Consider the following 55,472-nt stretch of genomic DNA (forward strand, 5'->3'; position numbering starts at 1 on the left):
TCATGGGGGACTGGGCAAACCGACGACTCCGGCCATGGCGATCGGCTTGTGCAATCGCTTGCTATCCACCCAGGAACTCCTCTGCCTGAGAGGGTTTCAAAGTATCTCCTGTTAACAGACCAGTGCCCTGCACTCGCGATCGCCAATTCCTAGAAGACACGTACTACATCCTCTAACACAGAGGATCGCAAGTGTTCTTTTAATGCGTTGATAGTACCCAGGTCAATGGAGCACTGAAGCAAATCTTCCAAAAAGTATTGAATATCAAAAACCTGAAAAAATCCTACTGGTTTAGAAAATTCTACCAAAATGTCTACATCACTTTCGGAATTAGCCTCATTGCGAGCGACAGATCCAAACAAGCCCAGCGATTTCACCCCCATGGCTTCGAGGGTCATTCTATGAGCTCTGATCTGATTGATAACTTCGTCTTGTCTAATGCCTGAGGACATCGTGTATCGGCAACAGATTCCTATTCCTACTGTACCAACGCTCTAGACTACTTTCCAGCTACCCACACCCTCACCCCAAAAATCTAAAATCCAAAATTTCTATGCAAACCCTCATCCAGTCCGTCCTCACCCTGCAAAACGGCACCCTCGAAGCGGTAGATGTGCTGCTGATGGGCGATCGCATTCACACGGTCGCCCCCGCCAACACTGTCCCTAGCGCTCCGCACCAGCGGGTGATCGACGGCACCGACAGACTGCTGCTGCCGGGGTTTGTCAATGGCCACACCCACTCATCGCAGGTTTGGCAGCGCGGGCTAATTCCTCAGCTGCCGCTGGAGCTGTGGCTGGCGAATGTGTTCGACTCGACGCCCAGGCAGCTCGATCAGTTCTACTGGGGCGCGGTGAGCACGGCGGTAGACACCCTGCTCTCTGGCGGCACCTGCGTCATGGATCACGCCTACGTCATCCCCGGTCAAGAACTGGAGACGGTGGCTGCACTGGTGCGGGGCTACAGAACCGTGGGCATTCGCGCGGTGATTGCGCCGCTGATTCAAGACTTGCCCTTTACGTTGGGCTTTCCCAAGGGGTGTCTGCTGCCCCAGTCGGCTTCGCCGCGCTCGGCGGCGGAACTGCTGGCCATGATGGAAGCGATCGCGGCTGAGTTCCACGATCCTGAGCATGGCATTTACATCGGCGTAGGGCCAACGGGGTTCCATCGCTGTTCGGATGAGCTGCTGACGGGCTGTGGGGAGCTGAGCGATCGCCGCAACCTCTGCTACCACACCCATCTGCTCGAAACCCGCGCCCAGCAGCGTCTCGCCCAGGAGCGCTACGGCATCAGCGCGGTGCAGCATTTACACAGCCTCGGCTGCCTCACTCCCCGCACCTCCCTGGCCCACGGCGTCTGGATTAGTGATGAGGATATTGCGCTACTGGCCTCTGTCGGCTCCACTCTGGTTCACAACCCGGTCAGCAACCTGCGCCTCGGCAGCGGGTTGGCCCCTATTCTCAAAGCTGTGCGAGCGGGGCTGAATGTCGCGATCGGCTGCGACGGAGCCGCCAGCAACGACGCCCAGAACATGCTGGAAGCGATCAAGCTGAGTACGATTTTGCACAATGTGACCGACAGCAATTACGAGCACTGGCTGACGCCAGAGCAGGCGGTGCAGATGGCGGTAGCCGGTGGCGCTAAGGCCGTGAACTTAGGCGATCGCACCGGCACCCTTACCCCCGGCATGGACGCCGATTTAATCCTCTATAACCTTGACCACCCGACCATGCTGCCCTGCACTAACCCGCTGCAGCTGCTGGTGCTGGGCCGACCAACTGATGTGGTAGAAGCGGCCTGGGTGCAGGGGCGACAGCTGGTCGATCAGGGCCAGTTACTCACCATAGACACTGCCGCCCTGCACCACACCCTACGCCACCGAGCTGTGGTCGGGCAAGAATCTCAGGCTCAGCATCACCTGGTTGAAGCTCACTATCGAGCCGTGATGCTTTCATCGGTCAGCAGCCTCCAATAGGCAGACTGTCGCCTCAACATGCTGTCCTCAGGAATGTCCTCAGGAATATTTTGAGATTGTCCTCAGGAATGTCCTCAGGACGTGTTAGACTAAGACCAAGGCTGAAGGGCTCAGGGAGATACCGCCCCCACTGGTGGGTTTAGCTCCCGCTGGCAAACTCTTGACGCCAGAGCGGTTAACAGCCCGTCACCCTCCCAAAAAGAGAGGTGATGCCAGTGCTACCACCAACATCACCAAAGGAAAAAAAGAAAACAACTAACTTGCATTTAGACCAGCACTGCAACTGCTGGTCTTTTTATTTTAAGCGCTTTGTGACTCTCCACGCAATTTCGCCGTTTTTTCGATACCCAGAGCGGCTGAAAACAAACCCAGCCTCAAAAAAACGATCGCCAAACCCCTCTACTTCTCTGGGCGACAAATCCATTAGCCCAGCCAGTTCGCTGGTGCTAAACAGCCAGCCGTTGCGGGCTGCATTTTCAAGGGTTTCAAAATACTTGAGGGGGTCGGGTTCAGGCCCCATGCCCACCCGGCCTATGACTTCGGAAACAATGGCGCTAATTAATCCCCCAAAATCGCCAGGGGTAGTCGCCAAAGCAGACCCATTACTCGACTGGCCGTTGCCATTGTTACCTGGTCGCTTTCGCAGCCCCCGCGCCTCAACAAACTCAGCCGCGCTGCCACCCTGGTTAATGAAGGTATGCAGTTCATCCATCATCCGCAGCTCTTGGGCACCGATATACGATCGCTGCCCTACCTTTTTTGGCGCAATGCCTAGCTGCTCCATCCGCTTATACACAGCGCTGCGAGCCAGGCTATAGCGATCTTGCAGCTGATTGACTGGATACCGATCAATTTCCCCGGGGTTCATCGCCATCCTCTGGACAATCCTCAGGATATTGCTTCAGTATGGCCTAGAATCCCGTCCTCTGGATAGTCCTCAGGATAATTTTGACAATCCGTAGAGCAATCAGGATCCAGGGTAAGTTTCTCAATCAAGTCGGGCTAGCCAGGGAAGTATCGCGAGCAGAAGCAGAAGCTATTTACCTTTTACGACTAACCAGAATGGTTGGATTCAAACTTGCCAAAAGTTGGCAAGGAAAAATAATCAGATCATGAAAAGAGTTGCCGAGAGCGGGGCAATGGCAGACATAGGTATAAATCTATAGTTCTATAGGGTTGACGTGATGAGATTTTGCGCAATGAGTACAACCTTCTATCCGTGGAACGTGCAGGCGCTGGTCGATTGGCTCAAGCTAGAACTGGCAGAGCGGGGCAGCTTGCAACACCTGGCGGCAGCGCTGCAAATACCGCCCCATGTTCTCAACGGCTGGTTTAAGAGCGCGACACCTACCATCACCCTGCAGCAAATTCGGCACATTGCCCAGTATCGGGGCTGGAGCGTGCAGCAAACCCTGAGCTGGCTCAAGCTTAAATCGACGCATATAGAAGAGCTAATTGCCCAAGATATGCTCAGCGATCGCGTTAGCTGGAGCGAGGCCAAGGCCCTGTGGTTTGGCCCTCCCGCAGCTTAGAAGCCACACTGCTGCTTTTGCTGGGCGATCGTAGCCTGTAGCTGCGGCGTTAGACCTAGACTAGCGCCATCGTACAGCCGCTGAAACTCGCGCTCAAAGTGGGCTGCCACGGTAGCATTGCGAATCACCAGCAGGTTTTCATCATTGGTGGTGTTGGCTGCCTGGCTCCAGTTTTGCGAACCCACCAGCACAATCGATTGGTCGAGCACCGCAAATTTGTGGTGCAGCTTGTCACCCATCGGTAGCACAGGCACCCCCACCGTCGTGACAGGAGTAGCCCAGGGCACGCTATTGTCACGCTTGCAGTTGTGGTCAGGCAGCGTCACACCCAGCATGTCGAGGCCTTCGCTATAGCTGCGGTAGGCAAAACCAGGGTCAATCAGGGTTTGGATTGGCACCCCTCGATTAGCCAACGGCAGCAGCTGGTCACTAATCGCCTGCTCAGAAAATACAAACAGCGCCAGGTGAACGCTCTGGGTCGCCTGGCCCAAGGTCTTAGCAATCAATCCGTTCACACTCTGCGCCCAGGGCTTCGTTTTGGAGGTAGGCGAAAACTGCACCTCCAGCACCGAACCCGGCGTAGAAACCAGGGCTGCAGCCCGGTGGGGTTTTTGCAGGCCAAATAGGCTGTCGGGCTGTCCCCCAGGCCCATCGCCCCACATCAGGTCAAATTCTTGCTGAAACCGCTGGCCCAGCGGTGAACTGTCGATGACCAAAATGCTATTGGCATTGCCCCGGCTATCGGGATCGGCAAAGTCACCGTGGGTGCAGCTGAGCGTCCAGTTTGCGGAGCCAGTGACGACAGTGCGGCCATCGATCACCATAAATTTGTGGTGCATCAGGCCGCTGCCCTTGCTGCCATCGGCGGTGTCATCGATCAGCGGAATGTTGGCTTCGGCCAGAATGGTCAGGGCATCGCGATCGCGCAACTCCTCCTCACTCAGCACCCCGTCCTGGTTGGCGTCAATAAAGGTATACAGGTCGTTGGCCTTCGCCTCGTCATGCTCATCGAGCTGGGCGATCGCCGCCGGGCTGCCCCGCTGCGACATGGGGGTGCTGTAGGTGTTCTCGACCACCACCCGCACCTCTATTCCAGCCGCCTTTTTCTGGCTAAGGGCGTGGGCGATCCCCGGCAGCGAAAACTCGTGCACCGCTATATCAATAGAGGACTGGGCTGTTGCGATCGCGTCGATCACCACCTGCTCCAGGTTATCTCCGTGCCGGGTGATGTGGCGGTAGGGGTCGGTGTAGATCGCCGCCTGGTTTTGATTGAAATACGCCTGAATGTACGGATCCTGCGGCAGGGGATCGAGCGTGGGCAGGGTAGCCTCGCTGTGGAAGCGGCTGCTAACCCCTACAAACAGCAGGAGCCCAATCCCAAACCCGATCCCCCAGCGCACCCAAGGAGATTTAGGCCAGACCGTCCGAATTGTTGGATGCACAAGATTGAAAAATTTCGTTATGTCTAGGAAGCCCAGCGCAGGGATATGGCTAACAGGCAGGCGTGAGTGCGTGGGTGCGTGAGTGCGTGAGTGAGAAAATAGAGTCAGCAGCAAAACTCACCTACCCACCTACCCATCCACCCACCTACCCATCCACCCAATCCACCTACCCCATGTCCTACGACGACCTTTTCAAGCAAATTACCGACCTGGTTATGTGCCATTCTCCCAGCGGTGCGGAGGAGGAGATCAATCAGTACCTCATCGAAGCTCTGGCCCGTTTAGGGGTAGACCACTGGCGCGATGAGGCCGACAACATCATTGCCAAAATTCCTGGGCGCGACGACAGCCGCGCAGTTGCCATCACCGCCCACAAAGACGAAATTGGCACCTTGGTTAAAAGCATCTATACCGATGGCCGGGTGTCGGTACGCAAGCTGGGCGGCTCGTTCCCCTGGGTTTACGGCGAGGGTGTGATGGATTTGCTTGGGGATCACCAGACCATTAGCGGCATTTTGAGCTTCGGCTCGCGCCATGTCTCTCACGAGTCGCCCCAGAAAGTGCAGCAGGAGAGCAAGCCCGTTACCTGGGAAACCGCCTGGGTTGAGACCAAGCGATCGCCTGAAGAACTCGCCGCCGCTGGCATTCGCCCCGGTACGCGGGTGGTGGTGGGCAAGCACCGCAAGCGGCCCTTTCGCATGGGCGACCACATCGCTAGCTACACCCTTGACAACAAAGCCTCTTTAGCGATTTTGCTGATGCTAGCCGAGCGTTTGACGCAGCCGCCCGTCACCGTATATCTAGTAGCCTCGGCCAAGGAAGAGGTAGGTGCGATCGGGGCTCTCTACTTCTCCCAGCGCCACCGGCTAGAAGCTCTCATTGCCCTGGAGATTTGCCCTCTGGCGGCAGAATATCCCATTCAGGCAGGTGAGATTCCCGTCTTGCTCAGTCAGGATGCTTACGGCCTCTACGATGAGGGGCTAAATGCCGAGCTGCGACGGGCCGCCGTCAACCACAACCTGCCAGTGCAGATGGCGGTAATCAGCGGCTTTGGCAGCGATGGCTCAATCGCGATGAAGTTTGGCCACGTGTCGCGGGCGGCCTGTCTCAGCTTTCCCACCCACAACACCCACGGCTATGAAATTGCCCACCTGGGTGCGATCGCTCGCTGCGCCGAGATTTTAGAGCGTTACTGTAACGACCTGTGACCAGCCAACCGGTTAGCCGAGAACCTTTTTTAGAATGAGAAATAAAGCTCACTACAACCAATCCTATGGCCAAAACCGTTGCAGACGTGATGACCCCGAACCCGATCTCGGTGACCCCCGACACCGTGCTGAAGGATGCCATTCAGCTGATGGCCGACAATCACGTCGGTGGCCTACCGGTCATCAATGCAGACAACGATCTGGTGGGCATTTTGTCAGAATCTGACCTGATGTGGCAAACTACCGGCATTGATATGCCTGCCTACATCATGCTGCTCGACAGTGTGATCTACCTCAAAAATCCCACCCAGTACAACCAGGAACTCCACAAAGCCCTGGGCCAGTTGGTTAAAGATGTGATGACCGATCACGTGATTACTGTCGAGCCCGACAAGTCACTGCGCGAAGCGGCTCACCTCATGCACGACAAAAAAGTGCGCCGTCTGCCCGTGGTCAATAGCGAGAAACAGGTCGTTGGCATCCTGACCCGAGGCGATATTGTGCGCGAAATGGCGAATAGCTATACGTAGGTGAGTGCGTGGGTGTGTAGGTGCGTGGGTGGGTGGTAAGCAAAGCCCCACCTATACCCCCCCTATCGCTGATCCCCAAAATGGTCGATAGTAGATAGAGCAGAATTGTGTTCACCCCTACAGATGGCTATCACCCCAGACTCGGTTCGAGAACTGCTCCACTCCGATGACTACGGGGATCGGTTGCGGGCCGTTAATCAACTGCGCGAACTAGCGCCAGAAGAAGCTTTTGAGCTGGTGCAGCTCGCTGCTAACGATGGCAATGCCCGCGTCCGCTATGCCGCCATTAGCCAAATTTCCAGCCTGGGTCAGCAAGATGTAGCCACGGTAGAACCGCTGCTGCTGCGATCGCTCACCAGTGACCCCGAACCCGATGTGCAGGCCGCCGCCGCCGACACCATTGGCGGGCTCAAGCTCAAAAGCGCCTATCCTGAGCTGGCCGCCCTGTATCACAGCACTGAAGAATGGCTGGTGAAATTTAGCATTGTGGCGGCCCTAGGCGAACTGGGCGAGCCCAACGCCTTTGAACTTCTGCAAGAAGCGCTGGGCTCAGAGAATGAGCTGATCGCCACCGCCGCCATTGGGGCTCTGGGCGAACTGGGCGATCGCCGCGCCCTGCCCCTACTGCTCAACCACACCAGCCATCCCGATTGGCAGGTACGCCACCGGCTGGTGCAGGCTTTAGCCCAGTTTTCAGACCCCGAGGCCCAGGCTGCGCTGCAGCAGCTGACCCAGGATGAGTCTGAAATTGTTGCGGGTGCGGCCCAACAGCATTTAGGTAACGCCTAGGGATAACGCCTATCATTGCGTTCTCTAAGTAGACTATTTTTAAGCTGCTTAACATTGCGCAACTTTTTCCTCATACTGTGTTTCAAAGCAGCAAGTTTTGGGCTCAGCCGCGATCGCTTTACGGCTGCTTGCCCAGAGTCTTGGCAGCAGCAAATAGACTTTTATCGAGGCAAAAGAGCCTTTATTAGGGTGGTTTAGCCTCAGATTGACGACCGTTGACGAGGCCCAGGCAAAGTTTGCTATAGTGAAATAGTAGTCTTATTACTACAACCGCAGCGCTTGCATTGCCTTGAGTTTTAGCTCAAACAAACCTTTGAGCCCTACGGTTACCCAATAAAAATTGCTAAGAACGAAGCACAGAGCCTAATTCTAAGCAACACATAAAAAATAAAAATAGTTTATTGGTTGTTCAAAAATTGATTTTGATTGGTTAATGTCTGTCCCTCTGGTCAGGCTTTCTTACAACTACTCAACTCAAGACATTGGAGATGGCCTGAGTGATTGCAACTTCTCCACCTGCACAGCAGCAAAAATGGGACACCCTGAGCTTTGTATCAACGCTGTATTTGCAGCCTGTACTAGAGCTTCTGCTGAAAGATGTTCCCCCGCCTTGGCGCGCTGAAGTGCGTCTTGGCTTACAAGAAGCGCTTGTCAACGCCGCTAAGCACGGTAACCGCCTTGATCCGGCTAAATGCATTTCGGTGCGGTATACCGCTTCGGCCTCGCACCTGTGGTGGATAATTGCAGACCAGGGCAGTGGATTTAGCTATCCCTGTGGTTGCGACGAAGCTAAAGACAACAACTGCACCTCGCACCCCGGCGAATGTGGGCGTGGGCTATACATTCTTTACCAAGTCTTTGATCAGGTGAATTGGTACAACGACGGGCGCGAGCTGCATTTAAGTAAGGTGGTGCGACAGCCCCGTCGGCTGCCGCTGATTCACTAAGGCGTGTCGGCAACTCTGGCCGTAATCCTGCTTCCATCGGTATTGCCACACCCAATCCAAAAGAGCAGACTAGAGGCTGTCAATATTGATCATCGGGCCACCAGCAGTCAGTTGATCAAAGCCCCTAGGGTTTACGGTGTTTAGTCGTTTGGCAATCGCGTTTTGCGCTCTCCGTGGGTAGGGCAGGGGGGCGCTTGCAGGCTGTGATTCAGCCAGCCAGTGGCTTGTTCAACTCGCACCAGGGCTTCTTCAGTATTTTGTTTGAGCAAAAACACCAGCGCTGCCGCCAGTTGCTCGCTGGCTCGCACCCGGCGATCGCGGTTTAGCCGATGCCAGTCGGCAGGTTTAATCGCCAGTCGCTCTGCCAACAGCTGGGCCAGTTCCAGGTCGCTCAGCTCATTGGCAGGCTTAGCAGTCGGAGCCTGAGACGTCATTGATGGATCAAACGAAAAAGCCATAGTTACTGAGACCAGATGGGGTTAACTAAAGATGTCGCCTGCTTTAGAATGCCGCAGGCAGAACTCTTCTCTACACACATTTTGCACTAATGAACCTAGGTCATTGGCGAAAGCGGTACCACAGCCAGCGAGGCGCAATTGGCGATACCCCCGAAGCTCCTCGGCTAGCCGAGCTGATGCAGCAGCTAGAAGGCCTTGAGACGCGCCTGCACCAGCTCAAGGCTGGGGTCGCTAACCTGGTGCAGCTACAGCAGCTACAGGACGCGCCCCCCACCGATGCCCAGCGATCGGCGCAGGAAATAGCCCACCTGCAGGAAACCGCCGACAACTTTGAGCTGGAGCTGGCCAGCCGGGTCGTGAGCTGGCAACATCTGCAAGAACCCTTTTGGCAGGCCGTTCGGTTTGGCGGGCTGGGGCTTTTAATCGGCTGGTGCCTGGCCTGGTTTGTCTACGCTCGATAGGCTGTCAGCAACTTAGCCGCAAAACTTTGCCGCAAAACTTTTTAGATTGTCCAAAACAAATTCCCCTTACATGCTAGGATTATAAATCGTGGATAGGGCGGGTCGGTGCCCGAGTGGTTAATGGGGGTGGACTGTAAATCCACTGGCTACGCCTACGCTGGTTCGAATCCAGCCCGGCCCATCCACGACAATTTGCCCTTATAGCTCAGCGGTAGAGCACTCCCTTGGTAAGGGAGAGGTCACGAGTTCAAGTCTCGTTAAGGGCTTTCAAAGGCGCAACCAGGCAATAGCTTGTTAATGCGTCGTTGACGCCTAGGTTTAGGCTGAGCCTGAATCTACGCAGCGGGTTGATAGGCAATACCAGACTGGCGCTACCAAAACAGGTGGTCGAGCCAGTGGTTGAGCAGCTTCGGCCCCTGGGGTTCCTGGTAGTCGGCTGGCAGCAATGCCTGAAAGGCCTGCTCTAGATCGGCTAGGGCGGCGTCGATCGCGGCGCGCTTGGGCCTGGGCTGGTGAGGCACATGCACTGGTGGCCCAAACCGCAGGGTTAGCCGCTTGCGGAAGTAGAGGGTTTTGGTACCGATAATCGCTACTGGGTAGATGGGCACCCCCGATCGCATGGCGTAGAGTACGGAACCCCGCTTGAGCGCGTGCATTTGACCTTCCTGCTCGCCCAGGCGGCCTTCGGGAAACAGCATAATGCCGTCGCCGCGGGCCAGCAGCGACTGCACCGCCTGATCAATCTGCCGCATCTGCTGAATAGAGCTGCCGTTGGGTACGTGGTCTCGAATCTCGGTGGCGAGGGAAACAAGATCGCCTTGGCCCCTGTCGGCGGCGGCCATAACGGCGACCTCTTCCTTCCACCAGCGCTCTAGGGGGATGACGCCCCCGGCCCAGCCAATCAGCGATCGCTTCCACCACTTGTTATATAGCGTGCGGGCATCGCCCAGGATGTAGTAGTAGGGGCAGGGTGGGCAGAAGGCCAACAGCAGGAATGGATCCAAATGGCTCAGGTGATTGGCGGTCAGCACGTTGGGCTGGGTGGGAATGTGCTCTGGATTTTCGATTCGCACTCGAAAGAAGCTTTTGATCAGGCGGCGCATTACCCAGCGACGAAACCAGCCGCTCACTCGCTGGTCGGCGGTGCCCGCCGCGATCGCGCTGAGTTCGTCCAAATCATCTGCTATACAATGCCGCACGACCGGGTCTTGAGAAATGGCAACGCCCTCGCGCACCCGGTCGAGCACCTCAGGCGTAAGCACAACCTCCTCAGCGGGCTGGATGGTGGTGAAGTCTGTCATAGCGGCGATGGGTAGTGCCCTGAGCAAATAAATTGTTTTGAGTATGAATGGCCTGGGCAGGGCAGAAGCACCGACTGCGGTAATTCTTAAAACTTTGATCAGCGCCCGTGGCAAACCTTGTACTTTTTGCCGCTGCCGCACCAGCAGGGCTCGCTGCGTTTGGGCACCAGCGGCGGCAGGGCGTCACCATCGACGTAGAACCAGCGCTCTTTTTGGCGCACAAATCGCGATCGCTCGTGCACCTGCCCCGGCTTGGGGTCTTCGTAGTAAGCGACAAACTCCACCACGCCCTGGCGATCAGTTATTTGCCCCGCCTCGGTAGCGAGTACCCGCAAGCCTAGCCAGCGAGTCGTGGCCATGCTCTGCCCAATCGCCGCTCGCTGTCCCCCATAGCGCTGGGTAGGATGATGGGTAGCGATTAAATAGTCAACGTCGCCCTGGTGGTAAGCGGTATAGCGCGATCGCATCAGCGTCTCAGCGGTAGGAGCTGTCCCATTCCCTAGCAAATAGGGCTGGCAGCAAGTTCCAAAGCGCTCCCCACTGCCACAGGGACAAGCATCAGCAGGCATCATATTCATTCACCCACCCATCTACTCCCTCATCCCCGAGGCTGCGCTGGCAAAATCAGCGCATCGTTCAAGTCGGTGGCTCGATGGCGCGGCAGGGGCTGATAGCTATTCGCATCGAGTTGCTTAATGCGGTCAAAGAAAGTTTCGTAGAACCGCTCCAGGCAGTCGCAAAACCAGGCCTGGTAGGTGGGCCACAGGCCGCGATCGCCCAGGTCGACATCTGTTAGAGCGCTAGCCACCATGCAGATCTGATCCCCAGCGCCATCCCAAATCAACGGTAGGCCAATGTTGTCGGCGATCGCTTCGCGCTCCTGGGCCAGCAGGTGAAAGTGGGGCTGGGCATCGATCCCCGACAGCAGCAGTTCGGTGTAGAGACTGTTGTGATCGCGATCGAGAATAGCATTGAGGCGAAACCCAGCTCGGGCAATGGCAAACCCCATCGTCGCTTCGATCGAGGGAGACCCAGATTTGACCAGGCTACCCACGCGATCCAGGCGATCGCACAGGCCGCTCCAGAAGTCCAAATTTTCCTGCTGGAGTTCGGTCAGGGGTTCAGGCTCTGGCTCAGTGGGGAGGTCTGCTTCAGCATCAGCAGATTCTTCAAGCTCGGCATCGCTGTCGTCTACAGCGCCGTAGATGGGCATAAAATTGGCCGCCATCGCCGCTTTGCCAATGCTCCACAGCTCCACTGTGACGCCTACAAACATGACCTCACTCGTCTGCTCCAGCCAGTCGAGGGTAGGGCCAACATCTGTAGAAAATGCTGGAGCAACCCAAATTACCATTGTTGTCTTGGCCTTCGCGGCCCAGCTCAACAGGCGGCCCAGGTCAGCCGCCTCAGGCGTGCCCAGGTGACCCGCTAACAGCACCGTCTCGCTCTCGGCTTCTAGCAGCAGGGTGAAAGCCTCAGACTGCGCCTCATCGGTTTCTGGCAGCGACAGCTCCAGCCCTACGGATTCGCTCAATAGCTCCAGGGTTTCCGCATCCGTTAGCCACTGCTGAAAATCGGCCTGGGTCTGCCAATAGTCGGTGGGGTCGAGTTTCTGCAGTCTTCCCAGCTTGGGTTTGGCAGATCGCTTAGGCACGGGTATTCGCTCGGGCAAAGGGCAATAGCTGATCCTATTATGGCGCGGCCCCGGCCCACAAACTCAGTTTAGGGGCTGACCAGGGCCGCCTGCCAGAGGCTATACCCCTGGGGGCTGAGGTGCAGCCCGTCGGTCGTCAGGTCTAGTCGCAGCAGGCCCTGGCCATCGCTAAAGGTCGGCTGCAAATCAACAAAGGTCGCCTCCTGGTAACCGGCCAGCATAGCCAGTCGCTGGTTGACGCGCTGAATGCGATCGCTGGGTATATCTCTCAGCCGCGTCGGCAGGATGGAGTACACCACCAGCTGGGCCTGGGGATGCTGCTGCTTCAGGCGCACCATCATTTGGTAGAGGTTGTCTAGCACCTCTGCCTCGGGCACTCCGTTTTTCAGGTCATTGATGCCCGCCATCACGTGAATGGTCTGGGGACGAGTGCTCGCGAAGTAGTGCAGTCGCTGGAGCATGTGGGTCGTGGTTTCGCCCGAGATACTCTGGTTGAGCCAGAGCTGGCCGGGAGGCAGCGCGTCTACAGGCAGCCACAGGGCTAAAGAATCACCGACCATCACGGCTAGAGTGGCCTGTCCCTGGTGGCGGGCCATGGTTGCGGCCTCGGCGGCCAGCAGCCTCTGCCAATCGCTCTGGGTAGGGGATGTAAAGGCCCGCTGCCACTGATTGAGGTACCGCTGGGGTACCGCCTGGGCATATAGCTCACCAGCCGCCAGGGCCGCCATACGGAACTGGTAAAGCTGCGAGCCGGTAACGGGTTTGAAATAGGTACTGCCCAGCGGTGGCCCCGGACGACGGCTAGGGGTCATCACCTGGTTGGGGCTGGGCCAGCGGTTGATGGCGGCCTCCATCGACGGGGTCTGCTGAGTAGTCACCGGAGCTGTCACCGCCATGGTGCGATCGCTCTTGCGGACAGAGTGAGGGTAGACCGACTGTTCTGTGGACCCAGAGAAGCTGGTCTGAGCAGGCGGTCGTGTGGCCATCGCATCGGCTTCTACTGCACCAGCCGTCTCCAGCGGAGCCGCCGCGCCGCTGACCATAAGCTGAGCCGCCAAAAGCCAAACATCCATACTTGCGCTCCCCATATTCGCGCCCGGTTTCGCGCTCTGGTATAGAACTCTCAATTTCTTTTCCGCGCCAAAACTCCGCCCATCAGGATAAATCACCAGTTTCTTTGAGCCTTTGCGCTGGTTTTGCGCCTAGGCCCTTGACAGAGCAGGAACCCAGTTGGAATAATGAAAGACTGTGTTTATGCGCTCGGATCAGGTTCCTAAGGCTAACGTCTCCCGCGTGGAGCCCGAGTTTTGGGGTCAGTTGGCACCTGTACGGCGGTTATGAGGTAAAAGAAATGACGTATGCAATTGTTGAAGCCGGTGGTAAGCAGCTCCGGGTTGAGCCGGGTCGCTTCTACGACATCGACCGTCTGGCTCTAGAAGTCGATGACGAAGTCACCCTGGAGCGGGTGCTGTTTGTTGACAACGACGGCGAAGCTCTGGTGGGTCAGCCTGTGGTAGACGGTGCAACCGTGACCGGCAGCGTTGTCAGCCACCTGCGGGGCCGCAAAGTTATCGTCTACAAGATGCAGCCCAAAAAGAAAACCCGCAAAAAGCAGGGCCACCGCCAAGAACTCACCCGAGTCATGATCAACTCAATTCAGGTGAACGGCAAGGCGATCGCAGGCGAAGCTGCCGCTAAAGCAGCCCCAGCCGCAGCAGAAACGGCCGATGCTGATGCCGAATAGCTCGGCACCCCCATCTCGCGCTAGATTAAACAGTAGGTAGGTTAAGGACGACACAGCCATGGCTCACAAGAAAGGTACCGGTAGTACTCGTAACGGGCGCGACTCAAACGCTAAGCGCCTGGGCGTCAAGCGCTATGGTGGCGAAGCCGTGCGCGCAGGCAATATTTTGATTCGGCAGCGAGGCACCAAAATTCACCCTGGTGAAAACGTAGGTCGCGGCGGTGACGATACTCTGTTTGCCCTAGTCGATGGCGTTGTCACCTTTGAGCGTCGCGGCAAGAGCGGCAAAAAAGTCAGCGTTTACCCCGCTGCCGCTGCTGTAGCTGCTGTCTAGGTTTAAGTATCAAAGACCGGGTTCCTGGCAGCGATCCAAAGAGTTCTAGGATTAGCTCAATCAGTGCCTGGTCTTTCATTGGCCAATAAAAAAAAGCTCCTCGCCAGTGAGGAGCTTTTTTTATTGGCTGGAGCCAGCGACTAGTCCAGGTAGCCCATCAGAATAGCAACCGGAGGATCTACATCATCGTTGTCGGCGATGGGGCGATCGCCGGGCAGCGTGTGAATATCGGCAATGTGCAGGTGGCTGACAGCAACCGGGCGGTGCCCAGGCAACGTATCAACGGTCGAAATTTCGAAAGTATTAGCGGCAATGGGGCGAACGCCAGCGCGATCGAGCGTGCCTACAATTTCAAAGGTGCTAAGGGCAATGGGGCGATGGTTGGGCAGGCTATCGGTTTCAACAACACGAGTGTTGTCAGACAGCACCATAACGTCGTGGTTGTTAAGGGCAGCTTTCACAATATCGCCGCCAGCTGAGGCAGCGCGCTTGGTGCGGTTGCCTCGGGTAGAACGGCTGCTAGTGGCTTCTTTTTCGGGGGTATCGGCACTACCGTTGCTAGAGTCGTTGGTCGTGGTCATAGGGGAAAAGTCCTTATTGCTGCAACAGCCGCCCAAGGGGCGAAACGTTGGGGTAACTATGAAAGGAAGTTAATAACCTAGAGCCTGCCTGGACGCATGCTGCCAGTGATAGGCAAACCCGCCATAAACAGGACTATTAAGTAAATATTATACTTTGATGGCTACCCTATCGAGTTTACGAAAGGTTATTAGCCTCATAAGGGATTTGTACCTGGAAGCTGGGCCTTTGTCTGCCGCCTCAGGAGACGGCCTGTCTGCCTATCTTCCCCCATACCCATACCAATGATCTATAATTGAACTAAGTTCACCACAGGGGGCTGTAACGGTTTCGACGTTTTGACGAAAGTCACGCTGTGATACAGGCCGAGAGGGAGTCTACTCTCGCAAATAAAGGCTCAAAACAAACGTAACTGCGAACACTATCGTTCCTTTTGCTCGTAAAGCTGCACCTGTTGCCGCTTAGTCTAAACCTAGTTTGGATCTAACTTAGTTAGCGAGCGTTCATAGTTTGACTCCGTTAAGAGCTATGGACAAACCCCAACGGATGCGTCGATGAATTTCCTCTGGTGGATCCATCGACAAAGACTTAGCCAGAGAATCCCGCCGTCCGGGATAAGTGGCGGTTCCTGCCCCGAGGGTTAGACGGGCTAAGCCTGTGAATGAGTGGTGTGTTAATACTCAGAGCGGACACGGGTTCGACTCCCGTCAGCTCCATTATTGCCATCTACTAGTTGGGGCGTTGATAGTTCTATCAACGCCCCTTTTTAGTGCCTGCCAACTTATTTGGGGCCGTACTGACCGCCGATAGCCAAAACTGAGACACCGTAGCGGGCCACCGTCTGTAGACTACTGATACTGATAAAAACGTCTTCACCCTTATGGCGGCTGTTGTATCAAGTCAGCAGTATAAATTCTGTGTTCGATTATTAAATATCTTTCCATCTGAGAGACCCAGTGTTGGGTCTCTTTTTTCATCTGCCTATACTGAGTAAGCAGCCCGGTCGAAGGTTGTATTGCCCTCAGAGTAAGCCATTAAGCGAATGCTATCTCAGCTTCGTCACTATTTATCCGATCTATTTAGAACAATGCGGTTTCCCCTCTTGCCTTACCTTTATCAACCGGTTTTTTGTCGAAATTATAAAACCGTCTATAACCCCTGGCGGTTTTGGTACTTGCATCAGGTGCGCTTCCTAGAGCGCTGCTGGCTGCGAGAATACCGACCCGAGCAGCAGCCCAACCCTTAAAACAACACTTTAAAGTAAACCACGCCAGGGTTTCAAAGCGCGATTAGCCAACTCTAGAGACCCTAAAGCTATCTGCCCTGCTTAAACCGTTGCCAGAGGCGCAAACACCGTCAGCGCCTGGGGTAAGCACTCAAACAACACTGGGTTGGCTTCTACAATTTCGCCATCAACCACCAGCTTTTGCGGCGGGTCGGTGGTTAGTTTGAGGCGATTGGTGCGCAGGCAGGTAATATCGTCCCGCTGGGTGGGGTTACCCCAGGCGGCAGCAGCCATCAGAGAGGCCAGGGCGTTGATCCCCTGTAGGCGGGTAGTGCTGGTGGCGATGGTTACCTCGAGTAGCCCGTCGTCGGGAATAACTTCGCCTAACCCCTGAGCCAGGACGGAGGTAGGCGGAGCCACGTTGGCTACGGTAATGGCGTTTGTCGTTACCGTAGAGACTTCGCCTTCAATTTCGAGGGTGGCCGTAAACGTTTCAGCGGCAGCCAGCTGTCGTACCCCAGAGAGTACGTAGGCTAAGTTTCCCAGCTCGTTTTTAAGCTGGCGGCTGGCCCCATCGACCATGCCAGCTTCAAACCCGACTCCGGCCAGCAAAATCATAGGAGTATCGTTGCAGCGGGCGGCATCGACCACGTGGGTGTTACCGGCCAAAATAGTTTCGCAGGCGGCCCGTAGATTAGTTGGGATGCCCAGCCCGACCGAAAAGGCGTTGGCGGTGCCCCGAGGAATAACGCCGAGCGGAATGCCAGTGCCTATGGTAGCTCCGGCTACCGCCGAGACAGTGCCGTCGCCACCGGAGGCAATAATCAGGCTGCGACCCATGTCGTGCTCATCTTTGGAGAGAATGTGGTCGATGATTTCGCGGGCCTGATCGACTGGGTCGAGTTCGGGTTTAGTCATGGTCACATTGACCATAATCTGTGGCTCTAGCACCTCTTTGATCAGGGCTAGATCGGCGTTGGGGTTACCCTGCCCGGCCACTGGGTTAAAGATCAGGTAGGCAATCCGGCTTTCGGCAATACCGCGCAGCAGCAGCGTGGCCGATATGTCGTTGAGGGCAATCGGGGTGCCCTGAATTTGGCAGGCTCGCAGCACCAGAGTAAAGCTGGGAAAGGCGGTGGCGATCGCCCCTGGGTCGGTAAAGAAGATGACCCCAGCCACATTGTCGGCCAAAATGTGTGCGGCTAGCTCAATATCGCCCCCTTGAACAGGATCTTTGAGGGTAACTAGCTCAATGCTATTGAGATCCCAACCCTGCTCGATGCCCTGGGCAATGTCGAGCGGGGTCATAATTTGAAAATGGGTTAACACCCCCTGGTGCTTCGACAGCCAGTCTAGAAGGGGGTCTACCTGGTTAGGGTGAGCAAGAAGAGCTAGGGTGCGAGGCATGGGCAGAGTTTTATGGTTTACCAATGCTAGCACTCCGCTCTGTGCGGTGAGGGCGCTAGCCGCCGTCCGCTGGGAGGATATCGGTGCTGCTGACGGCTAGCTGGGCGATGGTGGTTTGCCAGTCGCCAATCAGCGTCGGTGACCACAGCCAGTGGAGCGCCAGGGCCGTGGGGTTAACCATCGCTGGGGCCAGCGCGAGGGTTTGCAGGTAGTAGCTCTCGGCCTGCTGCTGAAAGGGCGATCGCTCCCCTGGCACGATCGTGATGGCGCTTTCGTTTTGGTAGGCCATCGCCAGACCAGCGTAGGCGTTGATGGTGATGGGGTTGGCGACTCGGGGGCCTGCCTCGGGATCAATATCGCGACGCTGAGCCTGGTCAATGGCGATCGCCCGCTCCCAGGCTCGAATCGCTTCGCTGTAGTTGCCCAGGGCGTAGTGGGCAAACCCCAGGCCCACCCAGGCTTCCAGAAAATCGGGTCGGCTGTCGATGGCCGTCTGCCAGGCCCGCAGGGCGTCGCTGGGGCTGGTGCCCAGGGATGGGTCAGCGACCATTTGCTGCCAGGCCAGGCGACCCCGCACGTAGGCAATGTCTGGATCATCCAGCTGGGTTGCCGATGCGGTGGCTAAGGCCGATGCAGCAGCGGTCACGTCGGTGCGGTCTAGCATTTGCTCGATTAAGGTTCTGGCGGTGCTGGTGCGATCGAGGGCCAGAGCATTGATGGCGCTGGGCAGCAGCGCCGTATCGGGGCCGGGATCGGTGATTTCGTCACTACTGGCTGTGGGGCGATCGCTCGCGATCGGGGCCGGGGCGGGACGATTGAGCATTGCCAGGGTGACAATGGTTAGCCCCAGCACAGCGCCCAACCCAGCTAAGCCCAGACTGCCCCATACCAGCAGGTTAGAGGGTATAGACCAGCGCCGCAGAGGTATCAGAGGTCTAGCCGAGTCAACGTCAGCAGCCTGGGACAGCTCGGGTGGCGGTATTGAATAACCAGCCTCTGGAGGACTTGGCTGAGGCTGGGGCAGCAGGTTTTCGGTGGGGTCAGCCGCCAGAGGGAGATGGTCCCCTAGGGCCGATCCCGCAGCATTGCTGAAGCGGGTCGATGGTTGCGAAAGCTGCTGCACCAGATTGGCAACAGCGGCATTGGTTCCTGCCGCCTCGGGTGTCTCTGTCTCCTGTAGCCAGTCGTAGAGGGGCGCAGCGGCATCATCATCAGGGCGATTCGCCAGGCCGTTCGTGCCGGCATCGCTGGCCTGACGGGTCAGTATTTCGGCAGCCAAACCCGAGATATCGGGGTCGGTGCTGTAGTCGGGCAGCATCAGGGCAGCTTCGGCCAGGTCTGCCTCACCAAAGTCGTCGAAGCTGTTCGCGGCGGCCTGCTCTCTGGCATACAAGTAGCCGTCGAAGTCGGGCCGCAGATAGAGCAGAGGCAGCATCCAGAAGGGTTGGTCGGAGCCGTAGGCCGACATCAACCCCTGACGCACCCGGCTGAGGCAGAGGTCGATGGGATGCCCCTGGTGCAGGTTGCGGTACAGCAGCTGGGTAAAGGTGAGCGCTACATCGTCAGGAATGCGATCGGCCATAGCGATCACGCCCGGCATTCCCCGGTTGACCAGAGCCTGTACCAGGTTTTGATCGCGCCAGCCCGCCTGGGCATCGTCGTGGGGCGTGTAGGCCCCCCGGCAGGAGTTAAACACCGCCAGGCGAATGCCGTTGTTGACCAGTAGCCCGGCCAGATCTTCGCCGCTGAGCCGGTCGGTGAGACCGGTCTGACGGTTGACCAGAAACAGATCGCCGCCGGTTTCGCCCGCGTCGCTGTGGCCAGCGTAGTGCAAGACCTGAAAATTTCCCTGCTCCAGGGCCTGCACTAGCTCGGGCCGCCCCGGCTGCTCCAGAATGGTGACCGCTAACGCCAGGTGCCCAGGGTCAGCCGTCTGCAAATTATCGACCAGGTTCTGCACCTCCTGGCGCAGGGCCAGCCGCTCCTGATCGTCGGGGGCAGAGATTACCACTAGCACGCGCAGGGGAACGCTGGCCAGGGCCAAAGGAGCCATCGCGGCCAGGTCAGATACCGTTTGACTCTGGTAATAGCGGCACAGGGTGACATCAAGACCGGTGGCCAGGGGGCGATCGTCACCATAGAGCAGCTCCCAGGGCAGGCGCTGCACCCGGCTGTCTTTGAACCCCAGCCGCAGCCGCAGGGGCTGGCGACGGTTTTGAGCGACGCTCTGGGCCGCCACCCAGCTATCGCGAATGCGCCCCTGAAAAATGCCCTGGTAAAGGGCCTGACCGAGCTGAGTCCAGGAGTTGTTGAGCTGGGAAGAGTGACGGGAGAGGCTACCGGGATCAGGGGCAGCAGGGGTGGTTAACAGAGCGTGCAGCGGGTCTTGAAACAGCGTCTCGGCCTGGGCCAGCCAGGTTTCCAGGGGCCAGGTGACCTGGGCTTCGGCCAGAGGTACTCCGGTGGCGACAGCTTCGGTACGCAGCCAGTAGGTATCGGCCCCCAAGACAGGGGTAATCGAGATTTGAAATTCCTGGGTCACGGCCTGGGTCACGGGCGATAGGGGTGGTCTTCTTTCACGGTAGCTTGCTGGACACATCTCGGGGCCAGGGGTATTGGGTTGTTAACAAACTCAGGCGCATCGCCCGTTGGCTCAGGCGATAGCGCTATGATGGCTTGTCTTTATTTACAGAGACCCGGTGGCATATTCCTGGCGTAATTTCAGTTTTCTCGGCCGGTTCACCCAATTCCTGCGCTGTTCTAGGTTGCCCACAGGGGGCGGTCAAAAAGCGGGCTGGCGATCGCTCAGCCTGAGCCTGCTGGGGGCGACAGCGGTGGTGGTTGCGGCCCCCGCGATCGCAGAAATTATTCCGGTGGGGCTGGATGGGCTAGAGCTGTCGCCCATGGCTGAGGCTGACCAGGCCCGGCTAGAGACGCTGCTGGGCGTGCAGCAGATCGACGTGCTCAGCACGCTCAGCCCCGATCGCACCACCCTGGTCATCGCCGTCAGCAGCCGCGTGTTTCCGGAGGAGCGGCGGCTGCATTTGCTCAACATTCGCACGGGGGAGCTAAGCGATGCTCTGGCGCTGGAATACGACTTAGTCAGCCCCGATCTGCCGCTGCGGTGGATCGACAACAACACTCTGCGCTACGTGCAGCAGGACCCCTACGGGCCGTGGGAAATTATTACCCTGAATCGGGAAACCGAGATCGCCTCGCGCACCCGCGTCTACCCCACTCAGGCTGAGGATGGGGAGGTGTTGGGCATGGCCCCAGATTTTTCTAAGTTTGCGGTGCGGGTCTACGGCGAGAGCGAAGATATTATCTATATCGTGTTTTTGCCCTCGCTGCGGCGGCTAGAGGTGGCCCGCCTGCCGGAAGACTTGGAGATTCGGCCTCCGGCCTGGTCGGCCAGTGGCGATCAGGTGGTGCTGGTGATGGCGTCGGGAGAAGAGCGCCGCCTGTATGATCGCACCCCCAATGCCGCCAGTTTGGCCAACCCGGTGGTGCAAGATGCCCTGGGGCGGCTGGCCCCCGACGAGAATCCTTTTTACCAGCACAGCACTGTGCGGGTGTTCGACTTTTCGCAGCCCGAGCCGCTGCGGCTAGAGCTAACCGCCCCGAGTCAGGGCGGCGACCCCTTTGCTGAGGCCAGCCTGAATGGCGATGGCGATCGTCTGCTGGTCAAGCGCTATCGGCCCAGCCAGGTGGCCGGACGCCCCCACCCATCCTATGTGTTTCCTGAGTCGGCCTATTTTGAGCTGTACGACCTAGACGGCACCCGGCTAGACACTATTGCCGCTGAGCCGCTGCGGGGGCCAACGGAGTCGGCGGGGCGGTTTTTAGGCGACGACCGCCTGCTGTTTTGGGGCGCTGACGGGCTGAACCGTCATCTACACCTGTACGACCTGGACGAACGCACCCTCAGCCCTCTAGCGCTGCCGCCGGGATCGGTGGATCCGGCCTCGATGGTGGCTAGCGAGAATGGCAGCACCCTGGTCTATGGGTTTTCGTCGGTGACGCAGCCGCCGGAGCTATTCGCGATCGATTTAGCTGGGGAGGGGGCACCGCGATCGCTGACCACGATCAATGCCGCTGTGGCCGACAGTAACCGGGTGCGGGTTGACGCGGTGAGCTTTTCTACGGGGCAGGGCGACGCGGGCAACCGCCAGGGATTCTTAGTTCAGCCAGCGGGCAGCGCCTTTCCGCCCCAGAAGGTGCCCATCGTGCTGTGGCAGCAGGGGGGGCCAGGGTTCTCGATGACGAACGAGTTTGCCACCGAAGTCGAAATGCCGCTCAACCTGCTGCCCAACTTTGGCCTGGCAGTGCTGGTGGTGCCGCTCTCGGGCCGAGAGGGCTTTGGCCCCGAACGGTACCGCGCCCTGGCCGAGGGGCAAAACTTTGGCCGCATCGATGTGCAGGAGGGAGGCGACATCATTGGCCAGATGATTCGGCAGGGGTGGACGACGGCGGCCCAGGTGGGGGTGACCGGCTGCTCCTACGGGGGCTACTATGCGGCCCAGATGATGGCCCAGTTTCCTCGGCTGGTGGCGGCGGCCAACCTGCAGTGCTCTCTGCTCGATACCCTGACTGAGTGGCAGCTGGGCTACTCGTCGCTGCTGTCGTACCTGATGGGGCAAACGCCGATGGAGGCCCCCGATCGCTACATTCAGGCGTCGCCCCTGTATAACGCGGCGACCATGCGCACCCCCGCGCTGCTATTTCACGGTTCCGACGACTTTTTGCAGGTCGATGTGGCCCGCAACTTCCACGACGCGCTGGAACTGGCCGACATTCCGGTGACGCTGTACGAGTTTGAGGGGGTAGGCCACAGCCTCTATGGCTCGGGCTATCAGCCCCAGGCGGCGCAGCTGCAAATTGAGTTTTTTCGGCAGTATTTGCGGCCCTAGATTGATGCTACAGAAACCCGGTTTCTTGGCTAAAAACACGAAATAGTGTTGAAAAGCGACGAAGAAACCGGGTTTTAAGCGCTATACCAGGGCTTTGCGCTTAAAGGTATCGACACCTGCGTATTTGGCGCGATCGCCCAGTTCCTCCTCAATGCGCAGCAGCTGGTTGTACTTGGAGAGCCGCTCACCGCGACAGGGGGCACCCGACTTGATCTGGCCGGTCTTGGCCCCCACCACGAGGTCAGCGATGAAGTCGTCGGGGGTTTCGCCCGAGCGATGGCTGACCATGCAGGTGTAGCCCGCCTCGTGGGACATTTTGATCGCCTCCAGGGTTTCGGTAATCGAGCCGATCTGGTTGACCTTGACCAGGGTGGAGTTGCCAACGCCGTCTTTAATCGCCTGGGCGATGATGGCAGGGTTGGTGACAAAGGCGTCGTCGCCGACGAGCTGAATGCGATCGCCCAGCCGCTGGGTCATGGCCTGCCAACCGGCCCAGTCCTGCTCGCCGAGGCCGTCTTCGATCGAGACGATGGGGAACTGGTTGACCCAGCTCTCCCACAGGGCAATCATGTCGTCGGTGCTCTTGCGGCTGTTGTCAGACTTATAGAACAGGTAGCTGCCGTCTTCCTGGTACAGCTCACTGACGGCGGGGTCGAGGGCGATCGCAATGTCGTCCCCAGGCTTGAGCCCAGCCTTCTCAATGCCCTTGAGAATGACCTCGATCGCCTCCACATTGCTCTTGAGGTTGGGGGCAAAGCCACCCTCGTCACCGATGGCGGTGCTGTAGCCCGAGGCCTTGAGCACCGCCTTGAGGGCGTGGTAGACCTCAGCCCCGTAGCGCAGCCCCTCAGAGAAGGTCGGCGCACCCACAGGCGCAATCATAAATTCTTGAAAGTCAACGCTGTTGTCGGCGTGGGCACCGCCGTTGATGATGTTGAAGCAGGGCACCGGCAGCAGTACCGAGTCGGGGCCGCCCAGGTGCACGTAGAGAGGCACATCGGCAGCGATCGCCGCCGCCCGCGCCACCGCCATCGACACGCCCAGAATGGCGTTTGCGCCCAGGGTGCCCTTGTTGTCGGTGCCGTCGAGGGCCAGCATTTTGTGGTCAACGGCGGCGAGATCCATCGCATCCATGCCGAGGATGGCCGGGGCAATGGTGTCGTTGACGTTGGCCACGGCCTTGAGCACGCCCTTGCCGCCGTAGACGGCTTTGTCGCCATCGCGCAGTTCGAGGGCTTCGCGAATGCCAGTGGAGGCACCAGAGGGCACCCCAGCCCGCCCTTTTGCCCCACCATCTAGCACCACATCGACTTCAACCGTGGGGTTGCCCCGCGAATCGAGGATTTGCCTGCCGTGAACCGATGTAATTGCGACCATAACCACTACTCCGTTGGTAATTCCGATAGACCGTTGCTACCCCGCCATTGAGGGCGCACGCGCTGAAGCGTTAGATTAACCAAATTCAAGTCCAGAAGTGGAGTTTTGCCGACAGGAGAACTCCAGATCCCGAGCTGGACTTGGTATATCCTGTAGTATCCTACCGGGTGAAAGCCCTCTTCTAACGTCGTCTCAGCCACCGTTTGAGCCATCAGGCATGACAGGATAGTAAAACCTATGGCTGTTGGCAAATAGAAAATACCCCTATTCCTAGCGATCGCATCGCTTCTTTACTGGTTCATAGAAGGGAGGCTAGATGGAGAAATTCCGCCCTTCTCCGCTAACGCATTCTTCGCTCATGTTGAAAGCTGTAAGATAAATAGAAATTCCCAAACCATTCAATGATTTCAATCCCTGCGCAGGTTGAGTTGTCACTGAATTAAGGATTGGTGGGCAGTGCCCACCCTACGGCTTTTTCAGGTCAGGAATAGTCTTTTTCTTCAGCTACATTGCCCTGCTCGTCGTGAATACACAGTTCCGTTTGCTGGGCTTTGGCTTTTGCTTCGGCTTTGTGAACGACATCTGCTTTCTCTTGCCCCTGGGCAATGCGCTTCTGTTCCTGGGTGGCAATCCAGCCCGTGCCATTGGGGTCGCAGACAGCATGAATCGCGTCGCCGTCACCTTTTTCAGAGTCTGGAGCCACCGCTTGTCCGGTGGTGCCGCCGGTATTTTTCTCAGCGATTTGTTTATCGCGGCGTTTGGCCCATTTCTCGGCCTGGGCAGTCGCGATCGCGATCGCCCGTCCGTCTTCATACCCGTCGCCTAAAAGAGCATTGGCAATATCGATCGTCTTCCGCCGCACCTCAGCGGTCAGGTTTTTCATCGATGTTGGATAACTGTCGTAGGTCCAGGGCATTGTTCAACAGATTTGATATCTTGAGGGCTAAATTTGGATCTAGCTTTGGTTACTCACCTAACAATTAGAGTCGCACAATCAAAGCAAAAGGTCACCCGTCTCTAGGATGACCAAGCCAGTAGACAATTGATCAATCTAATAGCTGAAGCTGAAGCTGAGGCTGATCCCAGCGATCGCTGTTGTAGAGATCGACATAACGATGGAAAAGCTGCATCGCAGGATTGACACTTTTCTTCTTCGAGCGCTGATTCGTCCACTGTTTAGGATGGCGTTTAGCTAGGTGCCGCAGGTAAGGTAAGTCCTCCAGCAGAGTCAGGCTCGCCGCCAGCAGTAGAATGGCTTTGAGCAGTTCCCTGGGCCACTTCAAATCGCTGAACATTTGAATGCACAGGTAGTGCTCTTCGCTATTCAAAGGAATGACGCTGAACAACACGCGAATAAACTTTTGCCGATAGGCGGGCACTTTTAGCTCGATCTGGTGGGGCGAGTGAATGGTCAAATCGACATCCACGCTGGGGTCGCGCCACAGCCTTAAAACGTTAAAGGGCGAATCAAGAACGGTTTTGAACCGAAGTTGCCCCCCTGCTTTGGTTTCACGAAGTTGGCTTACTTTTATCACCTTCAAATTGCCAAGGCTAAAGCGATGGATATCTTCTAAATGCTTGAGGTTGAGCAGGTGATAAATTTGGCAAATGTAGGGAAACGGCAATCGATAGCTTTGCTGGGCAACGCAGTTTGAATCAAAGGGTAGAGTTTCAGCCTCGACAAGTTCTGTGGCTTTAATTTCAGCTAGTTCGGATTTATCTTCGGCTAGACCGATACAGATCCACGCCATCAGGATCATTAGACCGATTAAGCAGTAGGAAAGGTCGTGGGCATTTACGGTGGGCTGGGAAAAGGCTGAAAAAGCCCGTTCGACAGCACCGTAGATTAGCGCTGGAATGGCCAGTAGCCAGAGGCCGTAGATAAAGATAGTGCGCTTTAAAGTATCTTCGATGGGCGATCGCTGCTCACTGATTTGGGTCAGATACGCCTGTAGTCTGTCTGGTTGGAACATGTCCATCCCCTTTCCCAGAAATGAAATAAAAAGAAATACGTTGCTTAAACAAACGTTAAATTCTTTCTCAGTGGATCCCCCTCAATCCTTAGAGGGAGATAATTGTTTAATCCACAATTGGGTAGATTGAAAAAATCGCTCAAAATCATCCCGCTGACGATCTGGGGAGCGATTGGTGGTAGGCATTTTTTAGGGCAAAAATCAGCCGTAGCTGCCGTCTCAAAGGTCAACCCAAAGTCCAGCCACTATTAATAAGCAGGCTGCCAATCTTTAGCAGCCTGCTCACCAGTTCTAAAGTTAAATTCATGCGTTAAAATGTCAGCCTTTTAGCAGAGTTATTCCTCTGAATATGTGCTGAACGTTCCCAACGGCTTCAGTAACGTAGTAATTCCTGGGCGCTCTGCCAAAATTTCCTGAAGCGCCAATTCAGATATTTATGAAGACAGACCAGGGCAGTAGCCTGAGTTACTTCAGTCGCTGAGATGCCGTCTCGGCTTGGTTGACTACTTCATGGACGCTTAGCTGACGAGAGGCCATCACGTCTTTAAACAAATCACTTGAGAGGGCCTGTTCTACTGGATAAACCCCTGGGCGTTTGAGCTGACCTTTGAGCATGAGTTCAGCGATGCTGCCCGTACCTAAACCCGTTGCGATCGCAGCATTTTCGTGGGCAAACGTGCTGACATAGTGAGCCGCCCTGCCTTCCTGCTGCCCCTTGATATCGCAGCGCATGGCTACGCCGGTACCGCTGAAGTGGTCGGTGACATCGGTCATAGAGTGGCTAACATTGGCCAAAAATTCTACTGTTTGCGGACTGCGAAGCACCGCTGGCGGCAGCCAATGGGCCATGGCCCAGGTCGCGTGGTTGTAGAAGTCGGGCACAACCCCAAACTTGGTAATCACGCTCTTGACCGGGAAGGTTTGCTGTAGGGTAATGGCTTCGGGCATGTCGTACCAGTAGACACTGGCGCGACCATAGGGGGGCGGAAACTCCAGCGTTTCTCGCTCGGTGTAGGGCTTGATGGGCTGCCATGCGCCGTTGAGCCAGGCTTCGAAGGGGCGCTGCAAACCGATAAACGTAGTGCGCATTACCGTCACCCCAGCCCCGCCAGAGCCAGCGACAATATAGCTCAGCTGAATTGACTCGGCTTCATCTAGCGCTTCTACTCCCTGGCGCACCATGCTGTTCGAGATGCCGGGAAACACGCCCGTATTGATTACCGCCGTTACCCCGGCGGCTTCGGCTTCGGGGTGCAGGGCCAGGGCCTTACGGGTAAAGCTGCGTTCGTCGCTAACATCGGTGTAGTCGACCCCCTGCTCAATGCAGGCCCGCAAAACGCCGCCGTCTCGATAGTGAAAGGGACCAGCGGAATGCACCACCAGGTCGGCTTTCGCTACCGCCGTTCGCACCTCCTGCGGATTTGACAGATCTAGCACCTGAAACTGCACCTTAGACCCCAATCGATCTAAAGCGGCCATACCCAGCTGGGGATTGCGCCCCGTGATGGTAACTTCAACGTCTTCTGTGTGAGCCAAAATATCGCGGGCAATGCTACCGCCAATACGGCCACAACCGCCAATAATGAGTACTCGTTGCATAGTTCGTAGCTGGTATCTACAGGATTTCTGTCAAGCCAGGATGCCAAATTAGCCAGGCAAGATCGTCTAGGTAAAGCGTAAAAAAAATTATGCCCAGCAGCATCAATCCTTGGGCAGGAATAGCTACGAAGCAGATAAATTAGGCCTAGCTGGCGCTGCTTAGCTAATTTGCCTACGCAGAAGCTCAGTGCGTTCGGCCAGTGTTTCTCCGCCAGTTTCAGCCAAAGCTTTTACATAGTTGAGCTTGAATTTTTCTAAAGCGCTGATCAATCTCTGTTCAATATCTTGCCGAGTATTGTGCTGGCTAAGGGCTTTGGCCGTAGCTTCTCTCAAATTGTGCTGTAGGCGGGCGGTAATTTCTTCTCCCTTTGGGTCTGCCAAGCTGTTGGCAATAGTGCGATACAGACCGTGGGCCAGCGAGTGAGACAAACCCTGCTTCACCTGGGTAGAAAGCTGCTCTAGACCCGGCAAATAACTGGCTTTAGGATAGCCTGGCAGCTGCTCTAGGGTTTTGGCAATGCTGTGCTGCACCAGATCCTCAATATCGGGCTGCACCTGAGGCAAAATGTCCTGTACGCCGATGGTGTAGAGGGCATTTGCGATCGCAGCTATCTCCTCCTCGGCCACAATTTCAATCTCACTGCTAGTTTCAACGTTGGGGTTAATCCATGCGGCCCAATCTAGCAGCTCGCCTTCACGAATAGAGTTTTGCACTTGCTCAATGATCTCAATGCCAGCCATACCGGCAATGTCGGCCCCAACGGTCACCACCACATCGCGCTGCGCCTCGGCTCGCACTGGCTCCAGATTTAGCATATCGACCTGGTACAACCGCAGAGCAACAGAAATAGTTCGCAACCCACGCCAGAACGGCAGCAGCAGAAACAAGTCGTACCATCGGCGCAAAGCGGCCTCTACCCAGGTTAAATGGGGCTTACGTCGGTAGGACGCCCGAATGCGGCTGATAATGTCGACAGCAAACACTAAGATAAAGGGCAGATCAATCAGCCAAAAATAGTCAACTGGCAAGCCCAGGGGCGTAATTCTTCGGTAGTAATTAGCCTCAAAGAAGGGGCGAATTTGACTATTCCAGAAGGCCAGTTCTGGCCGCCAACCTCGCTGGCTCAGGTAGTCTATAGTCCAAAAGCGCTTAAACGCCGCCTGAGCAGAGCTTTGCCCCGTCCTTGCCTGAAGAGCCTGCTGAAGCGTTGCCAGCGAATTATCGCCATTGGGGGTTGTAAAAACTCGCTCTGTTGCGAGCTGCTGGCTCAAATCACGCAAGTTTGACAGAGAGGTCTCTACCTGCAATGGCTGTGGGTCTGGGGCAGCTAGCTGCCAGGTAAGAGCGTTAACCTGGGCCTGGTAGGCCTCGGTCTGAGGATGAGTAACAATGCCCTTAACCGGGTCATACACGTGGGCAACGGCGGGCAAGTACTGCCGGTAAACAGGCCGCAAGCTTATATAGGAAAGATCGAAAAAAACTAGCCCCAAGTTAATTAAAGCGATCGTAGCGATAATGCGCTCTAATTTAGGATAATGACGCTCGAAGTAAGATCTAAACTTAACCATAAGCGAGGAGAGTAATCGTCAGCAGTAGCCTGTTTAAGCGCCTATTTGAAGTCAGCAGAAAGACAAGTCTGAAATGCCATCACCCGCACGAGACCACCGGCTGCTACCTCTCTAGGCTTTGATTATTGACGCTTCCTCGCGGCCCAGCATCAATCTTGAGGACTAACTATCGACTGAAACAATGAGTACCGACCGATGCCCGCACCTGCAAAAGGTAAGCAAAAGGGCTTAGCCACTGCGTCTATACCTGGGTGGATGAATGATCGCCTGCCTCAGAGCTACGTTAAGAGCGATCGCCCTACCCGTCACCTTTAAGCAGCATGCAATTTTTTCTACAACTGGTAGGCACTGGGCTTGTTCTGATATCGCTGGCTGACATCTTTCTAACGGTATTGCACCCTCGGGCTGAGAGTAGTTTGCTCAGCATGTCGGTAGCGCGAGGGGTGTGGTGCCTCTTTCGGGTTGTGGCCCAGGGAATGCCCAAACAGCGCGATCGCATTTTGTCCTACGGCGGGTCAACTACCATCGTCACGCTAATTGGGGTGTGGGTTTTACTGCTTTTAAATGGCTTTGCCCTGGTTATCTGGCCGGCGTTAGGCACCGCTATTCAAAGCAGCCAGGGAACAACGCCAACCGATTTTGGCACAGCGCTCTACTACACCGGATTTTCTCTCACCACCCTAGGCACAGGAGATCTAGTGCCAAAAACCGACGGTCATCGGTTTCTGATGATTCTCCAAAGCCTGTTAGGATTTTCAATTTTTACCCTGGCACTCTCCTATGTGCTAACGGTATATAGCGCTCTTACGAGCCGCAACACATTCGCTCTAAACTTGCACTACCGCAGCGCCGGCTCCGCCGATTCAGCAGAACTTTTGCGTCGCCTGTCCACCGGCAATGATCTCAACGCCCTGCATCAAAACATTTCAGATATCGCCCAGCATTTAATCAGCCTTTTAGAGCTCAACAACTCTTATCCACTACTGCTTTACTTTCGCTATCGGCAGCCTTATTATGCCCTAGCCAGAGTCATCTATCTGGTTATGGATACCGCCACACTAATCAAAAGCACGCTCGATCGAGACCACTATAGCTCTATTATCCACTCTTCAAGTGTGGCAGAAATTTGGTATGGCGGCTTACATTTGCTGAATGGGTTTAACCGCGAAATTTCGCAAAAAGAAAAGATTTCCTTTCAAGAATTAAGTGAGCCGTTTTGGCAAGAGCACTATTATCGTTCTTTAGAACTGCTCAAATCTAAAGGCATCAAAACTATCGATAACCCTAAATTAGGGGCCGAAACCTATATATCACTTCGCCAAGAGTGGGCTGCTGACTTAGCCAGATTAATCGTCTACACCGATTATCGACCCAGCCAAATTTACAAATGAGGAGTTGCTTTATTTGACGATTTAACGCCATATTCTATGGCAAACCGGTTCTCCCTAGTCAGGCTAAATCTAACAGCAGGTGACTTGTGTATAGGAAGAATAAGCACAGCCATGCTAGGGAGTTGTGGGTTTAAGGGCTTGCGAGTCAATTGTGTGGTCTGTTCTTTCCTGTTCTTTGAAGACACTCTCGATGCCATTAGCGGGCGCGTCTCTCCCAGGGTAGATCTCTCATGAGAGAGGCTTTGCTATTGTCTTGTAGATAGCCCTAACAGTGAATTTCAAACTAAGGTCCGGGCTGCTTTTTGGCTCAATAGTCTCTGTATCCCTTCAAAAAAGCTTCAACCTACTATGCACGTTGCAGTTTGGCCTGGTAATGTCTATCCGCTCGGAGCCACCTGGGACCACAAAGGCACTAACTTCGCCCTATTTTCTGAACATGCTACCGCAGTAGACCTCTGCCTGTTCGATAAAAACGGCGAAGAAACACGCATTCCGCTGACCGAGGTAAGCAACTTTGTCTGGCACGGCTACCTACCCGGTATTGGCCCAGGCCAGGAGTATGGTTATCGGGTACACGGCCCCTACGCTCCCCACGAAGGTCATCGCTTTAACCCCAACAAACTGCTGATCGACCCCTACGCCAAGGCCATCTCGGGTGAGGTTGGCAATGGCCCCGAGCTGTTTGGCTACGACTGGGAAAGCCCTGAGGAAGATCTCTCCTTTTCGGACCTCGACAGCGCTCCCCTCATGCCTAAATCGGTTGTCATCGACGAGACGTTTGATTGGGAAGGCGATACCCTCCTGCGCACCCCCTGGCATGAGACCGTTATCTATGAGGTTCATGTCAAAGGGTTTACTCGTCTGCACCCCGATATTCCTCAAGAGCTGCGGGGCACCTACGCGGGTATGGCCCACCCGGTTGCCATTGAGCATTTGCAGCGGCTAGGCATCTCTGCCGTCGAACTGATGCCGATTCATCACTTTCTCTCGCTGCCTGGCCACTTAGCCGACAAGGGGTTGCGCAATTACTGGGGCTACGACTCGATCAATTTCTTGGCCCCCTTCTCGGGTTACAGCTCCAGCGGCGTGTTAGGCGAGCAGGTTACAGAGTTTAAGGAGATGGTGAAAGCCCTTCACCAGGCCGGAATCGAAGTAATTTTAGATGTGGTCTACAACCACACTGGGGAAGGCAACCATTTTGGCCCGACTCTGTCGCTGCGCGGCGTAGACAACGTCAGCTACTACCGCCTGGTGGAAGATGACCCCCGCTACTACATGGATTTCACCGGCTGCGGCAACTCGCTGCACATGCGCAGCCCCCAGGTGCTAAAGCTGATCATGGACAGCTTGCGCTACTGGGTCATGGATATGCATGTCGATGGCTTTCGCTTTGACCTGGCTTCGGCCCTGGCGCGCGAGCTGTACGACGTAGACCGGCTGTCGGCCTTTTTCGACCTGATTCACCAGGATCCGGTGCTGGCGGGGGTCAAGCTAATTGCCGAGCCCTGGGATGTGGGTATGGGTGGCTATCAGGTGGGCAACTTTCCGGTCAACTGGTCGGAGTGGAACGGCAAGTACCGCGACACCGTGCGCGACTTTTGGCGCGGTCAGGATGAGACCCTGGGCGAGTTTGCCTATCGCCTGACCGGCAGCCCCGACCTCTATTTTCAAATGAATGGTCGCCAGCCCAACGCCAGCATCAACTTTGTGACGGCCCACGACGGCTTTACCCTCAACGACCTGGTTAGCTACAACGACAAGCACAACGAAGACAATGGCGAAGACAACCGCGATGGCGAAAGCAACAATTCGTCGTGGAACTGTGGCGAGGAAGGGCCAACCAGCAACCCCGATGTACTACAGCTGCGAGAACAGCAGCGGCGCAACTTTTTGACGACGCTAATGCTGTCTCAGGGGGTGCCCATGCTGCTGGGAGGCGACGAAATTGGCCGCACCCAGCTGGGCAACAACAACGGCTACTGCCAGGACAATGAAATCTCCTGGTTTGACTGGCACCTGCCCGAGGGCAACCAGGACCTGATCAACTTTTGCCGCGAGCTGATTTACTACCGCAAGCAGCACCCGGTGTTTCGGCGGCGCAAGTGGTTTCAGGGCCAGGCTATTCACGGCATTGGGGTTACCGACATTAGCTGGCACAACCCCGATGGCGCTGAGATGACCCAAGAACAGTGGGAGATGGGCTACATCAAGTCGATTGGCGTGTTTTTAAATGGCGACAAAATTCCTAGCCCTGGTAGCCAGGGAGAACGCATTAGCGACAATGATTTTTTAATGTTTTTCAACGCCCACTACGAAACGATTGAGTTTAAGCTGCCCGAGCTATTTCGCGAGTACCAATGGCTGGTAGAGATCGATACCAAAGAGCCTCGATTTGTAACTGAGGAGCGCATCTTTACCGAGGAGCAAACGATTCCGGTGGCGGCGCGATCGCTGATGGTCTTAAAGCGCCTGTAGTGCCCCTCGCATAGAACCTTTAGAATAAGACGCTGTGGTGTAGCTTAGCTCATATCACAGCGTCTTTTGTCTACAAGCAAACACATCTCCTGATCTTTGCCAAGCGAAAGAAGCCAGGCAAGATTTCTCGGGCGGCTTCTACTAATAGAGGTTGCTGGCTCGGCAGCTGATAGCTATTCAAAGTAATCAATTTGGATAAAGCAGCATGTTTTTGTAGATAAGCAGAACGAGAGAATGCAGGGTTTAGTTTCTCTTTGTACAGAGATATAAAGGAAGGATATTGATTGCTGTAGGACCTGCCTTTGGAGAGATATGGCAATCAAAGTGGTGCGATAACGTCATGAGATGAGCGCAAAAAACGAGTCATTTGTATTGGCTTTTAGGAGCATTAGATTAGGAGAAAAATTCGTTTCAAGCACCGCTCGTCTGCGATCGCCTACTTTCAGTCATTTCAAGTTTTGACCGGCAAAGTAAAATAACCCTGCTTTTTACATTCCGCAAAAAGCTGCTGACACAAGCGGTTAAGCAATATATTGCCTGAAAGAGAACTTCAGACAGGCGCGCGTATAGACAAATTACTTTAAGGATGAATTCATCATGGTTTTTCCTGCCCAAGAACCCATCGTAGTCGCCTGCGCGGCAGATGACTTCTTTTCTATGCCTTTGGCCGTTACAGCATTCTCAGCATTTAAAAATCTAGACCCCAAACGGCAGTTAATCTTATTTGTTCTAGACGGTGGCATTAGCTCTGCCAACAAGAAAAAACTGCTTCAAACCCTAAACTCAAGCCGTGTTGATCTGCGCTGGATAAAGCCTACAGAAGTTCAGGTTAAAACGAAGCTTTTGAAGTGCAAAGCCAGCAATTATCCTATCTCTGCATATTACAGGCTTCTTTTGCCTGCCATCATTCCTCAGCAGTTCAAAAAAGTAATCTATTTAGATTCAGATGTCGTCGTCGAAGGAGATCTGGCTAAGCTTTGGGATCAAGACTTCAAAGGCCAGCCGCTACTAGCTGTTCAAGATCCAACTCACAAACACATAGCAGACGTCAAACACCTCAAAACTCGAAATTTAGAAGGATGGGGTATCACACCAGACAAAAAGTACTTCAATTCTGGTGTTTTAGTCATCAACCTCGAAAAGTGGCGACAGCAGCATACAGCCGACAAAGTGCTGGAGTTTATTGGTCAGCACCCAGACCTGCCGCTCCCCGATCAAGATGCTCTCAATATAGTCTTGGCGGGGCAGTGGGGCGAACTTAACCCTCGATGGAATCAAACCCATGTCGTTCATAATTACAGGTCATACCAAGACAGCCCCTACAATGAAAAACTTTATCAAGATTTAGTTCATCATCCATTAATTATTCACTACACGAGTAGGCCGAAACCCTGGGGCAAGAACTGTACTCATCCCCAAGCCGATAGATACTTCAATTACTTAGATCAAACAGCCTGGAGTGGCTGGCGGAACAATGCTATAACCCACAACACAGCCCTGGCTCGTCGCGGCATTCGCCGCATCAGAACAACAACCTTGAAGCTATTCAACCAACTCTTGCCGACGTAATTCGGACTTCATACTAATATTTAGCAGTTGCAACAACAAAACGCTTCTCTAGTGTTTTGTTGTTGCGCTGGTACTTTCTTTCACAACCAAGAGACATTAGTTCGCTAAGAAGCACAGCATTCGTGATGTCTAGCGCTAGGAAGCAGAAGATTGTGGGGTGGCTAAGCTGCCCTGACAGCGAGGACAGAGGCCGAAGAACTCTAAGGTGTGATAGAAAATTTTGAACTGATGCGCCTGGTGCAGATCTTTTTCAAGGTTGTGAACCGGGCACTCGTCAATGGCGATGGTAATGCCGCACTGCAGGCAGGTGAGGTGGTGGCGATCTTCTTGCGGCAGACTGTAGAGCGCCTCGCCTGAGGGTAGAGTACGCATCTGTACCGCTCCTTCTAGCTTGAGGGCATCGAGTGCCCTGTAGACCGTAGCCAGGCCCATCGTGTTGCCCTCCTGCCGCATTTCTACGTAGAGATCTTGGGCTGAAATGGGCTTACCTAACCCTTTTAAGACGGTTAAAACTTTTTCTTGGCTGCGGGTGCGTCGTACCATGCTGTCTCACTCGTACTGCCTCAAGTCTATCAACTGGCGATACGGTAGGATGGGGGGTGTCGATTATTACGATTCTCTCTGCTTGGAGTCTGCCGTGCCCCACTACAGCGCCCGTATCTACGTTACCCTGCGCCCCTCGGTACTTGACCCGGCAGGTACAGCGGTACAGTCGGGGCTGGCCCACATGGGCTACAGCAACGTGGGGCCAGTCCGCATTGGCAAATATATTGAGCTCACCCTCGATGCCGACTCCGAAGCCACCGCTAGCCAGCAGCTCGATCGCATGTGCGACCAGCTTTTGGCCAACCCGGTGATCGAGAACTATCGGTTTGAGCTGCAAACATTAGCCACCGCCTGAAGAAGGGGAGGAATGTAGAGTGCAAAATTCAAAGTGCAAAGTGCAAAATTTTGAATTTATCCCTCCATCCCCTCATCTCCCCATCCCCTCATCTCTCCACCCCCCACTTCCCTCTTCGCCATGAAATTCGGCATTATCGTCTTCCCTGGAGCTAACTGCGATCGCGACGTTGCCTACGTGACCCGCGATATTCTCGGCCAGCCAACGCGCATGGTCTGGCACGAAGACAGCGACATCAGCGACCTGGATCTGGTGGTGGTGCCCGGTGGCTTTAGCTACGGCGACTATTTGCGCTGCGGCGCGATCGCTCGCTTTTCTCCAGCCATGCAGGCCACGGTCGAGCACGCCAACCAGGGCAAGCCGGTGCTGGGCATTTGCAACGGCTTTCAAATTTTGACTGAGGTGGGGCTGCTGCCGGGGGCGCTGATGCGCAACCGAGATATGCGCTTTATCTGCGATCGCGTGCCCCTCAAAGTTGAGCGCACCAGCCTGCTGTGGACGGCAAACTACAGCCAGGGCCAGATCATTACGCTGCCCATCGCCCACGGTGAGGGCTGCTACTACGCCGACGAGGCGACCCTGGCCGAGCTAGAGGCCAACAACCAGGTTGTGTTTCGCTACTGCGGCCCCGATGGTGCGGTAGACGCCAGGCACAACCTCAACGGCTCACTGGGCAACATTGCGGGCATTTGCAACCGTCAGGGCAACGTGCTGGGCCTCATGCCTCACCCCGAGCGGGCCGCCGATGCGGTGCTGGGCGGCGTCGACGGGCTGCCCCTGTTCGAAAGCCTGGTGCAGGCACTGGTAGCCGCCTAAGACCAGGCTTTGTGATGGCTTCAAAAAAATCGCTCTGTCAGGGCACAAACTTCACGCGAAACCTCGTCACGGCTATTAAGCTGGGTACACTTAACCCTCAAGGAACCTGCTTTGGCCTGGGTATCGTCATGCGTCAGAGCAGGTAGCGGTTGGGCAGCCGTTGCGACCAGCCGTTGCTGTGTTTGTGCTGAGTTCACGCCTGGGTAAGGCCGTAGGAGAGACCCCATGCCAACCTCTGACGAATGGCTCGGTAGTGCCCTGGCCTACCGCTCTACAGTGTATGAATATTGCCAGCTGGCCTTGCGCCCCAGCCTTGATCAGGCCGGAGCCGAGCGCATGGGCGAAATTTTGCAGCGGGCCGAAGCAGAACCGCTGCTCAACCTGCTGATTGACGAAGCCGACAGTTTAGTAGAGCGCCTGCAGCCCTGCCTTGACGAGCAGCACCTGCAGCAGCAGCAGCAGCGGCTGCTGGGTACAATCGATGCCTTTTGGGTGAACGAGCTGTTGGCCACCTGCGGGCGGTAGCGATCGCCTGTCTCAATCGGGGCGATCGCGGTGCGGTAGCCAGTGGTTGACTAGCCCCACCAGCACCGCTAAAACAACCAGCGGCAAAAGATTAAACTGAATGCTGGTGCCAAGATGACACGCGAGGCTACATGACAACGTCTTCTGCCGCTATTCGCCCAAAGCGCTGGCTCGTACAGGTGTGCCGCGACAGGTCGTGCGATCGCGGCGGTTCGGCGGCGGTACTGGCGGCGTTTAGAGACCACAATATTCTAGTGGCTGAGAGCAACTGTATGGGCCAGTGCAGCGCTGGGCCTACGGTTAAAGTTATGCCCGGCAACACCTGGTACTGCCGGGTCACCGCCGAGGATGTGCCGAGGATTGTGGAGCAGCATTTGGGGCGGGGTGAGCTAGTGCGCGATCGCCTTCATCCCCGCTTTCACCAAACTGATTAAAGCGCATGAAGAAGGTTGAGCAGGAGACAACGTCCTACAGCCTTCAATTTTGTTGGCATATCAGGGAGAGCTGACAAGCTCTTCAATTTTTTTGTTGTTATAAGATACCTTGTTTTCTGAAATCGTTACCGCGCCTTTCGTTATCAAAAAACTAAAAACCTCTGTCGCTAGCTCAGGAGATTCTTTGAATTTGTTTTTAATACTATTAATTAGAGTAAGTTTCTTCGCTGGCCTATTTTTACTATAGGTGATAAGGTGATTGCAATATATTTTGACTGATGAAATCAACGTTGAACCTACAGCTTCAGTCTTCTTTGTTTTATCAGCTTCTTTTTGGGTGCCTGTACGCTCTGCTGTGCGTCCTTGGCTTCTCAGCAAATTGACAACATGATCCAAGTCTGCATCGTGTGAAACAATTACAAAATGCGTCTCTTGGGGCAATTGCTGCATTAATACTCCCGCAAAAAAGCAGATGCCAAAATCTGCCGCGTTTTTGCCACCGTTTGCCATCTTGAAGATTTTGAGTTTGTTCGAACTCACTGTGGCACTTAAGGGAATTAACCAGTCAAGAGGTATTTTTGCTCCTGTGTTAGCGTAGCAAATGATGACTTGTGAAAATCGCTCTAAATTCTCTTTAAGTTGGTGAATCTGAGCCGGGCAATTTTCCAAGTCAATCAGCAGAACTCTGCTTGCTTCATCGCCATGTAGGCCGACGCTTTGATTGTCTTCGGACATCATTCTTGATAGATATCAGCTTGGACAAGAATTAGCTTGCACAAAAACTAGCAAAAATAATCATTCGAGCGCAATTATCTTGTCAGCGCCTAAGGTTAACGTGAACCCTAGGCGCTGACATTTCATTCAGTGTTACTTGTAAATCGCTGAGACCTACCGCCCTTGGGCCATAGCCTCTGCTGGAGGCCGCACCACGCGCCTGGCCAAACCTAGCTTTTCAAATAGCAGAATGGCGTACCAGGTGACATCGAGTTCCCACCAGCGCCAGCCTGCGGGGGCCACATTGGGGTAGGCGTGGTGGTTGTTGTGCCAGCCTTCGCCGTAGGTCAGCAGCGCGGTCCACCACAGATTGCGGGAGCCATCTTCAATATGAAAGCGACGCTTGCCCCACATGTGGGTTGCTGAGTTAATTAGCCAGGTGGAGTGCCAAAGCACTACAATTCTTAAGAACACGCCGTAGATGATGAAGGGCCAACCGCCCAGGGCAAAGAGGGCGATCGCAACCGGTACTTGCAGCAGTAGAAAGTAGCGATCGAGCCAGCGGTAGTAGGGGTCGCGGGCGATATCGGGGGCGTAGCGGCGGTAGATTTGGCCATTAAAAATTGCCGGGTTGCGGTGAACTAGCCAAAGCACATGGCTCCACCAAAACCCGCGACTGGCGGCATAGGGGTCTTTTTCGGCATCTTCGGTATAGAGGTGGTGCTGGCGGTGGCCTGCGACCCAAAAAATCGGCCCACCCTGAAGCGCCAGTGCGCCAACGGTGGCAAAAACATACTCTAGCCAGCGCGGCACCTGAAAGCTGCGGTGAGTAAGCAAGCGGTGGTAGCCCAGGCAAATACCAATGCTGCCAAACAGCCAGTGTAGGGCCACCATTACGCCCAAAGCTGACCACGAAAAGAACCAGGGAGCGAGCAGCGCCACGCCGTGAATGGCCGCTAGAAAGCTTACCAATGTCCAGTCGAGCTTGGCGATACCTGGCTTAGGAGGGGTAGGGTTTAATGTTGTTGTCATAGCAAATCCTTGTGGAGTTGTGGGTTCAAACCATCGACCTGAGCCGAGTTTGTCCATGCCGATGCGGTAAGCTTCTGCCTGCCTTCCAAGCTAGGGATAAGGCTGCTTGCAAGTAACGCTTACATCCAAGACTTTAGCAACTCCTTTGGTAAAATGCAAGTGTCGCTTTCTTTTTTCTATGGCAGCTCAGCGAAAATCAGCTCGACAACGGCTTGTAGATGCGGCGTTTCAGCTCTTTTCCAGTCAGGGCGTGGGGGCTACTACGACTCGTCAAGTAGCCGACCTGGCCGGGGTGAATGAGGTTACGCTATTTCGCCAGTTTGGTAGCAAGCATGGCTTACTTGCAGCGGTAATGACTGAGGCGGAGGTGCTGTTTCGGCATCCGGTTGACTTGGCTACTGTGGGGCAAGCTCAGGTCGATCAGGCGCTGCGCGATTTTTTGGCCCAGTGCTTAGAAACCCTCGATCAGCTTTCGGAGCTGGTGCGAGCGGTGATTGGCGAGGCGGGGCAGTTTTCTGCCGACAATAGTCAGGCGATGGGGCGCGGGCTACAAACCATTCGCAACGTCATGGCCGAGTACCTGGAGGCGCTGTTGGGCCAGAGCAACCGGCCGGGGCTGCCCCCTGAGGAGGTGGCAGGCTTGGTTATGGCTTTGCTGCTGGGCTATGCCGCGATCGATGGCACAACAGATGGCTCAACTGACGGCGCTACCGATGGGGTGGCAGAATACTACGGCCTCTGGCCCAATCGAGCCGCCTTCATTGACAGTCTGGTGACCTGGTTGCTGAGCCTACAGCCTCAGTTCGCCGCTGACAATGTGGCCGCCGATCGCGCCAGCCCAGCCGCTGAACCCCTCAGTACCGAGACCTGGATCGATTTGCCAGCCCCCATCGTGCATCAGATTATGCAGGCGGCCCGCAAGGCTGGCCATCAGACCTACGCGCTGATCTACGTGCTGCTGGGGGCTGGAGTGGCGGTCGCAGAGGTGCCGCTCTTAACCAGGGCCAGCGCTCTCTACGACAGCAGCCAGCACATTTTGCTGGTCGGCCCCTATCACCGCCAGGTGCCTCTCAACCAGTGGATTATGGGCAAGCGCTACGGCACCTATACTAAAAACCCGCTGACCCGCTGGCTCAAGAGCCGCAGCGACACATCACCCGCCCTGTTTGTGGGGCCAGATGACAGACCGATTACCCCTTTGCGGGTGCGGCAGCTGTGGGCCGAGGTAACGGCCGATATTGCCTCACCGACAGGTGCCCCCTTAGCCCTTGAGCAGACCCGCGCCACCTGGTGTGTCGAAATGCTGCTCCGAGGGCTCAACCGCCACGATTTGAGCCTGCTGAGCGGGCTCTCGGTCGAGCAACTTGAGCCGCTGGTGCAAAAAGCCCAGGCGCGATCGGCCTTGGCTCAGGCCCTACAGCTCGACCAGCAGTCGGGTTCTGCGGCGGGAAAAGCTAGCCCGTCTACCCCAGCAATTAGTCTTGACGAAGGCTAAAGATGGCTAACCAAGGGCTAAGCCGTTACACCAAGGGCAGCCAGGGCAGGTCGGTAATGCCGGGGTCGAGGCCCATCTGGCTGAGTAGGGTGGTGACTTGGCCCCGGTGGTGGGTCTGGTGGTTAAACAGGTGGGTGACTAGCAGCCAGGTCGGCAGCAGGCGAGTGGTTTTGTCGATGTTGCTGGTGTACTCGAAGGGGTGAGCCAACCACTCAGGGGTAAAGGTGGCAACCCAATCGATCAGCGTGGCATCCATTTCGGCGCGGGCCTGGCGCAGTTCGGCAAAGTCGGCGTAGAGGTCTTGGCCCAGGTGGGGGCGATAGTAGGGCTGACCGCTGAGGCGACCCACCCAGGCGCGATCGCCGTACAGCAAATGATTCAGCGTGGCGTGAATCGATTTAAAGAATGCGCCCCGGTCGGCCTTGCGATCGCTGTCAGACAGTTCGGCACAGCAGGCGTAGATTTTGTCGTTCATCCACTGGTTGTAGCGGGCCATGGTGCGGTAGTAGTCGGGATGGTTCATCAGCAGACCGATAGTTAGGCGTTGTAGCCTGGCCAGGGACCAGGCGGTTGGTCGGGCAGTACTTCCGTGTTGATTTTGGTGTTGTAGAGGGTGAAGCCGCGCGACTCGTAGTTTTTGTAGGCAAAGGGGCCATCGAGGCTACAGGTGTGGACCCAAACGCGGCGACTCGCCAACTGCCAGGCCCGCTGCACGCCTACAGTCAGCAGATGACCACCCAGTCCCTGACCCATAAACTGAGGCAGCAGCCCAAAGCAGGTGATTTCTACATCGCCGCCGGATTGATTTTCGAGCTCGATGTAGCCCGCTGGGGTACCGGCGATGTAGGCCACCCAGGTTTCGACCTGAGCGCTGGTCAGGTAGGTGAGCCAGCGATCGCGGCTCCAGGGCAGGCGATCGCACCAGTACCACTGACCACCCACGCTGGCGTAGAAAAAGCGGCTCAACTCTGGGCAGGGCACCGTAGCCTGGCGAATCTCCAGATCGGGGTGCTCGATCAGCCTGGGCCGCAGTTGGTCTGGGTCGAGCATTTCGAGATACCAGGTGGTGACTTCGACTTGCATTGAGGCAGCACATCTCCCTATAAGTGATGCTCAACTCAGCATAAACTCCTGCCGAATTTGGTCAGCGGTCATAAAGCAGCGGTCGGCAGGAAAATCGTCGGCCACGGCCTTGGCCACCTCGGGTAGGGTATTGGGCGACTGCCCCTGAAACCGGCCCAGCACCCCATAGCTCACCAGGCCCAGGTACTCGCGAATGGCTAGCAGCGATCGCTCTCGGTTGCCCACATCGGCAGGTAAGGGTTCAGCATGGGGCATCACCGTAAACCCCAGCCCTTGAAACGTGAGCCAGGCTCGCAGCATGTGGGGGGTATCGGTAATCAGCACAATTTTTTGCAAACCCCTCGCCCCCAGGGCAGCAGCGGCAGACTCGGCCTCTTGCTTAGTGGTTTTTACACAGACGGCACTGAGCATCTGGGGCGACAGATTGCGCTTATCGTCATCAATGGCTTTGAGCACCTCAGCCCCTCTGGCACGGCCCATAATCAAAAGGTTGGACGCTCGCCCGGCGGCCACCATGTCTAAAGCCTGCCCGTAGCGATCGCCCTGAAAGCGCCCACCCCGGTCTAGCACCACAATGGCATCGGCCGCCTCGCCCGTATCAGCGGGCACAAAGCTCGACAGCAGAGCCGTAGCAGGTACCGAAAATAGCGGCGACAGTAAAAACCAGTAGGCAGTCATCAAAGCCAGACAGGCCAAGATCATCCGCCGCCGATACCTAGGCTTACTCGCCACCATCACCACTGCCGCAACCACCAGCAGCATCAGGGTTACCTTTTGGGGATCCATGAACCAGTAGTACAGTTTCCAGGTTAGTTTGGGCCAGTAATAACCCAACACACTCCGAATCGGCTCTAACATGGCGGCGTCCTAGGCAATGAGAGAAGGATAGACCCGAAAAAATCGAGTTTTTCAGATCCAGCCTACTCATCAGCGCTTTTGAATCGGCATCTGGCCCGTGTGGTCAAGCAAAGTTTACAGATCTATGTAGTCACTGCAAACCAGGGGGCTGTGGTCATCAATTGTTGATCACCTACTGGAAACCAGGGGCAGCCCCTAGCCTGCTGGGTGGGTTGGGCGTGGCAAGGCTGATTGCCCCAGCCGCCAGGCCAAAATCGAGGCCACGCCCCTGGGACCGCAGGCTACTGGTAGTAGCGCTGGTCGGCCCACACCCGTAGCTCTTGTTCGGAGCTAAAGGTATGACGCTGCTGGCTGACTGGGTCGTACACCACAAACGCAGTTTGGCCCTGGCGATCGCGCTTAACGGTCACCGTCAGGCTGCTGGAGCCACACAAGTAAGCCATCAAGCTGCTGGCCATAGGCCGCAGGCGCACCTTCGCCTCAGCCCAAACTCGGCCAATGGCATAGTCAGACTGAGCCGATCGCTCTAGCGGCTCTGGAATCAGCTCAAGCTGAGCGTATAAGCTGTTGGGTTTCATGAAGCTGTCCTCTTAAAAACGGCGACGGCCTAGGGAACAGCACGAATCGATTCGGCATAGTTGAAGTTTCGTTGATCTGCCCCTGGTAGAACAGAGGCAGTTAGCGTAAATTGTCTTGGTAACAGTTTGACTTTTTGCGACTGTTCCGGCCACCTTTCCGTCAAACTGTTCCCCAACGGTCAAACTATCGCCTTTGAAGCCGCTCGGCTGAGGCGAAGCCAGTCTAGAGGACTGATAAAGTTCAAAATTCAAAATTCAAAATTGGTGCCACGGTTTGAAGGTTGAATTGACCATTTAACCCCTTCCCCGCCCATCCCCCCACCCACCTACCCACCTACCCACCCACCCATCCACCCCCATGCCCCTCTCCCCCGTCACGCTCTCTCCCAACCAGGTTCTCTACGAGCAGGTGGCCGATCGCCTGCAGCGGTTAATTACCGATGGCACCCTCAAGCCGGGCGATCGCCTGCCGTCGGTGCGCAAGCTGCGATCGCAGCTCTCGGTCAGCACGTCTACCGTGATGGAAGCCTACCGCCTACTCGAAGACCGGGGCATGGTGGTGGTGCGGCCCCAGTCGGGCTACTACGTCAAACAGACCTCCCTACAGCTGCCCCAGGAGCCTGCACCTACCGCCCCCCCTCGCCAGGCCACCGATATTGATATTTCTCTGGCCTTTGAGGTCATGAACCTGATGCGCGATTCGGGGCTGATTCAGCTGGGGGCAGCGCTCCCCGATCTCGCCATGCTACCCCTGGCCCAGCTCAACCGGCTGATGGGCAAAGTGCTGCGCGAAGAACCCACCGTCGCCCATAGCTATGGCACTCTCCAGGGCAGCCGACGCCTGCGGTCTGAGTTTGCCAAGCGGATGCTCGATGCGGGCTGTTCGGTGCACCCCGACCAGATCGTGATTACTAACGGGGCCAACGAGGCCATTTATTTTTGCCTACAGGCGCTTACCCAGCCCGGCGACACGGTGGCGATCGAGTCGCCCACCTACTTCGCTATGCTAGAAGCGCTGAAGTGCCTGGGGCTCAAGGCGCTCACCCTGCCTACCCATCCCCGCGACGGCATCAGCCTGCCGCACCTGGAAGACGCGCTGCAAACTGGCGAGGTCAAGGCGGTGCTGCTGGTGTCAAACTTCAGCAATCCCCTGGGCAGCTGTATGGACGATCGCAAGAAAAAACGCCTGGTGGAACTGCTCAACCAGTACGACACCCCCCTGATCGAAGACGATGTCTACGGCGACATTTGCTTTGAGGGGGCTCGCCCCAAGGCGATCAAAGCCTTTGACACCGAGAATCGCGTGCTCTACTGCTCTTCGGTGAGCAAAACCCTGTCGCCGGGGCTGCGGGTGGGCTGGTGCGCCGGGGGCCGCTACCACAGCGAAATTGCCCGCATGAAGTCGATTCTCAATCACAACACGGCGATGGCTCCCCAGCTGACCGTGGCGGCCTTTTTAGCTAATGGCGGCTACGATCGCCACCTGCGCCACCTGCGCCGCACCTACCACGAACAGATGCTGCGGATGCAGCAGGCCGTGCGCGACTATTTCCCGGCTGAAACCTGCGTCACCCGACCCACGGGCGGTCACGTGCTGTGGCTCGAAATGCCGGAGGGGTTTGACGCCATCCGGCTGTACAAAGAGGCGCTGGAGATGGGGATCGCGATCGCCCCTGGGGTGATGTTTTCGGCCTCGGGCCAGTGCTACAGCAACTGCTTTCGGCTCAATACGGCGGTGCCCTGGTCAGAGAACGTGGAGCAGGCGATGCAGACCCTGGGCCTGCTGACCAAAAAGCAGCTAGCCGAACAGCTGCTGCGCGAAAACCTGTAGCGTTTGGGCAGCAGCCCCTGCCCAGAATCCAATCCAGCCCAGCTCCTACCTGTATGACCGGAGAAACCAACCTCGGCCAATTGCTCGCCACCATGCAGCCCGTTCAGCGGGCGGGGGAGTACGTGTTCTGCAATCTGCCTGCTGAGCAGGCAAGGCATCTCGCCCTGGAGCCAATTGGCCTGTTTCATGAAGAGGAAGGGCTGACGCTAATTTTGCCTCGCTCCCAGGCTGATGGGGCGGACCTGCCCTACGATGCCGTCTTTGCCATGATTACCCTCACCGTGCACTCCAGCCTGGAGGCGGTGGGTTTTTTGGCCGCGATCGCCACTCAACTCGCCAGCCACGGCATCAGCGTCAACCCGGTATCAGCGTTCTACCACGACCATTTGTTTGTGCCCGTTGCCCAGGCCGAGATGGCCATGGCGCTGCTGCATGAGCTGTCTCAGCAGCACACCCCTTAGCCCGCTCGCGCAAACCACAGCTTGTCGTTTTGGATCTGGAAGTGCTATTTTGATTCTAGATAGTTCTAATTAAAACTATCTGAGGTAAAACCATGTCTCCTCTGCCATCGCTGTTTATTTCCCACGGGGCACCCGATCTGCCCCTTCGCACCGGGCCAACCCAAGACTTTTTGCGATCGCTCTTCCACGTCATGCCAAAGCCCAGGGCAATTTTGGCTGTCTCGGCTCACTGGCTAACGGCGCGCCCCACGTTGAGCACCGCCGCGCAGCCGCGGACGATCTACGACTTCGGCGGCTTTTCTCGGCAGCTGTACGAGCTGACTTACCCGGCACCGGGCAGCCCTGAACTGGCGGATCGGGTCGTGACGATGCTCAACGAGGCAGGATTTGAGGCTCGTAGGAATAGCGAGCGCGGTTTCGATCACGGCGTCTGGACGCCGCTCATTCTGGCCGATCCCGAGGGCCGTATTCCTGTCGTGCCGCTCTCCCTTCAGCCCCACGAATCTACTCTGCACCACTACCAGCTCGGCAAAGCCCTGGCCCCCCTGCGCGACGAGGGCGTGCTAATGGTTGCCAGCGGTGCGGCCACCCACAACCTGGGATACTTTGACGGCAGCTACAGCGCCGCTCCTCCCGATTGGGCCGTGGCCTTTGATGACTGGCTGGCCCAAGCCATTCGCGATCGCGACATTACCGCCCTGCTCGACTATCGCCAGCGCGCCCCCTACGCGGCCCAAAACCACCCCACCGAAGAGCACCTGCTGCCTCTGTTTGTGGCCCTTGGGGCAGGCGGCAGCGGGCAGCAAATGCACTCGGGCTTTACCTATGGCGCGTTTAGCATGGCGGCCTATCGGTTTGGTTAATTTTAGATTTTGGATGATGCACCCCTCCAAAATCCCGTCCCCACCTCCCTCACTGTTCTCTTTCTATAAAGGACATTCCTATGGCACTCGGCAGGCTAATCGACGGCAAATGGACGACCGAATGGACTGAGCGCGATGGCTCGGGCCAGTTTAAGCGCATGCCCACTTTGTTTCACGACTGGGTAACGGCGGATGGGACCGGCGGCTTCAAGGCTGAGCCGGGGCGCTACCACCTGTACGTGTCGCTGGGCTGCCCCTGGGCGCACCGCACAGTGCTGCTGCGATCGCTGAAAGGTCTGCAAGCTGCGATCGGCCTCTCAATTGTGGATCCGGTGATTAGCGACCAGGGCTGGAAGTTTTCCACCCGCTTTGGCAGCATCCCCGACAGTCTCTATGGGGCTGACTATCTGTGGCAAATCTACACTCGCGCCAAGGCCGACTACACCGGACGAGTCACGGTGCCGGTTCTGTGGGATACGCAGACTCAAACCATCGTCAACAACGAGTCGCGGCAGATCATTCAAATGCTGAACTCCGAGTTCAACGCCTTTGCCGAGTTCCCTGAGCGCGACTTTTACCCCCAGGCGCTACGGCCCCAGATTGACGCGGTGATGGATGCTATCTATCAGCCGATCAACAATGGCGTGTACCGCAGCGGCTTTGCGGCTTCCCAGGCGGCCTACGACAGCGCGGTGACGGAGCTATTCGAGGCGCTGGATCATTGGGAAAACGTTCTCAGTCAGCAGCGCTACCTGGTGGGTGAGCGCATTACCCTGGCCGACTGGTGCCTGTTCACCACCCTGTTTCGCTTTGATTTGGCCTACCACGGGCTGTTTAAGACCAACCTCAAGCGCCTGGTCGACTACCCCAACCTGTGGGCCTACTGTCGCGACCTGTACCAGCAGCCGGGGGTTGCAGACTGGTGCAGCGTGGAGCATGTTAAACAGCTTTACTACGCGGGTTTGCCTGAGCTAAACCCCAGCGGCATTGTGCCTGCCGGACCGGCAATTGATTATGAATCTCCCCACGATCGCGCTGGCGGAGCCTTTCTAAAAGAGAATCGCCAGTTTGCCGCCGATTTAGTGGCGATCGCCTAAAGGCTTTACCTGGTGAAAGTTGCGGTAGTCAATCGATCGCCGCCCGTCGGGGGTTTGGCCCAAAATATCGACAAAGCGGTGGTTCCAGCGAATCTCCTCGGCCAGGAAGGAGTGGCGGGCGTGGATGGTCTGCGAGAGGGTCTCATCCATGCCGGTGAGGATGATCACAATTTCGGCGTTGACGGCGGCCAGCGAGGCTGAAGTTTCGCCGTAGAGCGGGCTATCGGGCGTAATGGCGTGCATGGCCGTCCAGCTGAGGGCAAACAGCGGCGTTTGCGCCCGCACCAGCGCCAAGTCGTAGAAGCGACGAAAAAACTCGCCCTCGGCAGTTGTCTCATCGCGCACCAGAGTCACCCACAGGCGGGCTTCGAGAATGCGGTTGCGGCGCTGGTTGGCGGCCCGAAACATCAGCGTTGGCACCCCATCACAGGGAGTGACCACCGCGCACCGGCTAAAGACCACCCGCGATCGCGGCAGCGAAAACCGGGCAAAGCACAGCCCCGTCGCCATCGCCAGCAGCAGCAGGCCGATAAACGCCTCTAAGATGACCAGCCAGTTGGCGTAGTTGGTCTGTGGGTACATGGCCCCGTAGCCAATCGAGGCCATGGTCTGCACGCTAAAGAACAGCGCATCTAAAAAAGAGCCGGGGCGGGCGTTGGCAATGCCGCCGTCGCGGGCCAGATAGGCCAGGGCAAACAGCGCATTGATCGCCAGATACGACAGCGCCAGCACCAGCACAAACGCTGGCCACGACAGCGTCAGCAACCGATGGTAGAGATCGCGCCAGGGCGTTTTCACTTCCCCCAGTCGCACAATGGTTGGCATTTCACCATCCCGCGCCACAATGCGCTGGGCAGAACGCAGCCTGGGCTTGAGACGCATGGTTAACCGCTTTGCAAAACTACGGCAATCCTCCCTATAGTCACGCCTGGGCCAGTTCAGCGCAACCTCAAAAGGTTAGCCCTCAAGGTTTTGATCAACAGCCTAGTGGTCTGACAAGCTTAGAATTGTAGGTTGGGTGAAGCGCCAGCGGAACCCAACAAAGGCTTGCTGCTGTTGGGTTCCACTTCGTTTCACCCAATCTACAAGATTCAGAATTGTCGGCGATCGCGCCACTCAGGGCCTAGTTGCCCAGGCTGAGGCGAGCGTTGACGGCCAGAGTCTTTAAGCCCTCTAGACCGGGGGCCGGGGCGGGAGGGGCTGTCTCGGTTTGGCTCAGCCACAGCAGGTACTCGATGTTACCCGCCGGGCCGAGCAGGGGCGACCAGGTGAGCCCCTGGTAAACCCAGCCCAGAGCTTGGGCCGAGGCCAGCACGCTGGCGATCGCATCGGCCTGATCCCCAGGGTCGCGCACGACGCCTTTTTTGCCGACGCGATCGCGCCCCACCTCAAACTGCGGCTTCACCAGCAGCACTACCTCTCGCGGCGGCACCAGCAGCGCCCAAAACGCGGGCAGCACCTTGGTCAGCGAAATAAACGACACATCCATCACGCCCAGATCGGGTCGAGGATCCTGCTCGCCGTAGAGCTGATCGGGGGTGAGGTGGCGCAGGTTGGTGCGCTCGCGCAAAATCACGCGCGGATCCTGGCGCAGGGGCCAGGCCACCTGGCCATAGCCCACGTCGATACCATAGACCTGCTCGGCCCCGGCCTGGAGCAGGCAGTCGGTAAAGCCTCCCGTAGAGATGCCGCCATCGAGGGCAATCCGTCCTTTAGCCTCAATCGGGAACTCGCCCAGGGCTTTGGCCAGCTTTTCGCCGCCGCGCGACACGTAGGGCGATCGCGCCTTCACCAGCAGCTCCACATCTTCAGCAAAGGCCGTGCCCGGTTTATCCACAACGGCGTGGTTGACCTGCACCTCCCCAGCCCGAATCAGCCGCTGGGCCTGCTGCCGCGATTCGCACAGCCCCCGCTCCACCAGCAGGGCATCTAGACGCTGTTTCGCCATCTCCAAAAATCCTTTAGGCGGCAGCGCGAGGGTTGATGCCCCGGCGACTGGCGATCTGCTCAAGCTGTTGTTTGACCAGATCGAGCCCGGCTTTGGTGCCCTGCTGGTCATACAGTTCGCTCGCTTTCAGCAACGCCTGTACCGCTGGGCCATCGGTACCCATGTTGGCATAGGCCAGGCCACCGTTGTGAAAGGCTTCGGCGCAGCCAGGTTCAGCCGCCATAACGACCCCAAACTCGTCGATAGCGTCGAGGTAATGGCCCTGGGCAAAGGCGTTGCAGCCCGCTTCAAATCGGGTGCGGGCATCGTCCCCAATCGGTACCGAAAGCTCTGTCACCGGGGCGGGGAAGAGGGCGCTATTGCCCAACGGGCGGCGATAGGCCCACACCATAGACCCCATGCCAAAGCCGAGAATTGCCAGCACTACCGCCAGCCAGATTGCCAGTTCCACAGGGTTTAACCTCCAAATCAGGTTGGGGATGCCAGGATAACGATGGTCAGCGATGCGCCAACCTACAGGTCGCCCTGCCGGAAAATCATGGCTTCAGACTGAATAATCTAAAGCCGTGATTTAGCACTCTGCCCCTTAGCTCCACCCTAACTATGCAACAGGTTTTAAGCAGAATTGCGCTGGGCCTTCGAGATCGGTCGTTTAATCCTACTGTTTGCGGAAGGTCGCTGGCGATCGCGCTGGTCGTGGCGGGGGGAGTCGCGATCGCGGGCTGCGAGCCCACTGACCCCCCGGTGGAAACAGCCCAGGACCAAGCGGCGATTCCTGAAAAGATTGCTTCGCGAATCGCCACCATCCAGGACATCGTTGCCTCCCCCGTCTCGGTCAGCCTCGCCCAGGCCGAACCCCAGCCCGCTCAAGTCAACCAGACCCTGGCCTACGGCGATCAAATTCGCACCGCCGACCAGGCTCTGGCTGAGGTGAGTCTGGTCACCGGAGCCGTCTTTCGCATCGGCGGCGACGCGGCTCTCACCCTGCGCCCCAGCCAGCTCCAGCTCGATGCCGGGCAGATGATTACCTGGGCAGAAGGGGCCTTAGCCGAACCCGTGGAAATTGTCACCCCGGCGGGGATCGCGGGCATTCGCGGCACCACGGTCTTTGTCAACATTGCCGATGACCCCAACGCGCCCGTGGAGATTTTTTCGTGGGAAGGGGAAGTCGCCTTTCGGCTGACGGAGGGCGGCGAGGAGGTGCTTTTGACCAGCGGCGAGCAGCTGTTTGTCTCCCCCGGCGAGCAGAGTGTTGATGCACTCCGGCAGCAGGTACAGCCCCTCGATCGCGCCACGGCCCAGCAGCGCCTAGAGCAAAGCCCGCTGATCAACGGCTTTAGCCAGCCGATCCCGACGCGAGAGGCGATCGAAGCCACGGTAGACGCTCTGGAATAACAATCCGGGCTACCCCCTGTATCATGGATACAGTTACACTTCGTTACATCTTTGACTATGGTTGCTGAACTGTCCCTCTCGCTGGCCGCGATCGCAAAGCAAACCTGGGTTTGGCGGAGCCATGCGATCGCCTACACCGTAGCGGGCGAGGGCAGTCCCATCGTTCTCATCCACGGGTTCGGCGCATCACTGGGCCACTGGCGCAAAAACATTCCCGCCCTGGCGGCGGCGGGGCACCGGGTCTATGCGATCGACCTGCTGGGCTTTGGCGACTCCGACCAGCCCGAGATGCCCTACACCCTCGACCTCTGGCAAGATCTGCTGGCCGACTTTTGGAGCGAGTTTATCAACACTCCCGCTATCTACGTCGGCAACTCCATCGGCGGCTTGCTGACGCTGATGATGCTGGCCAACCATCCCGATAAAGCCAGCGCCGGGGCCGTGCTCAACTGCGCCGGGGGCCTCAACCACCGCCCCGAGGAGCTGCGTCCGCCCCTGAACTGGGTGATGGGAGCCTTCACCTGGCTGGTAAGTTCACCCCAAGTTGGGCCAATTGTGTTTAACCAGGTGCGCCGCAAGGGCCGCATTCGCAGCTCGCTCAAGCAGGTCTACCGCGATTCTGCCGCCATCACCGACGAGCTGGTGGAAATGATCTATACCCCCGCCTGCAAGCCCACCGCCCAAAAGGTGTTTGCCTCTATTGTTACCGCGCCGCCGGGGCCAAAGCCCGACGACCTGCTGCCCCAGATTACCCAGCCGCTGCTGGTGCTGTGGGGCGAAAACGACCCCTGGACGCCGATCAAAGGGGCTGAAATTTACCGCAAACTGGTTGAGGACGTGGCTCGCCCCGGCAAGGTCACCTTCCACAGCATCCCCGATACCGGCCACTGCCCCCACGACGAGCGCCCCGAGGTGGTCAACCCGCTGCTGATAGACTGGCTGGGTACGCTGCCCGAAGGTTAGTTATCAAGCAAATCCTGCATACTGTGATGGCTCCTTGGGGTAAAGAAAACTGAGGAGCTAACGCAGCCCCTACAACTACAGGGGCCAATCTATGGGTGCTTCAAAGATATCGGTTTCAGAAAATGGGCAAGACTGAGGCAGGGTTTTAGGGTCAAGCGGTGTCTCTTGACCCACCAGGTTCAGCCCCTTCTCGTAACCTACCGCGATCGCTTCTCTCAGGTAGGGCTTTAGGCTAGAGTTTTCTTTGAGGTGACGCTGAATTTCTTGGCGCTGCTCTCTGATGGTGTAGACCCAACTTTTTGAGCGGGCTTCAGGCTGGTAGTGCCATTTGAGCAGGTGCCCCAGCAGCACCCCCAATCGATTCCGCAACTCCTGCCATTCCTGCCGACCCAATGATTCGATTTCCTCAATCAGGTTCTCAATGTCGAGTTCTCCCAGCTGACCCGCGCGCAGTAGTTTAGCCTGACGCTGAGTCCAGGCGTAAAAGTCTTGCTCGTAGAGAGTAGTGGTTTGCATTGGTAACACCATGCTGGCTTTCTCTCATCTTAAGAGGGCTAACAGCGGGAAGATACAGTGTTTTTCCGACTTTGCGCCCAGTTAAAACAGAGCGTACCTGTCACACCTCTGCTTAGTAATGTCCCTTGGCCCAGCCAGAATTCTGTAATCTCCACGACTATTACCTGGCCAATTACCCCTAGAGTGAGTTAAAAACCGATTAACTCTCGTTCTTCGTCGTTATCACCGTTGCCTATGTCTTCAGCCGCCCTTCAGGAGCAGCTCGATCGCTACTACCGCCAGGTTAAAACCGTGATTTTGTCGCGGCAGCACCCGGTCAGTGGGCTACTGCCCGCCAGCACCGCCGTCAATGTCCACGGCAACTACACCGACGCCTGGGTGCGCGACAACGTGTACAGCATTCTGGCCGTGTGGGGCGTAGCTTTGGCCTATCGCCACCTGGATGACGACCAGGGTCGCACGGTGGAGCTAGAGCAAAGCGTGGTCAAGCTCATGCGGGGGCTGATGACGGCGATGCTGCGCCAGGCCGAAAAGGTGGAGCAGTTCAAGGAGCGGCAGGATCCCCTCAAGGCCTTGCACGCCAAGTATGACACCGGGAGTGGACTGCCGGTAGTCGGCGACGACGAGTGGGGCCACCTGCAAATCGATGCCACCTCGGTGTTTTTGCTCATGCTGGCCCAGATGACGGCCTCAGGGCTGCAAATTGTCTTCACCCAGGATGAAGTCAACTTTGTGCAAAACCTGGTCTACTACATTGGTCGAGCCTACCGCACCCCCGACTACGGCATTTGGGAGCGAGGCAACAAAATGAACCACGGCAAGCCCGAGCTCAACGCCAGCTCCGTGGGCATGGCCAAAGCGGCGCTGGAGGCGCTGCGGGGCTTTAACCTGTTTGGTATGCGCGGCGGACAGTCCTCGACCATTCACGTGCTGACCGATGAAATTGCCCGTGCCCGCATCACCCTGGAGTCGCTGCTGCCCCGTGAGTCAGGGTCAAAGGAAATTGATGCCGCCCTGCTGAGCGTGGTGGGCTACCCCGGCTTTGCGATCGACGATGCGCAGATTGCCCAGAAAACCCGGCAAAAAATTATTGACAAGCTGCAAGGCCCCTACGGCTGCAAGCGGTTTTTGCGCGACGGCCACCAGACGGTGATTGAAGACACCACCCGGCTGCACTACGAGCCCGAAGAGCTGAAGCAGTTTGAACATATTGAGTGCGAGTGGCCGCTATTTTTTACCTACCTGTGGCTGGACAGCCTGTTTGCTGGCGATAACGACCAGATTCGCTTCTACCAGGAGCGGCTGGCGGCTCTGACGGTCGAGCGCGATGGCGTGGGGTTGCTGCCCGAGCTGTACTACGTGCCCGCCGAGAGTCTGGAGGCCGAGCGAGCTAAACCCGGCAGCCAGCCTCGCCTGCCCAACGACAACCTGCCCCTGGTGTGGGCCCAGAGCCTCTACCTGCTAGGCCAGCTGATTCAAGACGGGCTGCTCAAACCCAGCGATATCGACCCGCTGGGGCGGTACCGCGCCCTGGGCGACCACCGCTACCCCGTGGTGCAGGTAGCGCTACTGGCCGAAGACAAGGCCCTGCAAACGGAGCTGGCCACCTACGGTCTGCCCACCCAAACCCTGGCGGAAATCGCCCCCGTGCAGGTGTTTCCGGCGGCTGAGCTGTCGGCAATCTACGCCGAAATTGGCAAAAACGATAAACTGCACCTCAGCGGTCGTCCGGTGCGGCGACTGCGCAGCCTGACTACCTCCCGTATTTTTCGCGTTAAGGGCGAGTCGGTGGTGTTTTTGCCGTCGTTCTTAGACCAGCAGCGGTTTTACCTCACCCTTGACTACCATTTCTTGGTGGCCCAGATTCGCAGCGAGCTGGCCTATATCTACGACCACTGGCGCGAGCCGGGTCGCCCTACGGTGACGCTGTTGCTCACCCACGCCATGTTTGAACTGGGCCACAAGCCCATCTACGATTCGCCGCTGATGGCGCTGATGCAAGAACTCCAGGGCGATCGCTGCGATCACGTGCCGGTCAAGCTCGGCCCCCTGCAGCAGCTCATGATGACCACCAACCTGGAGCGCGTTGACAACGTCAACGGCTACCAGCTGGGCAGCACCTCGGTAGGCTACTCGCCCCTGTGGACGGCCTACCTGGGCTTTGAGCCCGGTCGCGACGGCCCCCTCTCGCTGCTCGAAGAGTACACCCTGGAGAACGAGACCGACCTCGATCGCCTGCTCACCCAGCTGCGCGAATCCAACAACATCTACGAGCAGCTAGAGCTGCTGGCCACCCTCAAACACCTGCACGGCAGCGACTTTAATACGGGCTTTGGTGGCCCCAGCCACGCCATCACCGTGGCAGACCTGCTGGATGAGGTCTACGCCAAAGCCAGCCAGTTAGAGCAGTGGGGCATTTTGCGCCGGGCCGCTGGCCTGCTGGGTAAGGCCGACATCACCCTCTCAGATGCCGTGACAGAGCTGCTGGTGCGCCAGAAGCAGATATCGGTGGGCAAATCCTACAGCGAAGAGTCGCTGATTACCGAGCCGATGGGCCACAGCGAAATTCTCGACAAAATTCGCACCTTCTGCGGCGACGACGTGCGCGACCACGTGCTTACCCAGGAGATCTTGATCGATTTGAGCATACTGATCAAGGCCGAGCCGTCGCTATTTAAGGGATTGATGACCCTGCGGGTAGGCTACCTGCTGCTGCTGATTACCAGCGAGCTAGCCCGCGAGCGCGACATTCCGCAGGACGAAGCCTACGGCCAGTTGCTCGATCTCAGCCCCTTTGAGCTGAAAACCCGCCTGCGCCAGGTGCTGGCCGGGTTTGACGGGCTCAACCAGTCGATCTTTCGGCGGGAGTCGCTGCACGTTAAGCCCCACAACCCAATCAACTGGCAGGTGGTGCCCGTCAACATTGAGCCAGCCGCCGAAGTAACCGAAGCGCCCAATGCCCAAGACTGGTGGCGCAAGCGGGTGATCGACGGCGAAATTGCCCGCATCTCGGAAGAGTTTTATACCCAGGTGTGGGAGGTGCTCAAGCACTCCAGAGGGATTGTGATCGGCAACAAGTTTGACCGCAAAAACCGGCTGGATAGCGATCGCATTCTCTCGGAGATGACCCCCGGTGAGCAAAACTTTGAGCGCCGCATTACTCATCTGCTGAACAAAATTCAGGCTCCCGAGTATCGCCACGTCAACATGGAGGCGCTGCGAGAAATGGGCGAAATCTTCAAAGTCAACCCCGACCTTTACTTTGAAGACCATATCTACCTCGATGTGCTGATCGGCCACGCCGTGCGCCTCGGCTGGCTCGACCAGCAGCCCGATCGCGTCGGCGCGTACGAGTCTGACAAAGCCGCCGCCTGGCAAGCGTTCTACCGACTGCCGCCGACCCAGTGCGCCACCTACATCGCTATGGGGCTGCAGTTTCTCACGGTGCTGGGCGAAACCGAGTCGAGTTCTGCCGCATTGGAAGAGGTGGCATAGATATTTAGAAACCGGGGT

Annotated in this window: 53 protein-coding genes, 2 tRNA genes and 1 other RNA gene; 28 read left to right on the top strand and 28 right to left on the bottom strand. The window is 56.8% G+C overall.

Going from position 1 to position 55,472, the window contains the following annotated elements:
• Positions 1-149 precede the first annotated feature (149 nt).
• The gene (locus ACQ4N7_RS23475) at positions 150-440 is read right to left on the bottom strand and encodes a nucleotidyltransferase family protein (RefSeq protein WP_430713929.1); all 291 of its coding nucleotides are present in this window, start codon (positions 438-440) and stop codon (positions 150-152) included.
• 113 nt (positions 441-553) lie between these two features.
• Here ACQ4N7_RS23475 and ACQ4N7_RS23480 point away from each other — a divergent pair, with 113 nt between their 5' ends.
• Positions 554-1,975, top strand: a complete 1,422-nt coding sequence (locus ACQ4N7_RS23480) for an amidohydrolase family protein (RefSeq protein ID WP_430713872.1) — start codon at positions 554-556, stop codon at positions 1,973-1,975.
• 295 nt (positions 1,976-2,270) lie between these two features.
• Here the strand turns inward: ACQ4N7_RS23480 and ACQ4N7_RS23485 are convergent, their stop codons facing one another.
• The gene (locus ACQ4N7_RS23485) at positions 2,271-2,843 is read right to left on the bottom strand and encodes a hypothetical protein (RefSeq protein ID WP_430713873.1); all 573 of its coding nucleotides are present in this window, start codon (positions 2,841-2,843) and stop codon (positions 2,271-2,273) included.
• A gap of 331 nt (positions 2,844-3,174) precedes the next feature.
• Between ACQ4N7_RS23485 and ACQ4N7_RS23490 the strand changes: the two genes are divergently transcribed.
• Positions 3,175-3,507 (top strand): hypothetical protein, encoded by a 333-nt coding sequence (locus ACQ4N7_RS23490; RefSeq protein ID WP_430713874.1) that lies wholly within the window; start codon positions 3,175-3,177, stop codon positions 3,505-3,507.
• On the opposite strand, the gene ACQ4N7_RS23495 is transcribed toward ACQ4N7_RS23490, so the two are convergent.
• A complete protein-coding gene (locus ACQ4N7_RS23495) occupies positions 3,504-4,949 on the bottom strand; it encodes a phospholipase D-like domain-containing protein (protein WP_430713875.1) in 1,446 nt (481 codons plus the stop codon). The genes ACQ4N7_RS23490 and ACQ4N7_RS23495 overlap by 4 nt on opposite strands.
• Positions 4,950-5,122: 173 nt before the next feature.
• Between ACQ4N7_RS23495 and ACQ4N7_RS23500 the strand changes: the two genes are divergently transcribed.
• The 4 genes from ACQ4N7_RS23500 (at position 5,123) to ACQ4N7_RS23515 (ending at position 8,423) form a co-directional block, all read left to right on the top strand.
• Positions 5,123-6,157: a M42 family metallopeptidase gene (locus ACQ4N7_RS23500; protein ID WP_430713876.1), complete on the top strand. Its 1,035-nt coding sequence runs from the start codon at positions 5,123-5,125 to the stop codon at positions 6,155-6,157.
• A 65-nt stretch (positions 6,158-6,222) separates the two neighbouring features.
• Positions 6,223-6,687 (top strand): CBS domain-containing protein, encoded by a 465-nt coding sequence (locus tag ACQ4N7_RS23505; protein WP_430713877.1) that lies wholly within the window; start codon positions 6,223-6,225, stop codon positions 6,685-6,687.
• 123 nt (positions 6,688-6,810) lie between these two features.
• Positions 6,811-7,476, top strand: a complete 666-nt coding sequence (nblB, locus tag ACQ4N7_RS23510; protein WP_430713878.1) for a phycobilisome degradation protein NblB — start codon at positions 6,811-6,813, stop codon at positions 7,474-7,476.
• A 497-nt stretch (positions 7,477-7,973) separates the two neighbouring features.
• Positions 7,974-8,423, top strand: coding sequence for an ATP-binding protein (locus ACQ4N7_RS23515; protein WP_430713879.1), 450 nt, complete (start codon positions 7,974-7,976; stop codon positions 8,421-8,423).
• A gap of 140 nt (positions 8,424-8,563) precedes the next feature.
• Here the strand turns inward: ACQ4N7_RS23515 and ACQ4N7_RS23520 are convergent, their stop codons facing one another.
• Positions 8,564-8,881, bottom strand: a complete 318-nt coding sequence (locus ACQ4N7_RS23520; protein WP_430713880.1) for a DUF6439 family protein — start codon at positions 8,879-8,881, stop codon at positions 8,564-8,566.
• Between the two features lie 89 nt (positions 8,882-8,970).
• Here ACQ4N7_RS23520 and ACQ4N7_RS23525 point away from each other — a divergent pair, with 89 nt between their 5' ends.
• From ACQ4N7_RS23525 to ACQ4N7_RS23535, 3 genes are all read left to right on the top strand, one after another.
• Positions 8,971-9,342 (top strand): hypothetical protein, encoded by a 372-nt coding sequence (locus tag ACQ4N7_RS23525; protein WP_430713881.1) that lies wholly within the window; start codon positions 8,971-8,973, stop codon positions 9,340-9,342.
• A gap of 99 nt (positions 9,343-9,441) precedes the next feature.
• Positions 9,442-9,523 (top strand) — tRNA-Tyr (locus tag ACQ4N7_RS23530).
• Between the two features lie 13 nt (positions 9,524-9,536).
• Positions 9,537-9,608 (top strand) — tRNA-Thr (locus tag ACQ4N7_RS23535).
• A 105-nt stretch (positions 9,609-9,713) separates the two neighbouring features.
• Here ACQ4N7_RS23535 and ACQ4N7_RS23540 read toward each other — a convergent pair.
• From ACQ4N7_RS23540 to ACQ4N7_RS23555, 4 genes are all read right to left on the bottom strand, one after another.
• The gene (locus tag ACQ4N7_RS23540; protein WP_430713882.1) at positions 9,714-10,643 is read right to left on the bottom strand and encodes a lysophospholipid acyltransferase family protein; all 930 of its coding nucleotides are present in this window, start codon (positions 10,641-10,643) and stop codon (positions 9,714-9,716) included.
• Positions 10,644-10,741: 98 nt separating this feature from the next.
• Entirely contained in the window at positions 10,742-11,221 is a 480-nt protein-coding gene (locus ACQ4N7_RS23545; protein WP_430713883.1) for a YchJ family protein, read from the bottom strand.
• A 20-nt stretch (positions 11,222-11,241) separates the two neighbouring features.
• On the bottom strand, positions 11,242-12,297 hold the full coding sequence (locus tag ACQ4N7_RS23550) for a DUF4268 domain-containing protein (protein ID WP_430713884.1): 1,056 nt from the start codon (positions 12,295-12,297) through the stop codon (positions 11,242-11,244).
• 68 nt (positions 12,298-12,365) lie between these two features.
• Positions 12,366-13,370 carry a GDSL-type esterase/lipase family protein gene (locus ACQ4N7_RS23555; RefSeq protein ID WP_430713885.1) on the bottom strand — a complete coding sequence of 335 codons (1,005 nt, stop codon included), beginning with the start codon at positions 13,368-13,370 and terminating at the stop codon, positions 12,366-12,368.
• Between the two features lie 278 nt (positions 13,371-13,648).
• Between ACQ4N7_RS23555 and rplU the strand changes: the two genes are divergently transcribed.
• Both rplU and rpmA read left to right on the top strand, forming a co-directional pair.
• Positions 13,649-14,041, top strand: coding sequence for a 50S ribosomal protein L21 (rplU, locus tag ACQ4N7_RS23560; RefSeq protein WP_430713886.1), 393 nt, complete (start codon positions 13,649-13,651; stop codon positions 14,039-14,041).
• A 58-nt stretch (positions 14,042-14,099) separates the two neighbouring features.
• On the top strand, positions 14,100-14,375 hold the full coding sequence (rpmA, locus tag ACQ4N7_RS23565; RefSeq protein ID WP_194056749.1) for a 50S ribosomal protein L27: 276 nt from the start codon (positions 14,100-14,102) through the stop codon (positions 14,373-14,375).
• Between the two features lie 140 nt (positions 14,376-14,515).
• On the opposite strand, the gene ACQ4N7_RS23570 is transcribed toward rpmA, so the two are convergent.
• Entirely contained in the window at positions 14,516-14,956 is a 441-nt protein-coding gene (locus ACQ4N7_RS23570; RefSeq protein WP_430713887.1) for a hypothetical protein, read from the bottom strand.
• A gap of 313 nt (positions 14,957-15,269) precedes the next feature.
• On the opposite strand from ACQ4N7_RS23570, the gene ssrA reads away from it, so the two are divergent.
• Positions 15,270-15,673, top strand: a transfer-messenger RNA (tmRNA) gene (gene ssrA, locus ACQ4N7_RS23575).
• Between the two features lie 608 nt (positions 15,674-16,281).
• Here the strand turns inward: ssrA and ACQ4N7_RS23580 are convergent.
• On the bottom strand, positions 16,282-17,586 hold the full coding sequence (locus ACQ4N7_RS23580) for a YegS/Rv2252/BmrU family lipid kinase (RefSeq protein WP_430713888.1): 1,305 nt from the start codon (positions 17,584-17,586) through the stop codon (positions 16,282-16,284).
• A gap of 55 nt (positions 17,587-17,641) precedes the next feature.
• A complete protein-coding gene (locus tag ACQ4N7_RS23585; protein WP_430713889.1) occupies positions 17,642-20,140 on the bottom strand; it encodes a CHAT domain-containing protein in 2,499 nt (832 codons plus the stop codon).
• A gap of 211 nt (positions 20,141-20,351) precedes the next feature.
• Between ACQ4N7_RS23585 and ACQ4N7_RS23590 the strand changes: the two genes are divergently transcribed.
• On the top strand, positions 20,352-22,496 hold the full coding sequence (locus ACQ4N7_RS23590) for an alpha/beta hydrolase family protein (protein WP_430713890.1): 2,145 nt from the start codon (positions 20,352-20,354) through the stop codon (positions 22,494-22,496).
• 81 nt (positions 22,497-22,577) lie between these two features.
• Here ACQ4N7_RS23590 and eno read toward each other — a convergent pair whose 3' ends face one another.
• From eno to ACQ4N7_RS23615, 5 genes are all read right to left on the bottom strand, one after another.
• Entirely contained in the window at positions 22,578-23,873 is a 1,296-nt protein-coding gene (gene eno / locus ACQ4N7_RS23595) for a phosphopyruvate hydratase (protein ID WP_430713891.1), read from the bottom strand.
• Between the two features lie 481 nt (positions 23,874-24,354).
• Positions 24,355-24,789 (bottom strand): DUF2188 domain-containing protein, encoded by a 435-nt coding sequence (locus tag ACQ4N7_RS23600; RefSeq protein WP_430713892.1) that lies wholly within the window; start codon positions 24,787-24,789, stop codon positions 24,355-24,357.
• A 130-nt stretch (positions 24,790-24,919) separates the two neighbouring features.
• Positions 24,920-25,846 carry a hypothetical protein gene (locus ACQ4N7_RS23605; protein WP_430713893.1) on the bottom strand — a complete coding sequence of 309 codons (927 nt, stop codon included), beginning with the start codon at positions 25,844-25,846 and terminating at the stop codon, positions 24,920-24,922.
• A gap of 465 nt (positions 25,847-26,311) precedes the next feature.
• Positions 26,312-27,445, bottom strand: coding sequence for a saccharopine dehydrogenase family protein (locus ACQ4N7_RS23610; protein ID WP_430713894.1), 1,134 nt, complete (start codon positions 27,443-27,445; stop codon positions 26,312-26,314).
• A 159-nt stretch (positions 27,446-27,604) separates the two neighbouring features.
• Positions 27,605-28,900 (bottom strand): hypothetical protein, encoded by a 1,296-nt coding sequence (locus ACQ4N7_RS23615; RefSeq protein WP_430713895.1) that lies wholly within the window; start codon positions 28,898-28,900, stop codon positions 27,605-27,607.
• A gap of 590 nt (positions 28,901-29,490) precedes the next feature.
• Here ACQ4N7_RS23615 and ACQ4N7_RS23620 point away from each other — a divergent pair.
• The 3 genes from ACQ4N7_RS23620 (at position 29,491) to ACQ4N7_RS23630 (ending at position 34,449) form a co-directional block, all read left to right on the top strand.
• On the top strand, positions 29,491-30,405 hold the full coding sequence (locus tag ACQ4N7_RS23620; RefSeq protein ID WP_430713896.1) for a potassium channel family protein: 915 nt from the start codon (positions 29,491-29,493) through the stop codon (positions 30,403-30,405).
• A gap of 348 nt (positions 30,406-30,753) precedes the next feature.
• Positions 30,754-32,880 carry a glycogen debranching protein GlgX gene (glgX, locus tag ACQ4N7_RS23625; RefSeq protein WP_430713897.1) on the top strand — a complete coding sequence of 709 codons (2,127 nt, stop codon included), beginning with the start codon at positions 30,754-30,756 and terminating at the stop codon, positions 32,878-32,880.
• 597 nt (positions 32,881-33,477) lie between these two features.
• Positions 33,478-34,449: a glycosyltransferase family 8 protein gene (locus ACQ4N7_RS23630; protein ID WP_430713898.1), complete on the top strand. Its 972-nt coding sequence runs from the start codon at positions 33,478-33,480 to the stop codon at positions 34,447-34,449.
• Between the two features lie 135 nt (positions 34,450-34,584).
• On the opposite strand, the gene ACQ4N7_RS23635 is transcribed toward ACQ4N7_RS23630, so the two are convergent.
• Positions 34,585-34,992, bottom strand: a complete 408-nt coding sequence (locus ACQ4N7_RS23635) for a Fur family transcriptional regulator (protein WP_430713899.1) — start codon at positions 34,990-34,992, stop codon at positions 34,585-34,587.
• 49 nt (positions 34,993-35,041) lie between these two features.
• On the opposite strand from ACQ4N7_RS23635, the gene purS reads away from it, so the two are divergent.
• From purS to ACQ4N7_RS23650, 3 genes are all read left to right on the top strand, one after another.
• Positions 35,042-35,350 carry a phosphoribosylformylglycinamidine synthase subunit PurS gene (gene purS / locus ACQ4N7_RS23640; protein WP_430713930.1) on the top strand — a complete coding sequence of 103 codons (309 nt, stop codon included), beginning with the start codon at positions 35,042-35,044 and terminating at the stop codon, positions 35,348-35,350.
• Between the two features lie 120 nt (positions 35,351-35,470).
• Positions 35,471-36,166 carry a phosphoribosylformylglycinamidine synthase subunit PurQ gene (gene purQ / locus ACQ4N7_RS23645; protein WP_430713900.1) on the top strand — a complete coding sequence of 232 codons (696 nt, stop codon included), beginning with the start codon at positions 35,471-35,473 and terminating at the stop codon, positions 36,164-36,166.
• Between the two features lie 225 nt (positions 36,167-36,391).
• Complete coding sequence (locus ACQ4N7_RS23650; RefSeq protein ID WP_430713901.1) at positions 36,392-36,691, top strand: hypothetical protein; 300 nt, start codon at positions 36,392-36,394, stop codon at positions 36,689-36,691.
• A 12-nt stretch (positions 36,692-36,703) separates the two neighbouring features.
• On the opposite strand, the gene ACQ4N7_RS23655 is transcribed toward ACQ4N7_RS23650, so the two are convergent.
• Positions 36,704-36,829 carry a hypothetical protein gene (locus ACQ4N7_RS23655; RefSeq protein ID WP_430713902.1) on the bottom strand — a complete coding sequence of 42 codons (126 nt, stop codon included), beginning with the start codon at positions 36,827-36,829 and terminating at the stop codon, positions 36,704-36,706.
• Between ACQ4N7_RS23655 and ACQ4N7_RS23660 the strand changes: the two genes are divergently transcribed.
• Positions 36,823-37,125: a (2Fe-2S) ferredoxin domain-containing protein gene (locus ACQ4N7_RS23660; protein WP_430713903.1), complete on the top strand. Its 303-nt coding sequence runs from the start codon at positions 36,823-36,825 to the stop codon at positions 37,123-37,125. The two genes, ACQ4N7_RS23655 and ACQ4N7_RS23660, sit on opposite strands and share 7 nt — an antisense overlap.
• Positions 37,126-37,185: 60 nt before the next feature.
• Here the strand turns inward: ACQ4N7_RS23660 and ACQ4N7_RS23665 are convergent, their stop codons facing one another.
• Positions 37,186-37,863 (bottom strand): PIN domain-containing protein, encoded by a 678-nt coding sequence (locus tag ACQ4N7_RS23665; RefSeq protein ID WP_430713904.1) that lies wholly within the window; start codon positions 37,861-37,863, stop codon positions 37,186-37,188.
• 150 nt (positions 37,864-38,013) lie between these two features.
• Complete coding sequence (locus tag ACQ4N7_RS23670; RefSeq protein ID WP_430713905.1) at positions 38,014-38,871, bottom strand: acyl-CoA desaturase; 858 nt, start codon at positions 38,869-38,871, stop codon at positions 38,014-38,016.
• A gap of 178 nt (positions 38,872-39,049) precedes the next feature.
• Here ACQ4N7_RS23670 and ACQ4N7_RS23675 point away from each other — a divergent pair, with 178 nt between their 5' ends.
• On the top strand, positions 39,050-40,366 hold the full coding sequence (locus tag ACQ4N7_RS23675; protein WP_430713906.1) for a TetR family transcriptional regulator: 1,317 nt from the start codon (positions 39,050-39,052) through the stop codon (positions 40,364-40,366).
• A gap of 25 nt (positions 40,367-40,391) precedes the next feature.
• On the opposite strand, the gene ACQ4N7_RS23680 is transcribed toward ACQ4N7_RS23675, so the two are convergent.
• From ACQ4N7_RS23680 to ACQ4N7_RS23695, 4 genes are all read right to left on the bottom strand, one after another.
• Positions 40,392-40,889, bottom strand: coding sequence for a DinB family protein (locus ACQ4N7_RS23680; RefSeq protein WP_430713907.1), 498 nt, complete (start codon positions 40,887-40,889; stop codon positions 40,392-40,394).
• A gap of 14 nt (positions 40,890-40,903) precedes the next feature.
• Entirely contained in the window at positions 40,904-41,449 is a 546-nt protein-coding gene (locus ACQ4N7_RS23685) for a GNAT family N-acetyltransferase (protein WP_430713908.1), read from the bottom strand.
• Positions 41,450-41,479: 30 nt separating this feature from the next.
• Complete coding sequence (locus tag ACQ4N7_RS23690) at positions 41,480-42,307, bottom strand: YdcF family protein (protein ID WP_430713909.1); 828 nt, start codon at positions 42,305-42,307, stop codon at positions 41,480-41,482.
• Between the two features lie 281 nt (positions 42,308-42,588).
• Positions 42,589-42,885 (bottom strand): hypothetical protein, encoded by a 297-nt coding sequence (locus tag ACQ4N7_RS23695; protein ID WP_430713910.1) that lies wholly within the window; start codon positions 42,883-42,885, stop codon positions 42,589-42,591.
• Positions 42,886-43,243: 358 nt separating this feature from the next.
• On the opposite strand from ACQ4N7_RS23695, the gene ACQ4N7_RS23700 reads away from it, so the two are divergent.
• The 4 genes from ACQ4N7_RS23700 (at position 43,244) to ACQ4N7_RS23715 (ending at position 47,137) form a co-directional block, all read left to right on the top strand.
• A complete protein-coding gene (locus ACQ4N7_RS23700) occupies positions 43,244-44,716 on the top strand; it encodes a PLP-dependent aminotransferase family protein (RefSeq protein WP_430713911.1) in 1,473 nt (490 codons plus the stop codon).
• Between the two features lie 53 nt (positions 44,717-44,769).
• Positions 44,770-45,177, top strand: coding sequence for an ACT domain-containing protein (locus ACQ4N7_RS23705; RefSeq protein ID WP_430713912.1), 408 nt, complete (start codon positions 44,770-44,772; stop codon positions 45,175-45,177).
• Between the two features lie 92 nt (positions 45,178-45,269).
• Positions 45,270-46,040, top strand: a complete 771-nt coding sequence (locus ACQ4N7_RS23710) for a DODA-type extradiol aromatic ring-opening family dioxygenase (protein WP_430713913.1) — start codon at positions 45,270-45,272, stop codon at positions 46,038-46,040.
• 80 nt (positions 46,041-46,120) lie between these two features.
• Complete coding sequence (locus ACQ4N7_RS23715; protein ID WP_430713914.1) at positions 46,121-47,137, top strand: glutathione S-transferase family protein; 1,017 nt, start codon at positions 46,121-46,123, stop codon at positions 47,135-47,137.
• Here ACQ4N7_RS23715 and ACQ4N7_RS23720 read toward each other — a convergent pair.
• From ACQ4N7_RS23720 to ACQ4N7_RS23730, 3 genes are all read right to left on the bottom strand, one after another.
• Positions 47,120-48,019 (bottom strand): ion channel, encoded by a 900-nt coding sequence (locus ACQ4N7_RS23720; protein WP_430713915.1) that lies wholly within the window; start codon positions 48,017-48,019, stop codon positions 47,120-47,122. The genes ACQ4N7_RS23715 and ACQ4N7_RS23720 overlap by 18 nt on opposite strands.
• 241 nt (positions 48,020-48,260) lie before the next feature.
• Positions 48,261-49,085 (bottom strand): TlyA family RNA methyltransferase, encoded by an 825-nt coding sequence (locus ACQ4N7_RS23725; RefSeq protein ID WP_430713916.1) that lies wholly within the window; start codon positions 49,083-49,085, stop codon positions 48,261-48,263.
• A 13-nt stretch (positions 49,086-49,098) separates the two neighbouring features.
• Positions 49,099-49,536: a hypothetical protein gene (locus ACQ4N7_RS23730; RefSeq protein WP_430713917.1), complete on the bottom strand. Its 438-nt coding sequence runs from the start codon at positions 49,534-49,536 to the stop codon at positions 49,099-49,101.
• Positions 49,537-49,688: 152 nt separating this feature from the next.
• On the opposite strand from ACQ4N7_RS23730, the gene ACQ4N7_RS23735 reads away from it, so the two are divergent.
• Both ACQ4N7_RS23735 and ACQ4N7_RS23740 read left to right on the top strand, forming a co-directional pair.
• A complete protein-coding gene (locus ACQ4N7_RS23735) occupies positions 49,689-50,480 on the top strand; it encodes a FecR domain-containing protein (protein WP_430713918.1) in 792 nt (263 codons plus the stop codon).
• A gap of 57 nt (positions 50,481-50,537) precedes the next feature.
• Positions 50,538-51,443, top strand: a complete 906-nt coding sequence (locus tag ACQ4N7_RS23740; RefSeq protein ID WP_430713919.1) for an alpha/beta fold hydrolase — start codon at positions 50,538-50,540, stop codon at positions 51,441-51,443.
• A gap of 75 nt (positions 51,444-51,518) precedes the next feature.
• Here ACQ4N7_RS23740 and ACQ4N7_RS23745 read toward each other — a convergent pair whose 3' ends face one another.
• A complete protein-coding gene (locus tag ACQ4N7_RS23745) occupies positions 51,519-51,959 on the bottom strand; it encodes a DUF29 domain-containing protein (protein WP_430713920.1) in 441 nt (146 codons plus the stop codon).
• A gap of 234 nt (positions 51,960-52,193) precedes the next feature.
• Between ACQ4N7_RS23745 and ACQ4N7_RS23750 the strand changes: the two genes are divergently transcribed.
• Complete coding sequence (locus ACQ4N7_RS23750; protein ID WP_430713921.1) at positions 52,194-55,454, top strand: glycoside hydrolase family 15 protein; 3,261 nt, start codon at positions 52,194-52,196, stop codon at positions 55,452-55,454.
• Positions 55,455-55,472 lie beyond the last annotated feature (18 nt).

Origin of the sequence: Nodosilinea sp. AN01ver1, from assembly GCF_050565655.1 — a bacterium.
In the GTDB taxonomy this organism is placed as follows: Bacteria; Cyanobacteriota; Cyanobacteriia; order Phormidesmidales; family Phormidesmidaceae; genus Nodosilinea.

Coding starts and splice junctions, on each gene's coding strand:
- ACQ4N7_RS23480 (WP_430713872.1), top strand. CDS start 554: ATGCAAACCCTCATCCAGTCCGTCCTCACCCTGCAAAACGGCACCCTC.
- ACQ4N7_RS23485 (WP_430713873.1), bottom strand. CDS start 2,843: ATGAACCCCGGGGAAATTGATCGGTATCCAGTCAATCAGCTGCAAGAT.
- ACQ4N7_RS23490 (WP_430713874.1), top strand. CDS start 3,175: ATGAGTACAACCTTCTATCCGTGGAACGTGCAGGCGCTGGTCGATTGG.
- ACQ4N7_RS23500 (WP_430713876.1), top strand. CDS start 5,123: ATGTCCTACGACGACCTTTTCAAGCAAATTACCGACCTGGTTATGTGC.
- ACQ4N7_RS23505 (WP_430713877.1), top strand. CDS start 6,223: ATGGCCAAAACCGTTGCAGACGTGATGACCCCGAACCCGATCTCGGTG.
- nblB (WP_430713878.1), top strand. CDS start 6,811: ATGGCTATCACCCCAGACTCGGTTCGAGAACTGCTCCACTCCGATGAC.
- ACQ4N7_RS23520 (WP_430713880.1), bottom strand. CDS start 8,881: ATGGCTTTTTCGTTTGATCCATCAATGACGTCTCAGGCTCCGACTGCT.
- ACQ4N7_RS23525 (WP_430713881.1), top strand. CDS start 8,971: ATGAACCTAGGTCATTGGCGAAAGCGGTACCACAGCCAGCGAGGCGCA.
- ACQ4N7_RS23540 (WP_430713882.1), bottom strand. CDS start 10,643: ATGACAGACTTCACCACCATCCAGCCCGCTGAGGAGGTTGTGCTTACG.
- ACQ4N7_RS23545 (WP_430713883.1), bottom strand. CDS start 11,221: ATGAATATGATGCCTGCTGATGCTTGTCCCTGTGGCAGTGGGGAGCGC.
- ACQ4N7_RS23555 (WP_430713885.1), bottom strand. CDS start 13,370: ATGGATGTTTGGCTTTTGGCGGCTCAGCTTATGGTCAGCGGCGCGGCG.
- rplU (WP_430713886.1), top strand. CDS start 13,649: ATGACGTATGCAATTGTTGAAGCCGGTGGTAAGCAGCTCCGGGTTGAG.
- rpmA (WP_194056749.1), top strand. CDS start 14,100: ATGGCTCACAAGAAAGGTACCGGTAGTACTCGTAACGGGCGCGACTCA.
- ACQ4N7_RS23570 (WP_430713887.1), bottom strand. CDS start 14,956: ATGACCACGACCAACGACTCTAGCAACGGTAGTGCCGATACCCCCGAA.
- ACQ4N7_RS23580 (WP_430713888.1), bottom strand. CDS start 17,586: ATGCCTCGCACCCTAGCTCTTCTTGCTCACCCTAACCAGGTAGACCCC.
- eno (WP_430713891.1), bottom strand. CDS start 23,873: ATGGTCGCAATTACATCGGTTCACGGCAGGCAAATCCTCGATTCGCGG.
- ACQ4N7_RS23600 (WP_430713892.1), bottom strand. CDS start 24,789: ATGCCCTGGACCTACGACAGTTATCCAACATCGATGAAAAACCTGACC.
- ACQ4N7_RS23605 (WP_430713893.1), bottom strand. CDS start 25,846: ATGTTCCAACCAGACAGACTACAGGCGTATCTGACCCAAATCAGTGAG.
- ACQ4N7_RS23610 (WP_430713894.1), bottom strand. CDS start 27,445: ATGCAACGAGTACTCATTATTGGCGGTTGTGGCCGTATTGGCGGTAGC.
- ACQ4N7_RS23620 (WP_430713896.1), top strand. CDS start 29,491: ATGCCCAAACAGCGCGATCGCATTTTGTCCTACGGCGGGTCAACTACC.
- glgX (WP_430713897.1), top strand. CDS start 30,754: ATGCACGTTGCAGTTTGGCCTGGTAATGTCTATCCGCTCGGAGCCACC.
- ACQ4N7_RS23630 (WP_430713898.1), top strand. CDS start 33,478: ATGGTTTTTCCTGCCCAAGAACCCATCGTAGTCGCCTGCGCGGCAGAT.
- ACQ4N7_RS23635 (WP_430713899.1), bottom strand. CDS start 34,992: ATGGTACGACGCACCCGCAGCCAAGAAAAAGTTTTAACCGTCTTAAAA.
- purS (WP_430713930.1), top strand. CDS start 35,042: ATGGGGGGTGTCGATTATTACGATTCTCTCTGCTTGGAGTCTGCCGTG.
- purQ (WP_430713900.1), top strand. CDS start 35,471: ATGAAATTCGGCATTATCGTCTTCCCTGGAGCTAACTGCGATCGCGAC.
- ACQ4N7_RS23650 (WP_430713901.1), top strand. CDS start 36,392: ATGCCAACCTCTGACGAATGGCTCGGTAGTGCCCTGGCCTACCGCTCT.
- ACQ4N7_RS23660 (WP_430713903.1), top strand. CDS start 36,823: ATGACAACGTCTTCTGCCGCTATTCGCCCAAAGCGCTGGCTCGTACAG.
- ACQ4N7_RS23665 (WP_430713904.1), bottom strand. CDS start 37,863: ATGATGTCCGAAGACAATCAAAGCGTCGGCCTACATGGCGATGAAGCA.
- ACQ4N7_RS23670 (WP_430713905.1), bottom strand. CDS start 38,871: ATGACAACAACATTAAACCCTACCCCTCCTAAGCCAGGTATCGCCAAG.
- ACQ4N7_RS23675 (WP_430713906.1), top strand. CDS start 39,050: ATGGCAGCTCAGCGAAAATCAGCTCGACAACGGCTTGTAGATGCGGCG.
- ACQ4N7_RS23680 (WP_430713907.1), bottom strand. CDS start 40,889: ATGAACCATCCCGACTACTACCGCACCATGGCCCGCTACAACCAGTGG.
- ACQ4N7_RS23685 (WP_430713908.1), bottom strand. CDS start 41,449: ATGCAAGTCGAAGTCACCACCTGGTATCTCGAAATGCTCGACCCAGAC.
- ACQ4N7_RS23690 (WP_430713909.1), bottom strand. CDS start 42,307: ATGTTAGAGCCGATTCGGAGTGTGTTGGGTTATTACTGGCCCAAACTA.
- ACQ4N7_RS23695 (WP_430713910.1), bottom strand. CDS start 42,885: ATGAAACCCAACAGCTTATACGCTCAGCTTGAGCTGATTCCAGAGCCG.
- ACQ4N7_RS23700 (WP_430713911.1), top strand. CDS start 43,244: ATGCCCCTCTCCCCCGTCACGCTCTCTCCCAACCAGGTTCTCTACGAG.
- ACQ4N7_RS23705 (WP_430713912.1), top strand. CDS start 44,770: ATGACCGGAGAAACCAACCTCGGCCAATTGCTCGCCACCATGCAGCCC.
- ACQ4N7_RS23710 (WP_430713913.1), top strand. CDS start 45,270: ATGTCTCCTCTGCCATCGCTGTTTATTTCCCACGGGGCACCCGATCTG.
- ACQ4N7_RS23715 (WP_430713914.1), top strand. CDS start 46,121: ATGGCACTCGGCAGGCTAATCGACGGCAAATGGACGACCGAATGGACT.
- ACQ4N7_RS23720 (WP_430713915.1), bottom strand. CDS start 48,019: ATGCGTCTCAAGCCCAGGCTGCGTTCTGCCCAGCGCATTGTGGCGCGG.
- ACQ4N7_RS23725 (WP_430713916.1), bottom strand. CDS start 49,085: ATGGCGAAACAGCGTCTAGATGCCCTGCTGGTGGAGCGGGGGCTGTGC.
- ACQ4N7_RS23735 (WP_430713918.1), top strand. CDS start 49,689: ATGCAACAGGTTTTAAGCAGAATTGCGCTGGGCCTTCGAGATCGGTCG.
- ACQ4N7_RS23740 (WP_430713919.1), top strand. CDS start 50,538: ATGGTTGCTGAACTGTCCCTCTCGCTGGCCGCGATCGCAAAGCAAACC.
- ACQ4N7_RS23745 (WP_430713920.1), bottom strand. CDS start 51,959: ATGCAAACCACTACTCTCTACGAGCAAGACTTTTACGCCTGGACTCAG.
- ACQ4N7_RS23750 (WP_430713921.1), top strand. CDS start 52,194: ATGTCTTCAGCCGCCCTTCAGGAGCAGCTCGATCGCTACTACCGCCAG.